This is a genomic window from Paenibacillus pasadenensis DSM 19293 (genome assembly GCF_000422485.1).
Classification (GTDB): domain Bacteria; phylum Bacillota; class Bacilli; order Paenibacillales; family Paenibacillaceae; genus Paenibacillus_O; species Paenibacillus_O pasadenensis.
Window position 1 is genome coordinate 103,277 of sequence record NZ_KE383849.1, and the last position, 54,927, is coordinate 158,203.

The 54,927-nt window shown below is 64.2% G+C and carries 58 protein-coding genes (1 of these 58 running past the window's edge); 12 read left to right on the plus strand and 46 right to left on the minus strand.

Annotated features, from left to right (window positions below; all coding sequences use genetic code 11):
- Positions 1–265 carry the 5' portion of an HAD family hydrolase gene (locus H582_RS0114705; RefSeq protein ID WP_043111399.1) on the minus strand. The gene continues 428 nt to the left of window position 1, outside the view, so the window shows 265 of its 693 coding nt (coding positions 1–265); it begins with the start codon at positions 263–265; its stop codon lies off the left edge, out of view.
- Entirely contained in the window at positions 262–2,139 is a 1,878-nt protein-coding gene (locus H582_RS27785; RefSeq protein ID WP_052333298.1) for a PAS domain S-box protein, read from the minus strand. The genes H582_RS0114705 and H582_RS27785 overlap by 4 nt, the downstream gene beginning before the upstream one ends.
- 185 nt (positions 2,140–2,324) lie before the next feature.
- Here H582_RS27785 and H582_RS31990 point away from each other — a divergent pair, with 185 nt between their 5' ends.
- Complete coding sequence (locus H582_RS31990; RefSeq protein ID WP_052333299.1) at positions 2,325–2,675, plus strand: hypothetical protein; 351 nt, start codon at positions 2,325–2,327, stop codon at positions 2,673–2,675.
- Between the two features lie 87 nt (positions 2,676–2,762).
- Here H582_RS31990 and H582_RS0114720 read toward each other — a convergent pair whose 3' ends face one another.
- From H582_RS0114720 to H582_RS33360, 3 genes are all read right to left on the minus strand, one after another.
- Positions 2,763–3,332: a manganese catalase family protein gene (locus H582_RS0114720; protein WP_028599122.1), complete on the minus strand. Its 570-nt coding sequence runs from the start codon at positions 3,330–3,332 to the stop codon at positions 2,763–2,765.
- Between the two features lie 219 nt (positions 3,333–3,551).
- The gene (locus H582_RS0114730) at positions 3,552–3,833 is read right to left on the minus strand and encodes a spore coat protein CotJB (RefSeq protein WP_028599124.1); all 282 of its coding nucleotides are present in this window, start codon (positions 3,831–3,833) and stop codon (positions 3,552–3,554) included.
- A gap of 9 nt (positions 3,834–3,842) precedes the next feature.
- On the minus strand, positions 3,843–4,058 hold the full coding sequence (locus tag H582_RS33360) for a spore coat associated protein CotJA (RefSeq protein WP_028599125.1): 216 nt from the start codon (positions 4,056–4,058) through the stop codon (positions 3,843–3,845).
- Between the two features lie 463 nt (positions 4,059–4,521).
- On the opposite strand from H582_RS33360, the gene H582_RS0114740 reads away from it, so the two are divergent.
- Positions 4,522–5,250, plus strand: a complete 729-nt coding sequence (locus H582_RS0114740) for a YwaF family protein (RefSeq protein WP_043111400.1) — start codon at positions 4,522–4,524, stop codon at positions 5,248–5,250.
- A 92-nt stretch (positions 5,251–5,342) separates the two neighbouring features.
- Here H582_RS0114740 and ytvI read toward each other — a convergent pair whose 3' ends face one another.
- The 7 genes from ytvI to moaA form a co-directional block, all read right to left on the minus strand.
- A complete protein-coding gene (gene ytvI, locus H582_RS0114745) occupies positions 5,343–6,374 on the minus strand; it encodes a sporulation integral membrane protein YtvI (RefSeq protein WP_028599127.1) in 1,032 nt (343 codons plus the stop codon).
- Between the two features lie 97 nt (positions 6,375–6,471).
- Complete coding sequence (locus H582_RS0114750; RefSeq protein ID WP_028599128.1) at positions 6,472–7,821, minus strand: hemolysin family protein; 1,350 nt, start codon at positions 7,819–7,821, stop codon at positions 6,472–6,474.
- A 59-nt stretch (positions 7,822–7,880) separates the two neighbouring features.
- The gene (gene yfkAB, locus H582_RS0114755) at positions 7,881–9,011 is read right to left on the minus strand and encodes a radical SAM/CxCxxxxC motif protein YfkAB (RefSeq protein WP_052333300.1); all 1,131 of its coding nucleotides are present in this window, start codon (positions 9,009–9,011) and stop codon (positions 7,881–7,883) included.
- 151 nt (positions 9,012–9,162) lie between these two features.
- On the minus strand, positions 9,163–10,284 hold the full coding sequence (locus H582_RS0114760) for an HD-GYP domain-containing protein (protein ID WP_028599130.1): 1,122 nt from the start codon (positions 10,282–10,284) through the stop codon (positions 9,163–9,165).
- Between the two features lie 116 nt (positions 10,285–10,400).
- Positions 10,401–11,846, minus strand: a complete 1,446-nt coding sequence (locus H582_RS0114765) for a bifunctional metallophosphatase/5'-nucleotidase (RefSeq protein ID WP_043111401.1) — start codon at positions 11,844–11,846, stop codon at positions 10,401–10,403.
- Positions 11,847–11,904: 58 nt separating this feature from the next.
- Complete coding sequence (locus tag H582_RS0114770; protein WP_028599132.1) at positions 11,905–12,396, minus strand: hypothetical protein; 492 nt, start codon at positions 12,394–12,396, stop codon at positions 11,905–11,907.
- Between the two features lie 31 nt (positions 12,397–12,427).
- Positions 12,428–13,423, minus strand: coding sequence for a GTP 3',8-cyclase MoaA (gene moaA / locus H582_RS0114775; protein WP_028599133.1), 996 nt, complete (start codon positions 13,421–13,423; stop codon positions 12,428–12,430).
- Between the two features lie 127 nt (positions 13,424–13,550).
- Here moaA and H582_RS27795 point away from each other — a divergent pair, with 127 nt between their 5' ends.
- From H582_RS27795 to H582_RS0114790, 3 genes are all read left to right on the plus strand, one after another.
- Positions 13,551–14,360, plus strand: a complete 810-nt coding sequence (locus H582_RS27795) for a molybdenum cofactor biosynthesis protein MoaE (protein WP_084137339.1) — start codon at positions 13,551–13,553, stop codon at positions 14,358–14,360.
- A complete protein-coding gene (locus H582_RS0114785) occupies positions 14,357–15,400 on the plus strand; it encodes a ThiF family adenylyltransferase (protein ID WP_028599134.1) in 1,044 nt (347 codons plus the stop codon). The genes H582_RS27795 and H582_RS0114785 overlap by 4 nt, the downstream gene beginning before the upstream one ends.
- Before the next feature lie 96 nt (positions 15,401–15,496).
- Entirely contained in the window at positions 15,497–16,552 is a 1,056-nt protein-coding gene (locus H582_RS0114790; protein WP_028599135.1) for an HD-GYP domain-containing protein, read from the plus strand.
- An 84-nt stretch (positions 16,553–16,636) separates the two neighbouring features.
- Here the strand turns inward: H582_RS0114790 and H582_RS0114795 are convergent, their stop codons facing one another.
- From H582_RS0114795 to H582_RS0114905, 23 genes are all read right to left on the minus strand, one after another.
- The gene (locus H582_RS0114795; protein WP_028599136.1) at positions 16,637–17,719 is read right to left on the minus strand and encodes a glycine-rich domain-containing protein; all 1,083 of its coding nucleotides are present in this window, start codon (positions 17,717–17,719) and stop codon (positions 16,637–16,639) included.
- 40 nt (positions 17,720–17,759) lie between these two features.
- A complete protein-coding gene (locus tag H582_RS0114800; protein ID WP_028599137.1) occupies positions 17,760–18,761 on the minus strand; it encodes a peptidoglycan recognition protein family protein in 1,002 nt (333 codons plus the stop codon).
- Positions 18,754–19,035, minus strand: coding sequence for a phage holin family protein (locus tag H582_RS0114805; RefSeq protein WP_028599138.1), 282 nt, complete (start codon positions 19,033–19,035; stop codon positions 18,754–18,756). Before H582_RS0114805 ends, H582_RS0114800 begins: the two co-directional genes overlap by 8 nt.
- Before the next feature lie 24 nt (positions 19,036–19,059).
- Entirely contained in the window at positions 19,060–19,374 is a 315-nt protein-coding gene (locus H582_RS0114810) for a hypothetical protein (RefSeq protein ID WP_028599139.1), read from the minus strand.
- A 40-nt stretch (positions 19,375–19,414) separates the two neighbouring features.
- A complete protein-coding gene (locus tag H582_RS31075) occupies positions 19,415–19,570 on the minus strand; it encodes an XkdX family protein (protein ID WP_084137341.1) in 156 nt (51 codons plus the stop codon).
- Positions 19,571–20,131, minus strand: a complete 561-nt coding sequence (locus H582_RS30185; RefSeq protein ID WP_052333302.1) for a hypothetical protein — start codon at positions 20,129–20,131, stop codon at positions 19,571–19,573.
- Positions 20,128–22,539 carry a hypothetical protein gene (locus H582_RS0114825; protein ID WP_028599140.1) on the minus strand — a complete coding sequence of 804 codons (2,412 nt, stop codon included), beginning with the start codon at positions 22,537–22,539 and terminating at the stop codon, positions 20,128–20,130. The genes H582_RS30185 and H582_RS0114825 overlap by 4 nt, the downstream gene beginning before the upstream one ends.
- Before the next feature lie 2 nt (positions 22,540–22,541).
- Positions 22,542–22,826 carry a hypothetical protein gene (locus H582_RS0114830; protein ID WP_028599141.1) on the minus strand — a complete coding sequence of 95 codons (285 nt, stop codon included), beginning with the start codon at positions 22,824–22,826 and terminating at the stop codon, positions 22,542–22,544.
- Complete coding sequence (locus H582_RS0114835; RefSeq protein ID WP_028599142.1) at positions 22,823–23,407, minus strand: putative phage tail protein; 585 nt, start codon at positions 23,405–23,407, stop codon at positions 22,823–22,825. Before H582_RS0114835 ends, H582_RS0114830 begins: the two co-directional genes overlap by 4 nt.
- Positions 23,400–24,476: a baseplate J/gp47 family protein gene (locus H582_RS0114840; protein ID WP_028599143.1), complete on the minus strand. Its 1,077-nt coding sequence runs from the start codon at positions 24,474–24,476 to the stop codon at positions 23,400–23,402. The genes H582_RS0114835 and H582_RS0114840 overlap by 8 nt, the downstream gene beginning before the upstream one ends.
- A complete protein-coding gene (locus H582_RS0114845; protein ID WP_052333303.1) occupies positions 24,469–24,840 on the minus strand; it encodes a DUF2634 domain-containing protein in 372 nt (123 codons plus the stop codon). The genes H582_RS0114840 and H582_RS0114845 overlap by 8 nt, the downstream gene beginning before the upstream one ends.
- A complete protein-coding gene (locus H582_RS0114850) occupies positions 24,837–25,133 on the minus strand; it encodes a DUF2577 domain-containing protein (protein ID WP_028599145.1) in 297 nt (98 codons plus the stop codon). Before H582_RS0114850 ends, H582_RS0114845 begins: the two co-directional genes overlap by 4 nt.
- Before the next feature lie 3 nt (positions 25,134–25,136).
- Positions 25,137–26,129, minus strand: coding sequence for an XkdQ/YqbQ family protein (locus tag H582_RS0114855; RefSeq protein ID WP_028599146.1), 993 nt, complete (start codon positions 26,127–26,129; stop codon positions 25,137–25,139).
- A gap of 4 nt (positions 26,130–26,133) precedes the next feature.
- A complete protein-coding gene (locus H582_RS0114860; protein WP_052333304.1) occupies positions 26,134–26,871 on the minus strand; it encodes a LysM peptidoglycan-binding domain-containing protein in 738 nt (245 codons plus the stop codon).
- 42 nt (positions 26,872–26,913) lie between these two features.
- Complete coding sequence (locus H582_RS0114865) at positions 26,914–29,370, minus strand: phage tail family protein (RefSeq protein WP_028599148.1); 2,457 nt, start codon at positions 29,368–29,370, stop codon at positions 26,914–26,916.
- 21 nt (positions 29,371–29,391) lie between these two features.
- Entirely contained in the window at positions 29,392–29,520 is a 129-nt protein-coding gene (locus H582_RS33150) for a hypothetical protein (RefSeq protein WP_255309683.1), read from the minus strand.
- A 53-nt stretch (positions 29,521–29,573) separates the two neighbouring features.
- Positions 29,574–29,996, minus strand: a complete 423-nt coding sequence (locus H582_RS0114875; RefSeq protein WP_043111402.1) for a phage tail assembly chaperone — start codon at positions 29,994–29,996, stop codon at positions 29,574–29,576.
- A 136-nt stretch (positions 29,997–30,132) separates the two neighbouring features.
- On the minus strand, positions 30,133–30,600 hold the full coding sequence (locus H582_RS0114880; protein ID WP_028599150.1) for a phage tail tube protein: 468 nt from the start codon (positions 30,598–30,600) through the stop codon (positions 30,133–30,135).
- Entirely contained in the window at positions 30,601–31,914 is a 1,314-nt protein-coding gene (locus tag H582_RS0114885) for a phage tail sheath family protein (protein ID WP_028599151.1), read from the minus strand. It abuts the gene before it with no gap.
- Positions 31,915–32,199, minus strand: a complete 285-nt coding sequence (locus tag H582_RS0114890) for a hypothetical protein (protein WP_028599152.1) — start codon at positions 32,197–32,199, stop codon at positions 31,915–31,917.
- Positions 32,189–32,602, minus strand: coding sequence for a hypothetical protein (locus tag H582_RS0114895; protein WP_028599153.1), 414 nt, complete (start codon positions 32,600–32,602; stop codon positions 32,189–32,191). Before H582_RS0114895 ends, H582_RS0114890 begins: the two co-directional genes overlap by 11 nt.
- Entirely contained in the window at positions 32,599–32,997 is a 399-nt protein-coding gene (locus H582_RS0114900; RefSeq protein WP_028599154.1) for an HK97 gp10 family phage protein, read from the minus strand. Before H582_RS0114900 ends, H582_RS0114895 begins: the two co-directional genes overlap by 4 nt.
- Positions 32,998–33,340: 343 nt before the next feature.
- Positions 33,341–34,042 (minus strand): hypothetical protein, encoded by a 702-nt coding sequence (locus H582_RS0114905; protein ID WP_052333305.1) that lies wholly within the window; start codon positions 34,040–34,042, stop codon positions 33,341–33,343.
- A gap of 210 nt (positions 34,043–34,252) precedes the next feature.
- Here H582_RS0114905 and H582_RS30190 point away from each other — a divergent pair, with 210 nt between their 5' ends.
- Positions 34,253–34,606 (plus strand): helix-turn-helix domain-containing protein, encoded by a 354-nt coding sequence (locus H582_RS30190; RefSeq protein ID WP_084137343.1) that lies wholly within the window; start codon positions 34,253–34,255, stop codon positions 34,604–34,606.
- A gap of 34 nt (positions 34,607–34,640) precedes the next feature.
- A complete protein-coding gene (locus H582_RS0114915) occupies positions 34,641–35,114 on the plus strand; it encodes an ImmA/IrrE family metallo-endopeptidase (RefSeq protein WP_028599156.1) in 474 nt (157 codons plus the stop codon).
- 821 nt (positions 35,115–35,935) lie between these two features.
- Here the strand turns inward: H582_RS0114915 and sufB are convergent.
- The 6 genes from sufB to H582_RS0114950 all read right to left on the minus strand — a co-directional run bounded on the left by sufB (position 35,936) and on the right by H582_RS0114950 (position 41,913).
- Positions 35,936–37,333 carry a Fe-S cluster assembly protein SufB gene (gene sufB, locus H582_RS0114920; RefSeq protein ID WP_028599157.1) on the minus strand — a complete coding sequence of 466 codons (1,398 nt, stop codon included), beginning with the start codon at positions 37,331–37,333 and terminating at the stop codon, positions 35,936–35,938.
- A 39-nt stretch (positions 37,334–37,372) separates the two neighbouring features.
- Positions 37,373–37,816, minus strand: coding sequence for a Fe-S cluster assembly sulfur transfer protein SufU (gene sufU, locus H582_RS0114925; protein ID WP_028599158.1), 444 nt, complete (start codon positions 37,814–37,816; stop codon positions 37,373–37,375).
- Positions 37,803–39,029: a cysteine desulfurase gene (locus H582_RS0114930; RefSeq protein WP_028599159.1), complete on the minus strand. Its 1,227-nt coding sequence runs from the start codon at positions 39,027–39,029 to the stop codon at positions 37,803–37,805. Before H582_RS0114930 ends, sufU begins: the two co-directional genes overlap by 14 nt.
- The gene (sufD, locus tag H582_RS0114935) at positions 39,026–40,324 is read right to left on the minus strand and encodes a Fe-S cluster assembly protein SufD (RefSeq protein ID WP_028599160.1); all 1,299 of its coding nucleotides are present in this window, start codon (positions 40,322–40,324) and stop codon (positions 39,026–39,028) included. The genes H582_RS0114930 and sufD overlap by 4 nt, the downstream gene beginning before the upstream one ends.
- Before the next feature lie 20 nt (positions 40,325–40,344).
- A complete protein-coding gene (sufC, locus tag H582_RS0114940) occupies positions 40,345–41,124 on the minus strand; it encodes a Fe-S cluster assembly ATPase SufC (RefSeq protein WP_028599161.1) in 780 nt (259 codons plus the stop codon).
- Between the two features lie 156 nt (positions 41,125–41,280).
- Positions 41,281–41,913 (minus strand): DUF1802 family protein, encoded by a 633-nt coding sequence (locus tag H582_RS0114950; protein WP_228551637.1) that lies wholly within the window; start codon positions 41,911–41,913, stop codon positions 41,281–41,283.
- Positions 41,914–42,042: 129 nt separating this feature from the next.
- On the opposite strand from H582_RS0114950, the gene mtnK reads away from it, so the two are divergent.
- Together mtnK and mtnA are read left to right on the plus strand one after the other, a co-directional pair.
- Positions 42,043–43,254, plus strand: a complete 1,212-nt coding sequence (gene mtnK, locus H582_RS0114955; protein WP_028599163.1) for an S-methyl-5-thioribose kinase — start codon at positions 42,043–42,045, stop codon at positions 43,252–43,254.
- A 60-nt stretch (positions 43,255–43,314) separates the two neighbouring features.
- Positions 43,315–44,406, plus strand: a complete 1,092-nt coding sequence (gene mtnA, locus H582_RS0114960) for an S-methyl-5-thioribose-1-phosphate isomerase (RefSeq protein ID WP_028599164.1) — start codon at positions 43,315–43,317, stop codon at positions 44,404–44,406.
- An 81-nt stretch (positions 44,407–44,487) separates the two neighbouring features.
- Here mtnA and H582_RS0114965 read toward each other — a convergent pair whose 3' ends face one another.
- The 4 genes from H582_RS0114965 to H582_RS0114980 all read right to left on the minus strand — a co-directional run bounded on the left by H582_RS0114965 (position 44,488) and on the right by H582_RS0114980 (position 48,487).
- Positions 44,488–44,805 carry a YunC family protein gene (locus H582_RS0114965; protein ID WP_028599165.1) on the minus strand — a complete coding sequence of 106 codons (318 nt, stop codon included), beginning with the start codon at positions 44,803–44,805 and terminating at the stop codon, positions 44,488–44,490.
- Between the two features lie 68 nt (positions 44,806–44,873).
- The gene (locus tag H582_RS27815) at positions 44,874–46,046 is read right to left on the minus strand and encodes a glycoside hydrolase family 88/105 protein (RefSeq protein ID WP_052333307.1); all 1,173 of its coding nucleotides are present in this window, start codon (positions 46,044–46,046) and stop codon (positions 44,874–44,876) included.
- A 1-nt stretch (position 46,047) separates the two neighbouring features.
- Complete coding sequence (locus H582_RS0114975) at positions 46,048–47,598, minus strand: extracellular solute-binding protein (protein WP_028599166.1); 1,551 nt, start codon at positions 47,596–47,598, stop codon at positions 46,048–46,050.
- A 31-nt stretch (positions 47,599–47,629) separates the two neighbouring features.
- Positions 47,630–48,487, minus strand: coding sequence for an ABC transporter permease (locus H582_RS0114980; protein ID WP_240479031.1), 858 nt, complete (start codon positions 48,485–48,487; stop codon positions 47,630–47,632).
- Positions 48,488–48,886: 399 nt separating this feature from the next.
- Between H582_RS0114980 and H582_RS0114990 the strand changes: the two genes are divergently transcribed.
- Positions 48,887–49,765: a carbohydrate ABC transporter permease gene (locus H582_RS0114990; RefSeq protein ID WP_028599169.1), complete on the plus strand. Its 879-nt coding sequence runs from the start codon at positions 48,887–48,889 to the stop codon at positions 49,763–49,765.
- A gap of 92 nt (positions 49,766–49,857) precedes the next feature.
- Here H582_RS0114990 and H582_RS0114995 read toward each other — a convergent pair whose 3' ends face one another.
- Positions 49,858–52,122: a helix-turn-helix domain-containing protein gene (locus H582_RS0114995; RefSeq protein ID WP_043111405.1), complete on the minus strand. Its 2,265-nt coding sequence runs from the start codon at positions 52,120–52,122 to the stop codon at positions 49,858–49,860.
- A gap of 196 nt (positions 52,123–52,318) precedes the next feature.
- Between H582_RS0114995 and H582_RS0115000 the strand changes: the two genes are divergently transcribed.
- Together H582_RS0115000 and uxaC are read left to right on the plus strand one after the other, a co-directional pair.
- Positions 52,319–53,317 (plus strand): LacI family DNA-binding transcriptional regulator, encoded by a 999-nt coding sequence (locus H582_RS0115000; RefSeq protein WP_028599171.1) that lies wholly within the window; start codon positions 52,319–52,321, stop codon positions 53,315–53,317.
- A gap of 149 nt (positions 53,318–53,466) precedes the next feature.
- The gene (uxaC, locus tag H582_RS0115005; protein WP_043111406.1) at positions 53,467–54,867 is read left to right on the plus strand and encodes a glucuronate isomerase; all 1,401 of its coding nucleotides are present in this window, start codon (positions 53,467–53,469) and stop codon (positions 54,865–54,867) included.
- Positions 54,868–54,927 lie beyond the last annotated feature (60 nt).

Below are 54,927 nucleotides of genomic sequence, written 5' to 3' on the forward strand. Positions count from 1 at the left end.
GCTCGTTGGCGCGCTCGCGGGCCGCCTCGGACGCGGTCGGCATCAGCTTGAGCCAGATGTCCTCCAGCAGCATGCCGAGGCAGCCGAGCAGAGCCTCCACCGGCGGCTCCGGCTCCGCATACAGTCCCTCCTCGCGCAGCGCCGCGAAGATGCGCCCATGCGCCTCCATCAGCAGCGTCTCCGTCTGCAGCAGCGTTCCGTCCATGTCGAACAGGATCGCCTCCGGCCGCTCGAGCCGCACGTTTCCGGCCGCTTGTTCCGTCATCCCGGTTCTCCCCTTTCCTCGCTTTTCCCACTATAGCCCAGCCTGTCCGCCCCGGCAAGGCGCAGCCGGTCGCCCGGCAGCTCGCCCGCTTCCGCGATCCGACGCTTCTGCAGCGGGCTTTCCCGAGGCAGATACACCTCCACGACCGTGCCGACATGCCTGCGGCTGCGGAACTCGATCGTGCCGTCATGGGCTTCCAGAATGCGCTTCGTCACCATCAGCCCGAGCCCCGTCCCCTTCTCCTTGGTGGAATAGAACGGCTCGCCGAGCCGGTCGAGGCATTCTTCCGGCATGCCTCCGCCCTCGTCGGCCACGCGCACATGCCAACCCTCCGCAGCGGCCTCCAGCTCGATGCGGATCTCACCCTGCTCCATGACCTCGATGGCGTTCTTGACGAGGTTGACGAACACCTGCTTGATCCCGTATTCCTCTCCGAGCACGACCGCCTCCGGAAGCGGCTCCAGCCTCAGCTCGATGCTCTTGAGCAGCGCCTGCGGGCTCATCAGCGTTGCAACCGCTTCCAGAATGCCGTCCAAGCGCACTTGCTTCACGATGCTTTTCTGCGGCTTGGCCAGCATGAGCAGCTCGTTCGTGATCGAATCGATGCGGCTGATCTCCTCCTGCAGAATCTGGAACATGTAGGCTTTCTCCGGCCTTTCGTTATAGGTTTCCAGCAGCCGGACGAAGCCTTTGAGCGAGGTGAGCGGGTTGCGGATCTCATGCGCGACCGCCGCGGCGAGCTGGCCCGCCGTCTGCAGCTTCTCCGATTTGAGCAGCAGCTTTTCCGTCTCGAGCTTCTGCGTCAGATCCTTGAGGATCAAATACGCGCCGTCCCGCTGTCCATGGATCAGGATCGGCACGAACTCCACCTCCGCCAAAATCGTTTCTCCGCTCCGCAGCGGCAACGGCAGCGCCAGCGGAGACATCTGGCAATCGGCGCCATCCCAGAGCCGGGTGAGCTCGTCTCTCCTCTCTTCGTCGAGCTTCATCAGCTCGTCAAGCCGCATCCCGGCCAGCTCCTCCGGCTGCGCTCCGAGCAGCTTCAGACCGGCAGGATTGCATTCCCTCACTTTTCCGTCGTTGTCCAGCTCCAGAATCGCATCCGAATGATGGGCGATCAGCGACCGCAGCCGCCGCTCGGCTTCCCGGATCTTCAGCTCGCTCCGCTTCTGCAGCGTGACGTCTCTGCCCATGCCGAAAATGCCGATCACATGCCCGTCCACGACAATCGGGAATTTCGTCACCTGCCCGTACAGCTCATGCCCCTGGCTGTTGATGATCCGATATTCGCGATACTGAGGCTGGCCGGCAGCGGCGAGCCGGAAGTGCTCCCTCGCCTCAGGAAGCTCGTCCGGATGAAGCAGCGGCTCGAAGCTGCTGCCGATCAGCTCTCTCTCCGAATAGCCGGTGATCGCGGCCATCGCGGGATTGACGAGCACGAAGCGCCCTTCCAGATCCATCTGGAACACCGAGTCCTGATTTTGCCGGAACAGCGACTCATAGCGCTGGTCGAGACGCTGGCTGTTCTTGCGCTCCGCCGTGATCTCGCGCAAGACGACGGCCAGCCCCGGGGGCAGCGGCAGCGCCTGCACGGCGTACCAGCGGTCGGACTCGGGAGAATATTCCTCGAAGCGGGACGAGCGTCCCGTCGCAGCTGCTTGCTCGAAGACGGGCTTCGCCCGCTCGACCCAATTCGCCGGAAACAGATCCCACAGCAGAGTGCCGATCAGCTGTTCCCGCGGCTTGCCCGCAAAATGCTCGGTCATCCGATTCGCATAGATGAACCTCCACTCCGGATCCAGCACGTACACCGCTTCCTCCACCTTGTCCCAGAGCAAAGCCAGATCCATCTCTTCCCGCAGCTCTCTGTCCATCGCGCTGTCCCCCCGTCCATGCGGCATGATCGGCAATCGTTGCCCGTTGACATGAATGTAGCGGCTCCAGTCCCGGTTAGCAAGCCAAAATCTGCCTATTGGAAGCCGGCGATCAAATAGGCGAGTGTCCTCCCAGCCCTCCCGCGCATAAGCTGTAGCATCCCATTGCAACGGAGGCGCATCCCATGTCCTTTGTTCCCGTACCGCCCGCCTATCCTCCCTATCCCTATCCTTATCCGTACCCGTATCCCTACCCTCCTTATCCGGAGGTGCTGCCGCTGCCGATACCGCTGCCGATCGGCGGCTTCGGTCCCGGCTTCGGTCCCGGCTTCGGTCCGGGCTTCGGTCCCGGCTTTCACGGCCCGGGCGGTCCCGGCTTCGGCCCCGGCGGTCCTGGCTTCGGCCCTGGGGGCCCGGGCGGTCCCGGCTTCGGGCCGGGCGGCCCGGGCTTTCACGGCGGCCCCGGCTTCCACGGCGGCGGCGGCTTCCATGGCGGCGGCCATCGTCCGTCCATCTTTGACCGCATCATTCCCTGATTATGCGCAAAAACGCCGGGAGCCTGCCTCCGGGCGTTTTTTCCGTCTGCTTCTATGTCCGTGCCTTCCTGTTATGTCGGGCAGCCGTCAGTAAATCTTCTTCTGCCCCATATCCGCCTTGATGATCTCGACCGATTCCCGGAAGCGCATCGCATGCACGATCTCGCGCTCGCGCAGGAACTTCAGGCTGTCCTGCAAGTCGACGTCGTCGGTGTAGTCGATGAGCCACTGATAGGTCGCCCGCGCCTTTTCCTCGGCCGCGATATCCTCGTACAGATTCGCGAGCGGATCGCCTTTGGCCGCGATGTAGGTCGCCGTCCACGGCACGCCGGCCGCGCTGTTGTAGAACAAGTCCCCGCCATGATTGACGAAGTCGGTTCCGAGGCCCGCCTCGCGCAGCTGCTCCGGCGTCGCGTCCTTGGTCAGCTTGTAGATCATCGTCGCGATCATCTCGAGATGCGCGAATTCCTCCGTCCCGATGTCGTTCAGCACGCCGATCACCTTGTCCGGAATCGTATACCGCTGGTTCAGGTAGCGCAGCGCCGCCGCGAGCTCGCCGTCCGCGCCGCCGTACTGCTCGACGAGGAACTTCGCCATCATCGGGTCGCATTTGCTGACTTTTACCGGATATTGCAGCTTCTTCTCATACAGCCACATGCCCTCATCCCCCCTCGCTGGCGTCTATCCGCGATTGTTGCTCTTGTCCATGCCCGGCCGCCTGCGGCGCGCGCTCCGCCGCCTCGGCCCGGGCCCTCGCCTCCCTGCGCGGACACGGGCGGGAGCAGGCTCTGCTGCATCCCGGCTCCGCCGCCAGCGCCGCATGCCGCTCCGCCGGGCCGGGCGGCCGCTCCGCCGCTCCGCGCCGATCGTCCATGCTCATACCTGCCAAGGCCACGGCGTCTCGTTCCATTGCCAAGGATACCGGGAATAGCTGTTGCCGAAGTTGACCAGCGGTCCGAACTGCAGCTCGAACTGCTGCGCCACGGCCTGCCGCTTCTGCGCCAGCTGGTTGAACTGCTGGATCGCCTGCAAGTCCCCCGGATGCGTGTTCAAGTACAGGTTCAGCTCCACCAGCGCAAAATCCAGCACCTGAAGCTCCTTCAGTCCGGCTTGATAGGCCTCCTTGTCGAATGCCTGCTTCTGCTGCTCCTCGCTCATCGAATCCGTTCAGCTCCTTCCGCAGCCTGGCTCATAAGGACTGTACAGCGCCGGCCACAGCGTGCCGAGGCGCAGCGCCTCCTCGAGCGGATATTGAGGCAACCCCGTCGGCTGGTACAGGATGTACTGATTCGGCGGAATGACATACCGCCTGACGCCGATCGGCGGGCACGGATCGCATGCTCCCCGAAAGGGAAGCCATTCCCTGTAGCCGGCTCCCGGCACGCCCGGCGGCGGCAGCTCGCCCGCTGCTCCCGCCTGCGCTCCGTAGCCCGCCGCCGCGCCGTATGCGGGCTGGCCGTAAGCGGCCGCAGCCGCCAGCTCCGCCTCGCTGCGGTAAGCCTGCTGCGGGGCGCCGAAGCCAGGGGCCCCGCCGGCATAGGCCGGGGCGCCATACGCGCCGCCGCCGGGCTGGCCGGCATAACCGCCCTGGCCGCCTCCGAACATACCTCTTGCTGCCTGTAGCCTCATGTCCTGCCTCCTTGCCCGGCCGAGCCTCCTTCTGTCGACGCAGCGGCTGCAGGCCGGATGCTGTGCTGCTCCTTAAAGCGTATGAGCCGGGGCTTTTCCAACTTGCCTTTTACTTTTTGGCGATGCCATCCGATAGGACTTTGCCGGGGCGACGGCGAAGTAGAAGCGATCGCGCTCCCTGCGCCTCCTCCCAACTCCGTCCGAAAGGCAGGTCGCCATGTTCGATTCCGACATTACCGAGCGCTTCGTCGCCTACAGTCCTGCCCATCTGATCAGCCTCGGACTCATCTTCGCCGCGGTCCTGCTGCTGTTCGCCTTCCGCGGGCCGCTGGCCCGCCGCCGCCCCGCGTCCGGTCGCTACGCGCTGGCCGGACTGCTCGCCGCCTGCGAGATTCTGCTGAACGTCTGGTACGTCTCGAACGGCGTGTTCCGCCCGGAGGCCACCCTTCCGTTGGAGCTGTGCAGCATCTCGCTTTATTTGTCCGTCATCATGCTGCTGCTGCGCAGCCGGCTGCTGTTCCAGATCGTCTACTTCACCGCGATCGGCGGCGCGCTGCAGGCGCTTGCCACGCCCGTGCTCGGCTATGCGTTTCCGCATTTCCGCTTCCTCGAGTTTTTTGCCGCGCACGGTCTGCTGCTCCTGGCGGCCCTCTACATGGTCTGGGTCGAAGGCTTCCGCCCGACGCTGCGCTCGCCGTTCATCGCCTGGGGAGCGGTCAACGCGATCGCCGCCGTCGTGTTCGCGGTCAACCGGCTGACCGGAGCGAACTACATGTTCCTCGCCCGCAAGCCGCCGAGCTCGTCGCTGCTCGACTATCTCGGCCCGTACCCGTGGTACATCCTGTCGCTCGAGGCCGTCGCGCTACTGCTGTTCCTGCTGCTCTACCTGCCGTTCGCGCGAAGCGGACGGCGCGGAAGGGAGCCGGCCCGCGCCCCGTCGCCTTAGGCGGTTCCCTTGAGGAAGGCCGTACGCGCCAAAAAAGCCCGCTTCTCCCGACAGTCGGGAAAAGCGGGCTTTTTCGCCTGCGCCGAAGGCGGCTACAGGCGGATCTTGAGCTGGAACAGGCCGGCCTTGCGCGCCGCCATGTAGATGATGACGACGAGCGGGCCGAGAAAAACGCCGATGACGCCCACCAGCTTGAAGCCGACATAAAGGCTGATCAGCGCGGAGATCGCGCCGATGCCGACGGAGTCGCCGAGAATTTTGGGCTCGATGATGCGCCGCACGACGGTGATGACGAGAAACAGCAGCACGAGGCCGAACGCGGTGCCGCTGTGGCCGGCCAGCAGCATGTAGGCCGCCCACGGCACGAGCACCGACCCGGTGCCGAGGATCGGCAGGATGTCGACGACAACGACGAGCAGCGCGATCGCCATCGCGTAGTCGATGCCCATGCTCGCCAGGCCGATCAGCGTCAGGACGTACGTCACGAGGCTGAGCAGCAGCTGCGAGCGCAGGAAGCCGAAGATCGAGTCCTTTAGGTTGTCGAGCACCTGCCCGAGCTGCGGCTGGGAGTCCTCGTGGAACAGCGACAGGAACGACGCCCTCATCGTGTCGAGGCCGAAGCTGAACATGTACACCGCGACGAGGAACACGATCGTGAAGATGAACATTCCCGGCAGGCCCGAGGCGACGGCGACGACCGAGCCTGAGAGCGCGGTCGCCATGCCCGTCAGCGAGCTGGCGAGCCCGTTTAGCACCTTTTCCAGCTGCACGGCCGTCTCCGGCGGGATCGTCATGTAGACATCCTTGGCATGCTCGAACTTTTCTCGGAAAAAGACGTTCGCATCCGCCACCATCGCCGGCGCGCGGTTCCAAAAGGCGATCAGCTCCGCCGCCAGCTTGAAGCCGATGCCGGCGGCAAGCGCCAGCAGCAGCACGGTGAACAGCGTGCTGCTCGCGGCCGCGGCCGCGAGCCGGCTCATGCCGGCCTTGCGCATCAGCAGCCGGTTGAGCGGCTCCAAAAAGATGGCGACGACAAGCGCGAGCAGGAACGGCGCGCCGACGGTGAAGCTGAGGTACAGCAGCAGCAAGCCTACGGCAATGAAAACGAGCGTTTTGATCGGCAAAGCCATTCTCCCCGGGGCTGCAGTCCCCGCAGATCTCCCTTCCGGCGAGGCTGGCCGCTGCCGGGCTCCCGAAAAGAAGCTCTCCGGACGCTCCGCGCTAGCTCTCCTCTGCCGGCTCGTCCCGATCTGCAGCGGCTTCGGGATTGCGGTAGATGCGGACGCGCAGCACGCGCAGAGGCTGGCATTCCGCTACCTCGAATGTATATTCGCGATAGCCGATTTTCTTGCCTTGCTCGGGGGTGCCGCCCAGCCGGCGGAACATCCACCCCCCGATGGAATCGACCTCCTCGTCCTCGAGATCGAGCTGCAGCAGGCGGTTGATGTCGTCGATCAGCATGCGGCCGTCGACGGTCGTCGCCTCCCCCTGGACCGTGATCGCCGGCGGCGCCTCGTCGAACTCGTCATGGATCTTGCCGACGATCTCCTCGAGGATCAGCTCGGCCGTCAGCATGCCCGCCGTGCCGCCGTACTCGTCGACGACGACGGCGAGCTGGCTGTGGCGCGCCTGCATGAGCTGCAGCACCTGGCTGACCTCCATCGACTCCGGCACGTTCAGCACCGGCCGGATCAGCTTGCGCAGATCCGGCACGCTGCCGCGGTCCGCAGTCAGCAGGTCGGCGATGTGCACGAAGCCGATGATCTGGTCCTTCTCCTCAATCGCCACGGGATAGCGGGTATGCCGGGTCCGATACACCGTCTCGCGGTTCTCCTCGAGCGAGCGCGTCGTGAACAGGCAGTCCATGTCCGTCCGCGGCAGCATCACCTCGCGCGCCAGCAGGTCCGCGAAGTCGAATACATTGCCGACAAGCTTCATCTCGTTGTCGTCGATGATGCCGCTCTGCGCGCTTTGGTTGACGAGCAGCCGGATCTCCTCCTCGGTATGGGCCGACTCGTGCTCGCTCGCCGGCTCGATGCCGATCAGCCGCAGCAGCCGGTTCGCCGCCCCGTTCAGCAGCAGGATCGCCGGCTTGAAGATCGCATAGAAGAACAGCAGCGGCGCGGACAGCCAGAGCGACACGCCCTCGGACTTCTGGATCGCGAGCGACTTCGGCGCCAGCTCGCCGATGACGATGTGCAGGAACGTGATGACGAGAAAGCCGATGACGATGGACACGGTCGAGACGACCGTCTCGTCGGCGATGCCGATTCGGTGCAGCAGCGGCTCGGCGATCAGATGGGAGATCGCCGGCTCGCCGACCCAGCCGAGGCCGAGCGAGGCGAGCGTGATGCCGAGCTGTGTCGCGGACAGATAGGCGTCGAGGCGATGGGCGATGCGCAGCGCGTAGCCGGCTTTTTTGCTGCCCTCCGAGGCGAGCTGCGTCAGCCTGGTCGTCCGTACTTTGACGAGGGCGAACTCCGCCGCGACGAAAAAGCCGTTCAGCAGCACGAGCACGACGACGACGAGCAGGTTCAGCGCGATATCGCCCGGATGGAACTCGGTTGTCATGACGTTCGGCCTCCGTTACGGGCAGAATGCGCCGGCCAGGGCGTGTTTGCAAACACGCCCTAGAGCACGGCCTTCTGCTTCATGAAATCGACCTCTTCGTAATACATCTGCTTCACGAGCAGGTTCGGACCGCAGCAGGCGGCAGCCGGACAATGGCAGCTGACGCTGCGGCTGAGCGGATGGTCCAGCCAGCGGGCGAACACGTCGTCGAGCCGCTCGTCCTGCACGTTGCCGAACGCCGGGATGTCGCTGAAGTCCGTCACGAACACCTCGCCCGTGAACAGGTTGACGTTGAGCCGGTTGCGGCCGTCGGGATCGTTGCGCACGGTCACGTTCGGCTCGCGCCCGAGCCGCGCCAGCAGGTCGCGGTCGGCGGGATCGGAGCTGCACGAGTAGAACGGCAGCGTGCCGAACAGCATCCACAGCTGCGGGTCGCGCGCGTCGAGCAGCTCCTCCACCGCCTGACGCATCTGCTCCTTGCTCAGTGCGGGCAGATCGCCGGCCCAGGCGCTCGGATACATCGGATGCACCTCATGGCGCTCGCAGCCCATCTCGCGGATGAGCCGGTGGATCTCCGGCATCTTGCGCCAGGTGCGGTAGTTGATCATCGACTCGGCGGAGACGAGCACGCCCGCGTCGCTCAGCCGGCGCGCGTTGTCGATCATCCGCTCGTACATCCGGACCGCGGCCGAGCGCGGCACCGAATGGCCCGAGCGCGCGAAGCCCACCTCATGGAAGTCGTCCGCCGACGTGTAGTTGAACGAGATATGCATGACGTCAAGGTAAGGAGCGATCAGCTCGTAGCGCGAATAGTCGAGCGTGACGTTGGAGTTGAGCTGGGAGCGGATGCCGCGGCTGCGGGCGTACTTCAGCAGCGGCACGATATAGTCGCGCACCGTCCGCTCGGAATAGGACGGCTCGCCGCCGGTGATGCTGATCGTCTGCAGCTGCTCGACCTCGTCGAGCCGCGAGAGCATCAGCTCGAGCGGCAGCTTGTCCGGCTCGCGCATCGTCAGCGTGTCGCCGACCGCGCAATGCTCGCAGCGCATGTTGCACAGGTTCGTGACCGTGAATTCGACGCTCGTCAGGGCATGTCGGCCGAAGCGCTCCAGGCTGCCGAGCGGGTCCCACGGGTCGTTTTGCGGGGACAGCGGCGTCAGCAGCGGTTGAAGCGTCATTTCTGGGTTCATGTTCGATCCAGCACCTTATCGTTTATTAATGAAACACTTGGCCTTTATTGTACTTCCCCTTCCCGATCGAATCAAACCGCCGGGCGCCGCCAACGCAAAAAAAGGAGCCCGTAGGCTCCCCCGAAACCGCTGCCTGATGCTGCCGAGACGATCAAGACGGCGCGCCCGCAAGCTGCGCCTCGGGCAACTCGTCGTTGACGCCGGCGATCATGCGGGTAAGCTGCAGCGACATGTCGATCTCGTACGGCGCGCGCAGCCGCACGCCCTCGTCGTCGCGCAGGACGCGCACGACCGGCCGATGCGGGCAGCTCGGCCGCACGTCGACGACGACGCCGATCTCGCCGGTCTTGAGGCGGACCGTCATGCCGACCGGATAGATGGCGACCTTGTCGCGGAACAGCTGCACCATCGACTGCTCGTACTGGGTGCCGGTGCCGGCGTACAGCGCCTCGACCGCCTGATGCGGCAGCATCGGCTCGCGGTAGATCCGGTTGGTCGTCATCGCGTCGTACGAGTCGACCATGCCGATCCATTTGGAGAACTCGTGGATCTCCTTGCCCTTGAGGCCGAACGGATAGCCGCTGCCGTCGAGCCGCTCGTGATGCTGCAGCGCGCACAGCGCGGCGGCGGCCGGCACGCCCGCCTCATGGCGGAGAAGCTCGTAGCCGTATTCCGTATGGCGCTTCATCTCTTCGAATTCTTCCCGCGTCAGCAGACCGGGCTTCTTGAGCAGCTCGACCGGCACCATCGTCTTGCCGACGTCATGCAGCAGCGCTCCCATGCCGAGCACGGTCAGCTCGTCGCGCGAGTAGCCGTGATGGATGCCGAGCATCGTCGAGTAGACGCAGACGTTGAACGAATGCTGGTACAGATAATTGTCCACCGACGCCATGTTCATGAGCATGACGACGGATTCCTTATGCGCGGACAGGTCGTCGATGACCCGATTCATGACGTCGCGCAGCTGCGGTCCGACGAAAGGATAGGCCGCTCCGCGCCTGCGCTGGGGCAAATCCATCATTTGCCGGAAGCTGGCCCGGATCTCCGTCATCGCGACCCGCATCGTATCCTCGCTGATCAGCTCGTTGATCAGGATGTCGTCGGTCGCCTCGTCCTGGATGAAAAGGAAATTGATCTGGCATTCCTGGAGCCGCTCGATGAGCCGGCTCGTCAGCTCGAAGCCTTCGCCAAGCAGGACGAGTCCCTCCCCGGAGAGAACCTTTTTGGCCAGCCTCATCCCGGGCCGGCACATGCTTAGGGGCATCAGTATCATGGACGGGTCGCTCCCTGGGTACGATTAGAATCCTATCCTGTTAACTATCGACATCCGTGAGGAAAAACATTAGATTCGACAGCGTTTTTCGAGCCGATCGGCTTCGATTCGACAAATCAGCGGACGAGCCTGAACCTCGGCTCGCCGCAGCGCCGCAGCGCCTCCGGCTTGTTGAGCTCGGCGGCAAGCACCTGGCGGATGAATTCCGGCAAGAAATAGCGGATGTCCCGCCCTTCCTTGAGCGGCAAATACCCGGCTCCGAAGGTGAACATGTCCAGCGTGCCGACGTCGTACTCGCGCTCGTCCTCCAGCTCGCGGCCGCCGCAGCGGATCGACACGATCCGGCCGCCTCCGTCCGCGTCCGGACTCCAGTCGATCTCGAGCCCGTCCACGGCCAGCGTGCCGAGCACCGTGCCGCGGAAGCCGAAGCCGCGCAGCTCCTTGCCGTAGAACTCCGGCTGCAGCGACTGCTCCACGGCCTCGCGGATGCGCCGGCCGACGAGCCGCATGCGGCAAGGATTGACCGGCGACGGGCACAGCGCATGCAGCAGCCCTTCGCTGATCTCTCCGGCCGGCAGCCCGCCGAGCAGCTGCCCGGCGTTGACGAGGCCGATGTCCGCTCCGGTCCACTCGCGCACGCCGGCCGCCAGCAGGTTCGCGAGCGGCGATTCGCGGGCCGGGTCGAGCTCGAGCGGCCGCTCGAGCGTAGCGGCCGGGCGCGACAGCTCGCGCCGGGCCGTCTCGCCGTGCTCGCTCAGCAGCCCGGCCGCCTCCTCGTCAATCGGCAGCGAGGCGACCGGCAGCAGGCGGCCGGCCGCCTCGAGCCGCCCGCTTGACGGATCGAGGCCGAGCTCGACGAGGCCGAGCCGCTCGCCGAACTTGCCGGCTCCGCACAGCAGCGCGCCGCGGACGCGCTCCGGCTCCTCCAGCAGATGATGCGTATGGCCGCCGAGAATGACGTCGATGCCGTCGATCTCCTCGGCCAGCCGGCGGTCCGCCGGCAAGCCTAGATGCGACAGCACGACGACCGCGTCCGCCGACCCGCGCAGGCGGCCGACCTGCTCGCGGACCGCTTCGAGCGGATCGGTGACGGTCCAGCCGAGCAGGCTGTAAAAGGCCGGGTAGGCCGCAGTGGCGCCGATCAGCGCGACGCGCAGCCCGTTCTTGACGAGCACCGTCCCGGGCAGCAGCCACTCCGGCCGCTCGCCTGTGCGCGCATCGAGCAGATTGCAGCAGAGGATCGGGAAGCGGGCGCCCGCGTAGATGCGCTCGAGCTCGTCCCGGGTGAACGTCAGCCCTTCGTTGTTGCCCGGCACGGCCGCCTCGCAGCCCGCCGCGTTCAGCAGCGCGATGTTGACGAAGCCTCCGGTGCCTTCGGTCTCCTGCCGCATCCGGTCGAGATGGTCGCCGATGTCGACGTACAGCACGCCCTGCTCGCCCTCATCGCGGCGCGCGTCCTTGACGGCGGCGGCGATCCGCCCCGCCTCCTCCAGGCGGCTGTGCACGTCGTTGCTGTGCAGCAGGAGCAGCCGGCTTCGTTTGTTGTCCGTTGATCGTTCCATGAGCGCGCTCCCTCCGTGCCTGCCCTTTTTTCGCCTGCGTGCCGGCCGGCGGGCGGCTTCAGCGGCGTTTCCTAAGGTCCTCCGGCGAAAAATCCGACTTGAAGCCGTACGCAGCGTCGCCGCCGAGCTCGGGCTCCTCCAGCAGCGTCAGCGAGACGACCCGCTTGACGTTCAGGCATTTGCTGCTGCCGTCCGGCACATAGAGGCGCAGCGGCCCTTCGCGCTCCAGCGGCACGCCTTCGCGGGCGAACAGAAACGCCGCCTGAGCGGCCTCGCGCCAAGAAATGACCGCTTCGAAGCGGTCATCCGCGACGACCTTCACATGGGTCGGCGCCGCGACGACGTCCTCTCTGCCGGCTGCGGCCGCCTGCTCCAGCCATCCCCGATGCCAGTCGATCAATCCGAAAGCCTCGCCGCTGCCGTCCGGCACCCGCTCCGACAGCGGGAAGACGGCGCCTGCCTGCTCCGCCATCATGCGCGGCGAGAGCGATTCGGCCGCAGCGGCACGGACGCCCCGACGCTGCAGCCGGATTTCGATTTCCTTTTCCATGCTCCATCCCCCATATCCCCTGCAATCTTGTTCAGCCGCCGATCTGCGACATCCGCCGCGACGTCGGGCTATGGCTGAGCGCCTCGCCGTGCAGCCTCGCCGCCATCTCATGGTTCTCCGGCTTGATGTCCGCGGCGCGCCGGAACAGCGCCTCAAGCGCCTCGCGGCTGCCGAGCGCGGGCTTGACGTTCAGTTCGTCCACCCAGTAGAGGCAAGGCTGCAGGCTGCCGTCCGCCGTCAGCCGGAGCCGGTTGCAGCGCGCGCAGAAACGGTCGCTGACCGGATGGATCAGGCCGAACGAGCCGGCCGCCCCCGCGAACGCCCAGTTTTCCGAAGGCCCGTTGCCCCGGAGCTCCTCGAGCGGAGCCATCGGCAGGCCGAGCTCGCGCGCCGCGTCCATGACCGCCGTCAGCGGCAGGTACGTCCTGCGCCACTGCTCGTCGGCATGGCCGATCGGCATGTATTCGATGAAGCGCACATGAAGCGGCTGCTCGACGGACAGGCGCAGGAAGCTCTTGATCTCGTCCTCGTTGATGCCCTTCAGCAGCACGCAGTTCAGCTTGATCGGGCCGAGCCCGGCTTCGCCGGCCGCCCGAATGCCCGCAAGCACCTGCTCCAGCCCGCCGCGCCGCGCGATGAAGCGGAAGCGGGCCGCATCCAGCGTGTCGAGGCTGATGTTCACGCGATCGAGGCCGGCCGCCTTCAGCGCGGCCGCCTGCCTCGCGAGCAGCATGCCGTTCGTCGTCATCGAGATCTCCTCGATGCCGGGAATCGCCTTGAGCCGGCGGATCAGACCGTCCAGGCCGGGCCGCACGAGCGGCTCGCCGCCGGTGATGCGCAGCCTCCGGAAGCCGAGGCCGGCCGCGGCCTCGACGACCTGGACGATGTCGTCGTAGCTCAGCAGCTCCGACGAGTCGGCGAACTCCATTCCTTCCTCGGGCATGCAGTAGAGGCAGCGCAGGTTGCAGCGGTCCGTCACCGAGATGCGCAAATAGTCGTGTATTCTTCCGAATCGGTCCCTCAGCATCGCGTTTCCCCCTCGGCCGGGCTTCCTGCCGGAAGCCTGCAGTTTCGTGTCTATCAGTTTATCATTTTTGGCGGACTTATGATATGCTGGAAGCAAAACCCCGCGGGGACAGGTGAGGTTATCTACCATGAGCTACAGCTGGAGCATCGCTTTGTTCGCCGGCTTGCCGGAGCGTCTCGGGACGCGGCAGGCCGAGCTCTCATCCGACCGGTCCGAGATGACCGTCGGCGAGCTGAAGGCCGCGCTGAGCGAGGCCTATCCCGCCCACGCCGGCTTGATCGCCGTCTGCTTCGCGGCCCGCAACGAAGCTTACGCCGCCGACGGCGAGCTCGTCCGCTGCGGCGACGCGCTGGCGCTGCTGCCGCCGGTATCCGGCGGCGACGGCAGCGGCGCTCCTATGGCGGCGGCTGCCGCCTGCCGCATCTGCGCCGAGCCGCTCGACGCGGCCGCGGTCGCTTCGCTGGTCGAGCATCCCGACCACGGGGCGGCGATCGTCTTCATCGGCACGACGCGCGAGTGGACCGCCGGACAGCGGACGGTCAAGCTCGAGTACGAAGCCTATGAGCCGATGGCGCTGCGCACGCTGGAGCAGATCCGCCGCGAGCTGGACGAGCGCTGGCCGGGCACGCGCTGCGCGATCCATCATCGCATCGGCGTCGTCGGCATCGGCGAGGCGAGCGTCGTCATCGCCGTCTCCGGGCCGCATCGGGCGGCCGCCTACGAGGCGAGCCGCTATGCGATCGAGCGCCTCAAGCAGATCGTCCCGATCTGGAAGAAGGAAGTGTGGGAGGACGGCTCGGAGTGGAAGGGGCATCAGACGGGGCCGTGGAACCCGCTCTCGGACCTGGCTCCGCCGGTCCCGGCCGCAGCCTCGGACAAGCTTCCTGCGGAAGAAGCCGCGGCTGCGGCCGGAGCCGCGCGGGAGCCGTCCGAATGAGCCAAGGCAACCGGCCGGCGCTCCCGGACCGCTACATCCGCCAGACCCGCTTCGCGCCGATCGGCCCGGACGGCCAGCAGCGGCTCGGAGGCTCCGTCGTCGCCGTCGTCGGCGTCGGCGCGCTCGGCTGCGTCATCGCCTCGCATCTGGCGCGCGGCGGCGTCGGCGAGCTGCGGCTGATCGACCGCGACATCGTGGAGCTCAGCAACCTGCAGCGGCAGCTGCTGTACGACGAGGACGATGCCGCGGCCGGCCTGCCCAAGGCGGAGGCCGCCGCGGCGAAGCTGCGCCGCGCCAACAGCAGCGTCTCCATCCGCGCCTATGCGGCGGACCTGCATGCCGGCAACGCCGACGAGCTGCTCGGCGGGGCGGACCTGATCCTCGACGGCACGGACAATTTCCACACCCGCTATCTCCTCAACGATTATGCCGTGCGTGCCGGCATTCCCTGGATTTACGGCGGCGCGGTCGGAGCCGGAGGCATGACGATGAGCGTGGTGCCGGACGCCGGCCCGTGCTACCGCTGCCTCTTCCCCGAGCCTCCCGCCTCGGGGCTGGCGGATACTTGCGAGACGGCAGGCGTCGTCTCGCCGCTCGTCGACGTGATCGGCTCGCTGCAGGCGATGGAGGCGATCAAGTGGCTTTGCGGCCGGCGCGAGGAGATGCGGGGAGACCTGCTGCAGCTGGATCTTTGGCGCAACTCGTGGATGCCGCTCGGCGTGGACGGAGCCAGACGCTCCGACTGCGCATGCTGCGGACGCCGCGAGTTTCCGTTTCTCGAGCCCGAGGAGGACACGGCGGCGGCGCTGTGCGGGCGCGCCACCGTGCAGATCCGGCCGGCCCGCAGCCGGCCGCTCGATCTGCCCGCGCTGGCCGAACGGCTCGCGATGGCGGGGGAAGTCCGGTTGACGCCCTACTCGCTCCGGTACGAGCGGGACGAGCGGATTTCGGTCGTCTTTTTCCCCGATTCGAGAGCGCTCATCCAAGGCTTGGAAGATCCTATTAAAGCGAAAGCCGTTTATGCCGATATACTAGGATGATAATAGGTCGGACGAACGATATTTTCCCGCTTTCAGATCCGACAATAGTAGCAGACGGCATGATGCCGTCCAAGACTAACCTTGCCGAGGTGCACCATGAGGGTTCATATTTCCGATCTAAAGGAAGGCGATCTGCTGTTAAGCGACGCCTTCAACCATTTTGGCTTGAATGTCATGGCCAAAGGAACCCGGCTGACCTCCTACGAGATCGCCAAGCTGACGCAGCACAGCATCGACTATGTGGAGGTCGAGATGGAAGCCCCTGTCGCCGCCGGATACCGGACGATCGAGTCCGGCCTGCCGCCGCGCTGGCTGCCGTCCATCAAGCCCCTTTACAAGAACGCCATTTCCGGCTGCGAGGATCTTTTCCGCAAGGCGCTGGAAGAAGGCAAAGTGAGGGAAGAGGACGTGGACCGGTCGTTCGGTCCGCTCATGTCCAGCTTCCAGATGGAGAAAGACGTCGTCTCGATGCTGCTGCTGCTCAATACGGACGACGACTATACGTACCAGCATTCCGTCCAGGTGGGCATGCTGTCCTACTACCTGGCTTCCTGGCTCGGCTTCCCGGAGGAAGAGGCGGCGCGCATCGGCAAAGCCGGCTTCCTGCACGACATCGGCAAGTGCCGAATCTCCAAGGACATCCTCAACAAGCCGGAGAAGCTGACGAGCGAGGAGTACCGCGAGATCAAGCGGCACACGCTGTACGGCGAAGAGATCATCCTCAGCACCTACGACGATCCGTTCCTCTCCACCGCCGCTCTCCAGCATCATGAGCGCATGGACGGCACCGGCTACCCCCACGGCATCGACGGCATTGAGATTTCTCCGATCGCCAAGATCGTCGCCGTCGCCGACGTGTACAGCGCCATGATCTCCACCCGCTCCTACCAGCAGAAGCGCGACCTGCTCTACGTGCTGCGCGAGCTGTACCGCATGAGCTTCCACGAGCTGGATCCGCATACGACCCACACGTTCATCCGCCACATGATTCCGAACTTCATCGGCAAAAGCGTCGAGCTCGACAACGGACAGTTCGGAACCTTCATCATGACGCATCCGAGCGAGTTTTTCCGCCCGCTCATCCAGGTCGGCGAGGACTTCCTCGACCTGTCCGAGCAGCGAGAGCTGGAGATTACGCAAATTTATATGTAAATTGAAAAGACCCCCTAGCCGCTATGAAGCGGCTAGGGGGTCTTTTGCATGCAGGGCGTCGGCCCGTTCGTTCGCTGTCCCTCGTCAGTCTCCTCCCCCGCAGCTGCTGGACGAACAGCTGCTCGAGCTGCAGCTGCTCGAGGAGCAGCTGCTGGAGGAACCGCCATCGGAAGAGCCATCTCCGCCGCTGTCCGAGCTGCCGCTGCCGCTTCCCCGTTCGTCGAACGAGTCGCCGCCCGCGCAGCCCGATGCCGAGCAGCCGCTATGGGAACGCTCGCGCTCCGCCTCCGGCAGATGCTGCTGCATCTGCTCGTCGAACGAGCCGCCCATCGAGCTCATGAGCAGCGCTCCTCCCAGCATCGCTCCGTAGCCGGGATCGGCGTAGCTGCTCCCGGACATCCGGCCAGGCGAGTCGCTGCGTTCGGCGCTTCGAGCCTCGCGCGCGTCGGCTGCCTGACGGCGGAGCTTGTCCAGCATATAGGAGACGAGCCGCTCGTCCGCTTCCGGACGGAACAGCTCCGAGCGCAGCTCCCGCGGCTCCGCGTCCTGCAGCCGCTCCAGCCTCCTTGCATCGAGCGGATGGCGGAAAAAGGCTCCCCAGGCGACAGGAGCGAAAGCGTGGAAACGGAACAGCGCCGAATAGGCCAGATCGAACCAGGCGCGACCTCCGGGATCCGGGACGCTTTCGGCTGCCGGCGCGTGATGCAGCGGTCCGCCGATCAGCTCTTTGCCGAAGCGCTCGTATTCGCGGGTGTACATCAGCATCTCATGCCAGACCCCGTCCACCTCGTCGCCGAACATCGGCACGGTACGCAGCAGCGAGCAGAGCACGAAATAGCGCTTCAGCTCCAGCAGCAGCAGCTCGAACCGCTCCGGCGAGCAGTCGGGATGCTCCGTCAAATAGCGCTGCCGGAGCTGTTCGACATAGGAGGCGGGCAAAGCTTTGTCCAGCTTGGCCGCCGTCGCTTGCAGCGGCGCGTCCGGCAAGGCGCCGAGATCCAGCCAGCCGGCGGTTTCGCGGGCGGCTGCGGCGACCGCGTCCCTACGCGGATTTTTGGAGGAGGACAAGGGACGCTCCGCCGATCGGCGAGTTTTCGTTCGGGCCGATACGAGGGACAGGACGAGCAGGGCGACAAGAGCGAGCAGAAATAGGGAGCTTGGTGTCATCGGCTTCTCCTTTCGAAGAGGAAGAAAAGATAGCCTTATCTTACCATAGCGCGGATCCGCTCGGGGGAATGGCTGCGCAGCGGCGCAGCTCGTCCGCCATGGCGCGGAAGCGGTCCGGGTTCTCGCCCTTGGCGCGGGTCTTGAACCAAGCCGGGGACAGCCAGCCGACGATGATTTCCTGCGCGTTGCTTTTGAGCAGCCCTTCTCCCTCCACGCAGCGGCGCAGGCGCTCGGCCAAGCGGGCGTAGTGCGCGGCGCCTTCGCGGTCTCCCGCCTGGATACGCTCGTGCCACGCCGGCTGGATGTAAGAGCGGACAAGATGGGAACAGGTGGCGGCAGAAAGGGCAGCCGGCAAAGAGGCCGCAGTCGCGCCGTCTTGCTGCGTCTTGGCCGAATCGGCGGCCGCTCCTGCTTGATTCCGTCCGCTGGAGCCGGCGGCGGAAGGCTCGGCTGGGCGGGCGGAGGATTCCGCCGCTTGAACGGCCGCCGCCAGCTTGCGCTCGACGTCGCGGATCAGGCCGCCGAGCGTGCGGCCGGCAGTCGCCAGCGCCTGCTCGCAGTCGCGCTTGCGCGTCGGATCGAGCTGGCCGTGGCTCACGATATGCGTCGAAGGAACCTTGCTCCACTTGGCGCAGCAATAGGCCAGATAAGCGACATAGCGGTCGTAGGCCGCCTCGAAGCGGATCGCGCCGCCATAGCACAGCTCGATGCCGAGAGCGGCGTCGTTGGCGTCTGCGCCGAAGCGGCGGTTGTCCTCCGGCGCCTGCCTTTGCACATGGTACGCCTTTTCCGCCGGATCGTCTCCCGTGCCCGTCGGGATGATCTCCAAAATCCGCGTGTCGTCGATGAACACATGGGCCGAAGCGGTCCGCTCCGTCTGGCGGTCGAAATAACGGTAATGGGCGTCGGCCGTCGCGCCCGGGTTGCCCGTATCATGCGCGACAAAAAAAGCCGGGCTTCCGGCGGTCAGCCGAAGGCCCGGCCTCGTCTGCGGACGGATGCGGATGTAGCGGCGCTCGATCGGATAGCCGAGGTCAATCATGGGCGTCTTCCTTGCGCAGCGCCTGCGCGGTCTGCTTCACAAGCTGGTTTCCGTAGACGGCGACGGCGCCGCAAAAGATGCCCTGCATGACGCCGTCGGCGGTCCAGCCGGCCGTGAAGCCGGCGAAGACGATGCCGGCCGCGGTGACAAAGTAGATGATCATCCAGTCCCGGATGCCGGCCGTCCGCTTGAGGCCGTAGCCGATGATCCAGCAGACGGCGACGACGCCGGCCAGCTCGGGACGGATCATCGATTGGATGAGGGTCCAGTCCATCTGGCTTCCTCCTTTGGCTGCTTTTTATTCGAGTATTTTGAAGACGAGGCCCAGCAGCGAGGCCGCCAGGCCGATAAGGGTGAACGAGGTCGTGATCAGCCAGCGCTGGCCCTGCTTGATGCCGTCGATGCTGGCGCGGATCTCGTCGATCCGGTGATGCGCGGCGCGCGCCCTCTGGGCGGCCTCGCGCGCCGTCTCGTCGCTTTTTTCCAGGCGTTCGATGAGCCGCGCGACTCCGGAGGCCAACTCGCCGAGAGCCCGAGTATTGACTTCCTGCAGCGTCTCGAGCTTCACCACTTGGGATACGATCGCCTGGAGCTGGTTCTCGGGTCTGCTCATGCCGGGTTTCTCCTTTCGAACGGGGGGCTTTTGCGGCGAGTTACGGCTCGCTGGCGGGGACCTCCTGCCGAGCCGTGTCAAGCAGCGCATCGGCCTGCTCCGCAGTGAGTTTTCCGAGCTCCGCAAAACGACGGACTTGCGCCGCGGAGTAGCAGCCAAGCTCGTAATATCGTTTGATCGTGGCATGCCAGTCCATTTAGCTCACCTCTCTTTCGGCAACCGCAAGCCTCAATGCCGCATAATCCTGCTCCATCTGGCGCTGCCTGCTCTCCAGCTCCGCCACCGCCAGCAATAGGATGGCGTTGTCCTGCTCCGTCTGGGCTTGGCGCGCCTGTGTCTCGGCAAGATCAAGCAGAAGCAAGGCATTATCGGCTTGCAGCTGCTCGACTGGAGAAATCTCATGTGTGCCCGACTGCAGCGATGCGATTTCCTCCGGGGTCAACCCTTCGACCCAAAAAGCAGGAACATCCGGCTGCTGGGGCCATTCGCTCCGCTCGTGCTCCGGCAGAGCCTCCCAAGCAGCCACAGCGGATAAGTGCAGCCTCAACGCCTCTTGGTGCTCGTCGTACGCCAGCTTGTCAAAGCGCGGCCGGTACAGTCCAGCAGGAACCGGCACGGCTACGCGATAGCCGATCAGCTCCGGCTCGCCGCCCACGGCCGCCGTCTCGTAGATCGGCGAATAGCCCGTCTCGCTGTCGTCCGCGAGGGCGACATCCGCGAGCAGGCCGTCAAGGTCTGTGATGATGGCTTCTTTCATTGAGAACCTCCGATTCTAACGCCGAACAAGGCAAGCCAAAACGGCGCCGTCTGACTGTGGGTTGTCAAGTCGTTTGCGATTACGACCATGCCGTTAGGCATAATTGTTACACGACCGGGATTGGTGTAAGCCACACCACTTCCCGAATAAGGTACAATGAATGTCTCCGGATAAAGAGGTCGGCAACTCGGAGGCAAGATAAACAGAGCGGTAGTAGAAGTTCCCGTACTTCCGGATATGACTCCACGCAGGGAAACAGATCCATCTGTATTAAGACGATACTGCGCAGTTCGATATGAGGTGGAGTAGACCTGGTCTGAATAAGGTCCCCACCCATTGAGTAGCGTCGGCGTAATCCATTGAGGCTGCTTGACTTGCGCAGACCCGTATTCCAGAACCGAAACCCGCCGCGCCAGCTGCACGGCTGCCTTGGAGGCATCGGTCGTGATCGTCCGCAGGTTGGTCGTGTACTCCGCGCTAATCTGTGCAGGCGGGATGCCGATTAGATGTGTGTCCAATGCAAGATAGGTTACCTCGTATACGGCGGATGCTTCGTACTCACTAAGCCGAATGTAAGCCCGGTCGACTCCGTAATCGGTAATATCAGCCAGCTCATGCGCAATCCAATTCCGATCCAACGTCCGATTGCGAAATATTGAAAGTATTTTTTTGGATCGAAAAGAAAGGCGACTATCGGACGTGCCACTTGCCCCTGTCGAATTGATTTCTGCGAAACCGTTCGTAGTATTTATCTTAATGTTAGCGAGTTCCCGAACGATTCCCCCGCAACCGACCTCCACATTGTTCGTACCCGCTAACTGCAGAATCCCACCTTCAGATCTCAGTGGCTCGTCAACTGCCGTAGATAGTTGGTACTGCAAGCGGTAAGGAGCAAAACCATTTCCCCAGACGTTAGCTGAGGGGACCGAATTCTCCCCTCCACCCCCTAATGCCGATCGATTGGTCGGCGTCCACGATGAAAGGCGATAGGCCCACCATTTACTGCCCGATCCATTAAAAGGTGCATAATTCGCTCCAACTGAACCGTCATACATGACCCAGCCGTTAAAATACGCCTTAATTTCATCCGTCGACGGTATATAGTTGTCGCCCCAACCAGAATCTATATTTGCAACAAAAAGGCCCACGACCGATTTATTAGAAGGATCACTTTCATCCGTTATAACGTGCTGATCGACACCTATTGGATTTGCGCCTTGATTAATACGAGTTGTTAATTTACCGTCATATTTAACAACCTGCCCTGTGTCTTTCAAGGGATTATGAATTTTGCAGAGCAAGGTCTTATACCCTGTTGCAGCTCCTAAAAAAGTCCACGCCATGTCCCCAGTCAATTCCAGTGACCGAAACCGTCGCTTGACCCGCGCCCGCCCATCCGAATCCATATACAACTCGTCAGATACATTCCCGTCCGTACTAGCAGCGAGCTGGCAATCCGGATAAAAGATATATTGATCATCAGCAGACTGCGCAGCAATCTGACGAATATAAATACCGTTGACGTTTTTGAAGTCATCGACGTAAGGATACTTAGCCGCGATTTGATTGGCTGTCATACCATCCAAAGCTGCATACTCCGTTATCGTAATTTCGTAAAGCCTGAATGCATCTCCAAACACGTACTGCCCGTTTGCTCCAGTCACGGCGAGCTGCAGCGTTAAGCCGGAGACGCCAGATGTTGGCGCATAAGCTCTCCAGACAGGAGTGTAGGAAGTTGTGCTGGTAGCTGCAATCGTGTCTCCCTTGGAAGCGGACGTGCCTCCCAAATACACTTTTCCGGATGCCGCATTCCCATTCTTCACCATGCCGACAAGGATGTAGAAGCGGTTTGCGATCAGGCTGAATTGCTGAGTCGAATAAGCAAAGGCCGTGGTAGCGTTAGCGGTTACCTTTAGGGACGTTGTACCGCTATAGACATCTGAAGCACTAAGAGCGACAGTTGCTCCAGTTGCAGCGAATTTGCTTAAATCTTCGCAGTTACCAACTCGCCCTAACAAATTCACTAGCGTCCGTCCTTTGATGCTCTTGATCCGAAGCGGCGCAGGACGCGGCACCTGGACCGTCTGCACGCCCGGAACAAGCGTAACGGCTGTCGGAATCCGATCCTCGAGCTCCGCAGCCAGGGGAGCTGTCGATGCGTCTGCCCTTGCTATCGCCGCATCTACCTCCGCCTTCCGCGCCACGTCATCAGCGGCCGCCGGGGCGGCCACCTTGACGCGGCCGGCGGAGTCGCGCTGCATGAGCTTGCCTGGCGACGCCTCGCTCGTCGCCCCGTGAGCGCCGCTCGTCGACGCCGCATGGGCGGACGCGGCGTTCACCTCGCCGCCGAGCGCGTTCAGATCCGCCTCGGTGACGACATCGTTGAATTTCCAATCCGTCTTGGCCATCGTCATCCCTCCTCTACCGTGATCGACTGCAGCATCAGCGTATCGCTCGCAATCGGGATCTGCACGTCGCTTGTGCTCAGCGTCTTGCCGTACGCATCCTGCAGCTCGATCCGATGCACCGTGCCTACCGCCTCCGCCGGAATGTAATACCTCAGCTCGACAACTCCCTGCGACGCCCGCTTCAGCGTGAACTCCGTCAGCAGTACCGCGCCGCCGTTGAGCGAGACGCGGGCGATCCGACCGTCCACATAGGCGGCCACGTCCTGGATCAGCGAAGCCTCCATCATCGTACGATCACCTCTTCCTTCTCTGTCGTGAATCCGGTCGCGCCGAGCTTCCAGCTGCCGAGCCTCGTCTCGCGGGCCAGCCGCCGATGGCGGATGCCCTCCCTCAGGCGCAGCGTATCCGCAACCGCCGTCTGCTGCACATAGACCAGACTCGCCGGCTTCAGCGCCGTCACCGTCTGCTCCACCTCGCGGAACAGCGGCGCGTTCTGGATCGCGGCCGAGATCGTCAGCACCTGCGCCTCCAGGTCTACCTGCGCCAGCGCGCGGCCCTTCCCGACCAGATCGTCCAGCCTCTCTTGCAGATACCGCAGGGTAAAAGGAGGCTTCGTGGAATACCGGTTGACGACGCGCACGCGCCGAAATGCCAGCGATTCCTGCGCCTCGTCCGCCCGAATGCCGAGCAGCCGCTCGTGGCGGCGGATCGCCTCCACGGACGCGGTCAGCACGAAGCGGTCATCCAGCAGGCGCTCCAGCGCCTGCTCCGCCGAGGCGATCTCTTCATCCTCCGAACGGAACAGCTCCGTCATCTCGCGGCTGTCCGAATAAAACGCCGGTAGCCTTCCGATCAGCGGCTCAGCCATTCAGCGTCACCGTCCCGAGCGTCGGCACCTCGTCGGCTTCCAGCTCCAGATTGGCCGGCGCGCCGTTCAGCGTCGTGCCGCCGATGTCCTCGACGCCCGGCAGCGCGAGCACTCTCGTCTCCAGCTGGGAGATGCGCACGATCAGCCGGCTCTCTCCCGCCCAGGCTCGCCGCAGCTCCAGCAGATACGCTTCTGCCGCCGCCTCGATGTCCCGCTCCAGCTGGACCGCGCTCACGCCGGCGCGCAGCGTGAGCTGCGTGGCGATGTCGACGGGGACCGCGTCCGCCGCCACGATCGTCACCCGATGGCCGATCGGGGCGAGACCGATGCCTTGTCCCGCCGACTCCGGGTCGATCGCCGCCTGCACCTCCTGCACCAGCGCGGCCGCCGCCGGAGCGAAGTCGCTGGCGATTACCGTCGCCTTCACGGTGCCGCCGCCGTTCCAAGCGGGATGGATCTTGACCCCGCCGACTCCGGGCAGGCCGCCGATCTTCGCCCGGTAATCCGCGATATTGCCGCCGAAAGGCTGCTCGCTGACCGCTTGCCAGAAGCGGGCCCGCAGCTCGGCGTCTCCCTCCTCGTCCTCGCCCGGCACGAGCACGTCCGCCAGCTCGGCGCGGGCCAGGCCGTCGATGTAGTCCAGCGGCAGCAGCGCTCCCGCCACCTCGTTGCCGGCTCGGCCGGGCTGCTCGGCCACGAGGCGATACGTCCCCGGCGCGAGCCGCTCCTCCACCTCGTAGGCGGTCCCCTCGGCCGCCAAGCGCGAGCGCAGCGGCACCTCCGCCGGGCCTCCGGCCGCGCCGAAGAACCGGCCGAGGCGCATCGCCCGGCTCGAAGCCTTTCGACGCACGCCGTGCTCAGCGGCGCGGCGCGTCAAATACTCCCCGTCCGCCGTATCGGCGAACGAAAGCGCCAGCTGCACGTCCAGCTCGGCGTAAAGCGCCGCCAGCTCGGCCGCTGCGGGCGCAAGCGCGTCGAAGATGACGCTGCCTTCCCTTTTGTCCAGCTCATCCGGAATCCGGGCCAGCATGCGGCCCATGATCTCGCGGTACGTCTGATGCTCATACACCGGCCATCGCCTCCTCCTTGAACGAGCCGAAGACGGTGCGCACCGTGAACGTCAAGGACACGCCGTCTCCTTCCCGCCTCATCTGCATGTCCTCGACCGCCAGCACGCGGCTGTCCGCCAGCAGCGCTTCCTCGACCGCGGCGGCGATGTCGTAGCTCGACCGCTCGAGCCCGACCTCTCCCGTGTACACCTCATGCTCCCAGCGCACGGTCGACAGCTGCTTGAAGACGAACTGGCGCATCGCGGCCAGCCCGTCGATCCTCCCCCCCGTGCGTCCGTCCAAATGGATCGGGTACGTCAGGCTCGGCCGCTCGACCGCCTCCGCCGCCGTCCAGTCCAATCCCGTCTGCTCCGGCACGCTCATGCCTCCACCCTCCCCAGCGCGACGTAAGGGCTGCCGCCCTCCGAGCGCAGCAGGACGAGCCGGTCGCCGAGCTCAAGGCCGCGCCGCAGCACGAAGCGCTCCCCGCCCAGCTCCACCGCCAGCTCCCGCAGATGCTCGGGCACGACGAGCAGCTCCGCCGGCAGCGTGAAGCGCTGCTCGACGGCCACCTCCAGCGGCTCGAGCCCCGTCACCTTGCCGAATACCGCCTTCGTCAGCTGCTGCGCCTCCAGCGAGCGCGCCATGATCTGCTTGATCGAATCGTTGATGCTCATGCTTCATCCTTCCTTTACCATGCCGTCGATGACGTACAGCTCAAGCTGCATCGTGTGCGAGCGGCCGGAATAGGCGTGCGTGCACTCCTCGACGAGAAAGTGGCGGTTCAGCTGCAAGCGCGGAATCGCCACCTGCACGACCGAGCCGGCGCGGATCGTCGGATGGCCGAGCGCCTCCAGGCTGAATTTCCGCTGCTCGCGGTTTTTCAGCTGGAGCAGCTGCTTCAGCATCTCCTTGATCCGCTCCTCGTTGAGTCCCTCGTCCACCTTCTGGTAATATTGCAGCTGTCCCCAGCGGGCGATCGCGGCGCCGTCCTGCTCGATATAGACGTCCCGCCCGCCCGTCTGCTTGTTGTCGCGCACGAGCTTGATGCGGTTATACGTCTCGCTGTCGATGCTGCGGCTGGACGAATAGCCCGTCAGCAGGCTGTTCTCGCCGATGACGACGTTCGCCTTCATGTCGGCCACGTCGCGCAGCGTCAGCAGGCCCGCATCGTCATAAAAGACGAAGAGCTTCCCCTTCGCCAGCAGCGTCTCGTCCAGCGCCTTGAAAATCATGTCCAGCCGCTTCTGCCCGTCCTGGCTGAACTTCGGAATCGGATGGCCCGTATCCGCGATGGGGCCGAGCCGGGCCTGGATAGCCAGCGCCTGGTCGCGGATGACCTGAGTCGCCGTCACATTCGTACGGACGTAGGTATCCGTCTCCAGCAAATAGCGGAGCTGATCCTGGGCCTTCACCCGCACGACCCGATCCTCGTCCTCCTCCAAGGTGAACACATAGCCGTAGAACAGCCGTACGCCGCCGTCGCTCACCCGCACGACGTTGCCGGGAGCGATCGGCAGCTGGCTTTGCGCCGCCAGGCTCGGCCCCCGCATCATCGAAAACTCCAGCGTGCCCGCCTTGCCGATGCGGGACGTCTTCCAGCTCAGCTCGGTGGCCATGCCGGTGACGTCCCACAGCCGTCCGTCGCGGAGGTCGAGCTCGATCTTCAGCATGCCCTCACTCCTTCGGCGGCGGCACCTGAAGCACGCGGCCGATCTGCAGCCGCTTCAGCTCCGAGTTGCCGATGCCGTTCAGCTTTTGGATTTCCGGCCAGCGGCTGCTGTCGCCGTCGTACAGCTTCATGCTGATGCCGCTGAGCGTGTCGCCCTTGACGATCGTGTAGGCTTTCGGCGGCACCTTCAGATCGGGCCGCTTGTCCGGCTCCTTCGCCACGGCGGTCGAGCCGTCCGCCGTCTTCACCGCCTGCAGCTTCACCGGCGCGTAGAACACGTATTCCTTCAGCTTGAGCGTGTAGAACACGTCGCCCGGCGAGCCGGCCTCCTCCCAGCGGTCGAAGCCGGTGATCGTCATCGGAATCTGCAGCGTGTACGGATTCTCGAACCGGTCGGCATGGCGCGCATAGATGAACCGCAGCGGATAGCCGGAGCGCATCCAGCGGCCGATGTCGTCGGCGAACTGCTCCGGACGCTTCAGGATGGACCGGGTCGCGACGTAAGGGCCGGGCTGGCTGGGAAAAAAGCTCTCGAACTCGACCTCGGCCAGTCCCGGCTTCTCGATCGTCGCGATCGGTCCCGCCCCGAGCAGATTGTAGTCCTTGCCGGAGCCGCTTCGGCGGATCGACAGCTTGGACGGCATCACCGGCAGCTCCCAGCCTTCCGTGCCGTGGTTGAAGTCGAGCCGGATGCCGGCGAACGCTTTGGCCGGCTGAGGGCTGACCCGAATCGGTATAGCCATCGGCGACCTCCTTTCCGCGCAATGCTGCGCTTCGTAATGTTGCTAAATGCGGGCGTACACCCCGTGGGCGGACGACTCGATCTCCTGCTCCATGCTCGCGGCGATCTTGCGCACGACGTCGTCGACGTCGACCTGCTTGTGGATCGGTCCCGTCGTCACCTGCACCGTCGGCGTCAGCGTGACGAAGTTCTGGATCGCCTTCATCTCGGCCAGATCGCGCATCACCTTCAGCTCCTCGCTGCCGATGTCGACCTCGCTGCCGATGCTGCCGACCTCGTTGACCTTGCCGATGTTGGGGATGTTTCCGCCCGGCGCGGCTCCTGCTCCGGCTCCGCCCATCATGCTGTTCTGCTTGTCGGCCATGCCGCCTCCGCCCTTCCACTTGTCTTCGCCTGCGAAGAGATCCTTTATGGGATCCTTCTCCCCGTTGAAGAGCGAGCCTGCCTTGTCCAGTGCTCCTTTGCCCAAGTCGTAGCCCTTCTTGCCTGCCGCTGATGGATCCAGCGCATCCAACCGTCCGATGCGGACGGGGTCCTTCTCCGAAGTCGGCGGCTCGATTTTATCCAGCATGCCCTTCAGCTTGCTGCTCAGGGCATGGGGATCCTTTACGTCCAGCTCTGCGATGCCTTTGTATTCTTTGCCGAACAGCTTCGCCATGCCGGCTCCCAGCCCGTTCACCAAGCCGATGACGCCGTTGATGCCCTCCAGAATGATTTCCATGAAGCCGCCTGCGAAGGACTCCGTCATGAGCAGCATTTGATACAAGGCATTGCCGAACATCATCGCCAGATCGTAGAACAGCTTCTGAACGGCGTAGACCGGGTCGATGAACAGATTGATGAGGAACTCCGCGAACGTCGCGAACAGGTTCCAGGCGGACGCGATGATGTTGTAGATCGTAGCGCCGAGGACGAAGAACAGCCCGACGATGAAGCCGATGATCTGGCTTGCGCTCGTGCCCGTCTGAAGCAGCGCGTATACCAGCAGCCCGATGATCGCGATGATGAGCAGCAGCGGCCAGTTCGCCATGAAGAAGGCGGCGGCCATCGCCAGGATCGGCGCAACCATGCTCCACAGCCAGACGGCCATAAGCGGCAGCAGCACCGCGGTCAGCACGGTCAGCACGTCCGCGATCGTTCCGCCGTGCGTGGCGAACAGGTCCATCAGGAACAGCGCGGCATCCGCCGCCCCTGAAAGCAGCTCCGCCATGATGTACAGACCCGCCGACAACGCGTCGAAGAACGGGTCGAATTTGCCGGAGTCGAATGCGGCCAGCAGCTTGTCCATCACCGGCACGAGCGCCTCCATGGCCGGCATGCCGGCTTCGCCGAGCTTGAACTGCGCTCTCTGCTGGATGCCTTCCATTTTGGCTCCCGGGGTGGAGGTCAGCTTGCCGAAGCCGGCGTCGCTCATGCCTTGCTTGGCGAGCAATCCATCCATAGCGCGCAAGAACCCGTCCATGTCGCCCGAAGCGACGGCCTTGCCGGCTCCGCTCTCCTGCAGCTGCTTCTCGGACAGATTAAGCCCTTTCAGCAGTTCCGCAGGATCGCCCGCCATCATGGCGCTCATCGCGCCGGCCGATTCTTCGAGGCTGCTCTGAGGGTTCAGCTTCTGCATCCGCATCGCCATCCGGTTGAGAGCGGCCACCTGCGTCGGGTCGGTCGTCACCTTGAGGAAAGACAGCGCCGTCTGCTGCGCCTCCGCCGGATTCACGTTCGCGCCGAGCGCTTGCCTGCTCACCGCATCGAAGATCGCTTGGCCGCCGGCGTCGCTGCCTGCCGCCACCGAGTAGCGGTCGATCGTCTCCTGCTGCGCCATCGCGCCCCCGACGGAGCTTTTGAACAACGGCACCGCTGTTCGGAATGCCGCCGTCAGGCCGCTTGTCATCAGCTGAGCGACGCTCGGTGCTCCCTCTCCGGCATGCGACGCTCCTGCCGCGGCCGCGCCAGCCGCTCCTCCCAGCACGCCGGCGCCCAGAGCGCCCGCTCCGGCAGCTCCGGCTCCAGCGGCGCCAAGCCCAAGCAGCGCCTTCAGCCCGCCCGCACGGAAGGCCAGGAACATTTTCGTAAGCTCCGGGAGCGCTTTAAGGAAGTCCTTAGCGCCAGCGACGAACCGAAAAATGCTCGTAACGCGGTCCATTTTGCCGAATCCGCCGCCTGGATCCCTCTGCGCTCCATCCCCCGCCGCCTTCACGCTCACCTTGAACGGCTCGTCCAGCCGCTTCTGAATCTGCTTGCGCAGCCGGCTGATGTCCTCCTCCGGCACGTTCAGGCGGACCTGCAGCGCGAGGCGGGACTGCCGGAGCCGTCCGAGCCGCTGCATCACGCCATTGATCTCCTGATGCGCGCCGCTCGTCTGCACCGACACCTTGAGCGGCTTCGCCAGCTGGCGCTGCAGCTTGTCGCTCAGCTGAATCGTGCGCTCCAGCGTCTGATTCACCTTGCGCAGCTCGCCGCTGAAGCGGTCATACAGCCGGATCGTCGCTTGCAAAGTCGCCATCGCTTCGCCCCCTCCTTTCCGTCATCGGCGCTTGCCGCTCCGCGAGGACTGGAGCCGCGCCTGCTTCTCGGCCTCCAGCCGCACGCGGATCATGCCGATCAGCGCGGCCTTGCGCCGCGTTCCCAGCTCTGCGAATTCCCATGGCAGCACCCCGTATTCATTGAGAGCGAAGTACGCATAATTCCACTCGCCTTCCCCCTCCTCTAGTCGTTTTTTACTTCTTCGGCCAGCTCGCCGACCTCGCGGTCGAAGCCGTTGATCTCCTGCACCTTGGCCGCCAGGTTGGCGAACTCGCCCGCCAGCAGCATCTTGCGCACGACGGCCGCCGCGCCGCGCACGCCGTACGACTGCTGCAGCTCGGCGTCATTGAGATCCGGATGCACGACGCAAGCCGCGACCATGCGGCCGAGATAAGCGTTGTAGTCCATCTCCGGCATCGCCTGGCCGCCTTTTCCTTTCGTCCGCTTCATCGACGCGGAGCGCAGCTCCTCGTTCAGCTCCTCCGAGATGGCGCGCAGCTTCCAGGCGGCGGGCCGGCCCGACTCGTCGCGGAATCGGTCCGAGACGACGACCTCCTGCGTTTCGGCGGCGACGGCATTGTGGGCAAAAAACAGCTTCATGGACATGAACAGTTCCTCCTTGGAATGGAAAATCGAATGAAGCGGGAGCGTCCGTGACGGACGCTCCCGGCAAATGACCGCGAATGAGGCCGGCGGATCGGCGGGACGCTTGCTCTGCCTGGAGTCGGCGCGTCGCGCCCGATCAGCCCAGTCCCTGGATGTCCTTGAACGGCTCGCCGATGTTGACGTCATGGAACGTGAACGGAATTTCCTCGTCCAGCGCATCCGACTCCGCGTCGAGCGCGGCCATGACGACCTCGTCGAGATTGACGCCGATCAACGTGACGATCTGCTTGCCGACAGCCGAGGCCGGATCGTCGTTGGTCACCTGGATGTCGAAATAGGTGTCCACGCCGGTCTTGATGTAATCGCGCATCATCTCGCGGAAGCGGGACGTCACGTAATAGAGCGTCATACTGCCGGTGCCTTCCCAGCCGGCCGCTTTTTTCTGCACGTTGCGGCTGCCGAGCGTCTTGATGTCGGCCTTGTTCTTTTTCGCGGTTGCCCGCAGGTTCTTCACATAGAACATCTCCACCGTCTGTCCGCCAATCGTCGCATAGGCCGTCCCGGAGTGCCCGGCAATCGTGTCTCCCGCTTTCAGTACGCTCATTTAGCTCACCTGTACTTTCATGTAGATTTTTTCGATCGCATCGACCGGCTGCACGGATACGGATACGACAACCGCGTCCGCCTCCGCTCCCTGCTCCACCGTCACGTCCTTGGAGGCGTCGAAGTTCTGCAGCGCCCCCAGCTCCTGGTACTGCTCCAGCAGCTTCACGCAGTCCTTGCGGAACAGCGCGCGGCCGTTCGCATCGTTGCCGACCTTGCCGATATACAGGCTCTCGAAGGTCGCCTTGAAGTCCGTCGCGATCCCGTCGAGCACGCGCAGCGCAGAGTTTTTGGCGAAAATGCGGCCCTTCTGCGGCGTCGGGCTATGATACGAGTTGATGTCCTGCTCGACGACGACCGAGCCGGAGCGGGCCGTGAAGACGAACTCGCCGCCGAGCAGCGCCGCCGCCGTAGCCGAGTTCGTCAGGCGCGGAGAAGCGTCGCTCGCGCCCTCATAAACGGCGTAGGTCAGCGATGCGGCCGGACCGGCCGCCGCTGTCGCCGCCGCGACCCAGACCGCCGCCTGTCCTGGCGTCAGCGTCTTGCCGTCCTCCAGCGTGACGCCGTTGCGCACGCTGATGACGCCCTCATGATTGGCCGAAGCGTAGTTTTCCAGCACGACCTGAATCTTGCGTCCCTCCTCCTCGCGCAGCCGCGCGGCGAACGCCGCGAACAGGCTTTTCATCGTGACATCCGTCCCCGGATACACCGCCACATGGAAGTCCTGCAGCTCGATCGCCTGCAGGAACCCGGCATAATCCTCGTTCGTCGCCGCGCCGTCCGTACCGCCCGCAAGCGGAACGCCTGCCGTGGCTTCGAGGGTTCCCGAGCCCTTCCAGACGATCCAGGCGTTCGCCTTCAGGTCTTGTGCGTTCAGCACGATCTGGCGATCGACCTCCGAGCCGCCGACAAACGTCGCGACTTCCATCTGGCCCGGCTTGTCCACGCTCGCCTCGACCGAGACTCGCAGATCATTGCCGCGCACGCCGGGATAGCGGGCTTCGGCGGTGACGCCGCCAAGCGTCGCCTTGGCCGCCGTTCCACCATTGATGCGGTAGACGAGCAGCTTGCCCGCGCGCTTCATCGCCTCGCGCACCAGCAGCAGCTCCGGCGCGCTCAGCGCGTAGCCGAGCTTCTCCAGCGGATTCTCGCCGCCCTCCAGCACCGTAATCCGCCGCGGCTCTCCCCACGACAGCGGCAGCGGCAGCGCCAGCGTGCCCCTGTCGCCCGTCGTCACCGCCGTCCCTTCCGTCGCAAAATTGATGTAGACCCCCGGACGTACCTTGTTCATTGCCGTAAACATGCCTCCAGCCATTTAGTCGGCCTCCTTTTTAATGAATGCTTGAATGCGCCGTTCGACTTCCTCATGCCCGCAGCGCTCTTCGTCGCCGACCAGCACGGAAATCAAGTCCTTGCTGGCGCCGTACCTGCGGCTCCCCAGCAGCGCCGCCTTCGTAAAGCGCGGCTCCGAGCGCTCGACATCGCTTCGGCTTTGCTCCGTCGGCATCGACCGCTCGGGCTCCAGGCTTGCCTGCTGCTGCGGCCTGACGTCCGAACCGGACGATTCGGCCGCTTTCCCCGTCTTTTTTCTAAATGCCATTTCCCTCGACCTCCCCGCGCAAGCTCCGCATGAGCGGCGGACGATCCGTCTCATCCGCTCCGTCCAGGCGGACGCTCCAAGTAAAAACGACCTTGCCCTCGGCCAGCTCCCGGCTCACGGCGGAGCCCTTGGCGAACCGTCCGTCCGCCAGCGGCACCGACGCCAGCAGCGGCAGCAGCCGCTCCGCGACAAGGTCGGCCCGCTCCGCGGACCGGCAAATCAGCGCCAGTCGACACGCCTCTCGCCAGCGGCCGCCGAGCAGCCGCTGCCGTTCGACCGCCAGCTCCACCAGCTCCAGGCTCGGCTGCGCAGGCGGGGGCTCGGACTGGCCGGCGGACACGGCGTAATCCGGGAACGCCGCTCTCAGCCGGTCCAGCAGCACGTCGATCCAGCTTTCGCTCATCGGCTTGCTCCTTTCCCGGAGAGCAGCGTCTCGAGCACGCTGTCCAGCCGCCGGGGCCAGTCCCGCTCCAGCTCCGCCAGCGCGAGCGCCAGCATGAAGCGCCCCTGCTGTCCGCCTTCGCCCTCCGTCCCGTACTCGAGACGGGCGGCTTCCGGCGCCGGGTGGCTGATCTCCACCGACAGCACCCGGCTCGCGCGCTTCACCGGTCCGACGCGCCAGCCCTTCGCCAGCTCGCCGCTTCCCGGCGGCATTCGAGCCGCTGCGGATCGAGCCGCGGCTTCCGCCTGCTCCAGCAGATGCCGCTCCAGCACGATCGGCGCCCGCTTTTCCAGCTCCCTCAGCTTGCTCAGCAGCTGGTCCGGATCGTCCAGCCTCCAAGCTGCGATTCCTCCCATGCCAGCTCCTCCTTCCTTCTCTTGCTTCCCGCCGTTTCTCGAGCAGAGCGATCGTCAGTTCTCCTCTCGGCCTCTTCTCCTCCGGCAGGCACAGGAACGACAAAAGCCGCCCGGTTAGGGGCGGCTCGTCTCTTGTCATCGTTCCTGATACTAGCATCTTACCACGGTCAAAACAGCCTCAGCGGCTCAACTCCGTCTCTTTCGCGTCTCCACTCCGTCTCATTGGAGTCTCATCCGGGGAGGCGATCTTCTCGCGGTGTTTCGGCGCATGAAAAAGGACGGAGCGCTTTTTCGCTCCGTCCTTATCTCCATCCTATGTTGCCGCCGCTCAGCGGTACTCTTTTCAATCCCGCTGCCATTCCAGAATCCGCAGGAACAGCCGGGCCGCCTGCGGCTTCCAGCGGAAGAACGTCGGGCGGGAGATGCAAAGCGCCATCGCGCAAGCCTCGGCCGTCCGCTTCTCGACGTAATACAGACGGATGAGGCTGCCGTACCCTTCCTGCTGCTCCTCCGCGAGCCGCATCGTTTCTTCCAGCTGCTCCAGCTCGGCCTGCAGCCGCTGCAGCTTCGCCATCCGCTCCAGCACGGCGTCATAGTCGCCGATCCGCCCCGCGCGAGCCTCGATCACCTTTTCCAGCTTGCCTCTCAGCTCCCGCAGCAGCCGGTCGTCCTCGAGATCATTCCCTCTCGTCGGGATCGCCGCCAGCTGCGCTTTCGTGCCGACCGGATGCTTGTCCGGATCGAGGTACGCATTTGCGATCGTCTCCAGTTTCTGCTCCCGAGCGTTCAGATACATATAAGAAGGCATCCCTTTCAGACGGCGGTGAAGGTCCTGCAGCTGGTCCTCCTGATTGAGGCGGCTGACGGTCATCCCGGCTCCGATCGAATAGCTGCCGAGCACCTTCACCTGCATCTTCAGCTCTCGCCAGCGGCGGCATTCGTCGCGGACGAGGCTTTCCAGCTGCCGATTGTCCAGCTCGTCCAGCAGCTCATCGAGCGGTCTCCGTCCCTGTTCCGCTTCAGCGCGATTTTCGAGTCGTTCCATCCTGTTCATGCCCCTTTCCGTTGACTCAAATTTAATTTGAGTTCAAGCCAATAGAATTCGCTTTTTCAACCGCTTGTTGTCGAAAAAGCTATTTCAAGGTATAATGCTTCCATAAAGACCAATATGCTTTGAGTCCATTTGCGGAATACCAGCATAAAACTCAAATCATATTTGAGCAAGAGGCAGATGGAAAAGGGAGGAAGGACCGCCATGTCGCTCGGCAAACGAATTCGGGAATACCGGGTCAAACGAGGCTTGACCCAGATGCAGCTCGCGACGAAGCTCCAAATGTCGGAAGCGAACATATCCAGCTACGAGCGGGACAAAAGCGCCCCGCCGAGCGACAAGCTCAGCCAGCTGGCGGAGCTGCTCGGCGTCTCCTCGGATTATTTGCTCGCCGGCTCCGTCGCCGCCTCCCCGAGCCTTCAGGAACTGGAGCTGGAGCTGTCGGAGGAGCAGATCCTGACGCTGGCCGCGCATCGGATCGGCCATGAAGGGCCGCTGACCGGCCAGGAGCTGGAGCAGATCAAGCTTGCGCTGCGCATCGCCCTGGCCAAGCCGTAACGAACGACACGAAGACCCGTTTAGGAGAGAGGTTATGTCCAAATATGAACGCCTGCTGAAGCAGACGCCCATCCTTCTTCGCGAGGACGCCGACTTGCCTGAACCGATCAAGGGGCTGTATATGGAGACGCGCGCCGTCCAGGCGATCCTGCTCAGCCGCAGCCTGCGCACATCGGCCGACAAGGCTTGCATTCTCGCCGAGGAGCTCGGGCACTACCATACGACTGCGGGCGACATCACCGACCAGTCCGTCATCGCCAACCGCAAGCAGGAGAAGCTCGCGCGCAACTGGGGCTATGAGAAGCTCGTCCCGCTGTCGGAGCTGATCGGCGCCTATCTCGCCGGCTGCCGCAACGCGTTCGAGATCGCCGACTACCTGGAGGTGACCGAGGCGTTCCTGCAGGAATCGATTGTCCACTATCAGGAGAAGTACGGCCAGATGGTCGTGCTCGACCGGTTCACGCTTTATTTCGATCCGCTCGGCGTCGTAGAGATGTTCGAGCGCTGATGGGAGCTATAGTAAAAAACCACGCGAACCGTCAGGACGGTCTCGCGTGGTTTTTGGGTTTATCCTGCTGGAGGCTCCCCATGTCGCCCCGCTTGGTTATGCCACGCCATTCATGGATGAGCAATTCATTTTGGGAAATTCATGAAATCATTAAACCGATTGTGGTACGAGATCCGCAGGTTTGGACATAGGTGGTTTTATTATAGCCATTGCAAGGTGTTGGTTATTGTCTTGGAAGTTACATGATCCTGGGGGGCGCGTCCATCAGGGAAAAATCACTCCGCTTACTTTGGAAGACTGCAGACGACTTCGTCCCATGCTGAAACGGGATCGTGATGGATGGTTTGATTGGACTACCTTTATGAAAAGCCATCCACAGTGCACATGCTATAAGCTTCAGTGTGCACAGTCTAATGACATATTGGGCGTCATTGCCCTGGAGTATAACGACGGCGTATTCGTTCATTCCTTGGAAACGGAGCCCCAAAGCAGGCGTATGGCAGTCGCCTTCAAGCGATATGTGGATCTGGCTGATGTCCTGATTGCTTTTGCCTACTTACAGAATCGTCATGGTGTCCATTTCCACCTGGGGCCTAGAAGAACTCTCGATGCTGGTCTAAAGACGCGGAGATGCATTTCGATCGTGTGCATAGGACAGGGGCTCGCAATTAGCGGGCCTTTTTTTATTTTCATCGGCAAGGGCTTTCTCAGTCCGTATGGGCAAGGCGTTCATCGAGCGTGGAGCCCTGCTTGCAATAAAAAAGAATCCGCAGAACTTTTCTGCGGATTCAACGAAAGTTAAGTTTTACATCTTTTATCGCTTACCCGATCGAACCTTCCATCTCGAACTTGATGAGACGGTTCATCTCGACCGCGTACTCCATCGGCAGCTCCTTGGTGAACGGCTCGATGAAGCCCATGACGATCATCTGCGTCGCTTCGGCTTCGCTCAGGCCGCGGCTCATCAGGTAGAAGAGCTGGTCCTCGGATACCTTGGAGACCGTCGCCTCATGCTCAAGCGTGACGTTGTCGTTCTTGATCTCGTTGTACGGGATCGTGTCCGACGTCGACTGGTTGTCGAGGATGAGCGTGTCGCACTTGATGTTCGCCTTGGCGCCTTCGGCGTCGCGGCCGAACGAGCAGAGGCCGCGGTACGTCACCTTGCCGCCATGCTTGGAGATCGACTTGGAGACGATCGTCGACGTCGTGTCCGGCGCCAGGTGGACCATCTTCGCGCCCGCGTCCTGGTGCTGGCCCTTGCCGGCGACGGCGATGGAGAGCACCATGCCCTTGGCGCCGCGTCCGCGCAGGATGACAGCCGGGTACTTCATCGTCAGCTTGGAGCCGATGTTGCCGTCGACCCACTCCATCGTCGCGTTCTCGTCGGCGACGGCGCGCTTGGTGACGAGGTTGTAGATGTTCGGCGCCCAGTTCTGGATCGTCGTGTAGCGCACGCGCGCGTTTTTCTTGACGATGATCTCGACGACGGCGCTATGCAGCGAGTTCGTGCTGTACACCGGAGCGGTGCAGCCCTCGACGTAATGCACGAAGCTGTCCTCGTCGGCGATGATGAGCGTGCGCTCGAACTGGCCCATGTTCTCGGAGTTGATCCGGAAGTAAGCCTGCAGCGGAATCTCGCACTTCACGCCCTTCGGCACGTAGATGAAGCTGCCGCCGGACCAGACCGCGCTGTTGAGCGCCGCGAACTTGTTGTCCGCCGGCGGGATGACCGTGCCGAAGTGCTCGCGGAAAATTTCCGGATGCTCGCGCAGCGCCGTGTCGGTGTCGGTGAAGATGACGCCTTGCTTCTCCAGGTCCTCCTGCATGCTGTGGTAGACGACCTCGGACTCGTACTGCGCCGAGACGCCGGCGAGGAACTTCTGCTCCGCCTCCGGAATGCCCAGCTTGTCGAACGTTTCCTTGATCTCCTGCGGCACTTCCTCCCACGTCTTGCCTTGCTTTTCGGAAGGCTTGACGTAGTACTGGATGTCGTCGAAGTCCAGATCGTCCAGATCGCCGCCCCATTTAGGCATCGCCATCTTGTTGAACTGGTCGAGCGACTTGAGGCGGAAGTTCAGCATCCACTCCGGCTCGCCCTTCATTTCCGAGATCGTGCGGACGATTTCCGGCGTCAGGCCTTTGCCCGACTGGAAAATCGCCTTGTGCTCGTCGCGGAAGCCATATTTATATTCTTCCATTTCCGGCATCGATTTTGCCATCTTGGTCACGCTCCTTGTGGTGGGGCTTGGATGGAAAGGTCAATGCCCTTCCGGCTTGCCTTGGCCTTGCGACTCGACGCCCTTGCGCAGCGCGTTCCAGGCGAGCGTCGCGCATTTGATGCGCGCCGGGAACTTGTTGACCCCGGACAGCGCCTCGATGTCCTCCAGCTCGTCGAACTCGACCGGCTCGCCCTTCATGAGGGCGGAGAACTTCTCCGCCATCGCGTAGGCTTCGTCCAGCGTGCGGCCTTTGACCGCCTCCGTCATCATCGAGGCCGAGCTCATGCTGATCGAGCAGCCTTCGCCCGTGAAGCGGGCGTCGGACACCTTGCCGTCCTCGACCTGCAGCTGCAGCGAGATGCGGTCGCCGCAGGTCGGATTGTTCAGGTTGACCGTCACGGATCCTTCGTCGATCGTGCCGCGGTTGCGGGGATTCTTGTAGTGATCCATGATGACCCGGCGGTACAGATCATCCAATTGCATGATCGAAGAACTCCTTTGTCCGGAGCAGCGAGGCCGCCAGCCGGTCTACGTCCTGCTCGGTATTGTACAGATAGAAGCTTGCCCGGGCGGTCGCCGTCACATCCAGCCAGCGCATGAGCGGCTGGCAGCAGTGGTGTCCGGCACGCACCGCGATGCCTTCGGAATCGAGCACCGTGGCGACGTCATGCGGATGCACGTCGTCCAGGTTGAACGTGATCAGGCCGACGCGTCCTTCGCGCGGGCCGTAGATCGTGATGCCGTCGATCTCCGACAGCTTGCTGTACGCGTAAGCGGCCAGCTCCTTTTCGTGGCGGTCGATGTTGTCCAGCCCGATCTCCTCGAGGAAGTCGATCGCCGCGGCCAGCCCGACGGCGCCGGCGATGATCGGCGTGCCCGCCTCGAAGCGCCACGGAATGTCCTTCCAGGTCGATTCGTACAGGTCGACGAAGTCGATCATCTCGCCGCCGAACTCGATCGGCTCCATGTTCTCGAGCAGCGAGCGGCGGCCGTAGAGGGCGCCGATGCCGGTCGGACCGCACATCTTGTGGCCCGAGAGGGCATAGAAGTCGCAATCCAGCGCCTGCACGTCGATCCGCATATGCGGCGTGCTCTGCGCGCCGTCCACGACCATGACCGCGCCGTGGCGATGGGCGATCTCGGCGATCTCCTTGATCGGGTTGATGACGCCGAGCACGTTGGAGACGTACATGACCGAGACGATCTTGGTCCGGCCGGTAATCGCCTTCTCCACGTCCGCCAGCGCGATCGTCCCGTCCGGCTGCAGCGGGATGTACTTCAGCACCGCGCCGGAGCGCTTCGCCGCCTGCTGCCACGGAATCAGGTTGCTGTGATGCTCCATCGGCGTGATGACGATCTCGTCGCCTTCCTGGAGCACCGACGGAGCGTAGCCCGTCGCGACGAGGTTGAGCGCCGAGGTCGTGCCGCGGGTGAAGATGATCTGCTCCGCGGACGGGGCGTTCAGGAAGCGGGCGACGCGCTCGCGCGCCCCTTCGTACGCCTCGGTCGCGCGGGAGCCGAGCGTATGCACGCCGCGGTGCACGTTGGAGTTGTCGAGCTCGTAGTAGCGCTTGACCGCCTCAATGACGGAGCGCGGCTTCTGGGAAGTCGCCGCGCTGTCGAGATAAACGAGCGGATGCCCGTTCACCTCTTGATGGAGAATCGGGAACTGCTTCCTGATTTCCTCTATGTTCATGCCTCCAGCTTCCTTTCGAGCAGCTGCTGCAGCTGCTCGCGGACGGCGTCGATCGGGACCTCCGTCACGACCGGAGCCAGGAATCCGTAGATGATCAGCCGCTCCGCCTCGGCCTTGGTCACGCCGCGGCTCATCAGGTAGTACACCTGCTCCGGGTTGACCTGGCCGACGCTCGCCGCGTGGCCTGCCGTCACGTCGTCCTCGTCGATCAGCAGGATCGGGTTGGCGTCTCCGCGGGCTTTCGGGCTGAGCATGAGCACCTTCTCGGTCTGCACGCCGTTCGCCTTGGTCGCGCCCTTCTCGATCTTGGTGATGCCGTTGATGATCGCCGTCGCCTCTTCCTTCATGACGGCGCGCGTCACCATGTTGCTGTCGGAGTTCAGGCCGAAGTGCTTGGCCTGCGTCGTCAGGCTCATGCGCTGCTTGCCGGCGCCGATGCTCACGACGGCCGCATCGGACGAGGAGCCGTTGCCCTTCAGCACTGACAGCGTGTCGGAGAGGACGTTGCCGTCGTTGAGGTCGCCGATGACCCACTGGATGCGGGCGTCGCTGCCCAGCACCGCGCGGCGGATCGTCGTGTCGATGACGTTGGCGCCGAGCTGGTGGATCGAGGCGACGTCGACTTTGGCGCCGTCGCCGGCGATGACCTCGATCATCGAGTGGTGCACGGCATCCGCGCCGCCGCCGATCGTCAGCGCGTTGTCGACGTAGGTGACGCGGCTGTGGCGCTCGGCCACGATAAGGATATGCGGCGCGAACGATACGGACGCGTCGTCATTGTAGAACAACGCCTGCAGCGGCACGTCGATCTCGACTTCCTTAGGCACGTACAGGAACACGCCTCCGTTCCAGAGGGCGGCGTGCAGCGCCGTCAGCTTGTTCTCGTCCTTGGCGATCGCCTGGAACAGATGCTTCTGCACCAGCTCCGGATGCTCGGCCGCGGCCGTCTCCAGATCGGTGAAGATGACGCCGCGAGCGCTCAGCTCCTCCGGCAGGCGCCGCAGCACCGTGCCCGAGCCGCGCTGCACGAGCAGCGCGCCGTCTCCGGAGACGAGCGATGCGGCCGCTTCCGGCAGCTCGCTCTCCGAGGACAGCGCCTGCGGCTTGGCATACTCGCCGAATGCCGTCAGGTTCCAGCGGTCGATGCGGATCTTCTCCGGCTTGGGCCATTCCAGCGACTCGGCCAGCTCGGCCGCCTCGCCGCGCAGGGAAGTGAGCCATGCCGGCTCTCCCTTGCTGCGGGACAGCGCCTCCGCGAATTCCCGTCCGACGGGATTGTCCAGTTGTGTGCTCATCCTAATCCCTCCCGTCTCTCTTAAGCCTGGCCGACGGTTTCGTCTACGATGCCGAGCTCCGCCTTGACCCAGTCATAGCCCTCCGCCTCGAGGCGCTCCGCCAGCTCCGGTCCGCCGGACTTGACGATGCGGCCTTGCATCATGACGTGCACGAAGTCAGGCTTGACGTAGTTCAGCAGGCGCTGGTAGTGGGTGATGATGAGGAACGCGCGATCATCGGCGCGCATCGCGTTGACGCCTTGGGCGACGATCTTGAGAGCGTCGATGTCGAGGCCGGAGTCGATCTCGTCGAGGATGACGACCTTCGGATCGAGCAGCATCATCTGCAGGATCTCGTTGCGCTTCTTCTCGCCGCCGGAGAAGCCTTCGTTGAGGTAGCGGTGGGCGAACTCGGGGTTCATCTCCAGCTCCTTCATCTTGCTTTCCATCTGGCGGATGAACTTGATCAGGCTGATCTCGTTGCCTTCCTCGCGGCGGGCGTTGATCGCGCTGCGCAGGAAGTCGGAGTTCGTCACGCCGGTGATCTCGCTCGGATACTGCATCGCCAGGAACAGGCCGGCGCGGGCGCGCTCGTCGACGCCCATCTCCAGCAGGTCCTCGCCGTTCAGCTCGGCGGAGCCCTCCGTCACCTCATACTTCGGATGTCCCATCAGCGCGGAGGCCAGCGTGCTCTTGCCCGTGCCGTTCGGACCCATGATCGCGTGGATCTCTCCGCCCTTCATGCTCAGGCTGAGCCCCTTGAGAATTTCCTTGCCCTCGATCTCGGCCTTGAGTCCTTCAATCGTGAATTGCGTTGCCATAATGAACCTTGCTCCCTTCGACCTATGAGTACTTGCCGCCGCTGGCGGTCAAGCGGGTATTCGCATGCATCGTCCCCGCGCGGACCGGATCCGCGGCGAGGAAGGTCATTCTCATTTGATTCTCAATAATAATTTTAGTATAAAACTCGTTATAAATCAATGTTCGCCAGCTGTTCCCAACCGGCGGCGGATCTCGTCGCTGCGCCGGGCGAACTCGGCGTCGTCCAGCACCGGCACGGCGCCGTCCCCTGCCATCGGCGGCCCGGCGGCGATCCACGACTTGCAGCCGGTGAAAGCCGGCTCCATTGGCAGCCGGATCGGCTCCGCCAGCCGGTACACCCGAAGCAGCAGCACATGCAGCGGCTCGCGCTTTTTCCATTTCAGCCGCTCCTCGGCAAACGCGTCGGTCCAGATATGCAGATCGCGGATGCGCAGCAGCGCCTCCGGATCGGTCACGAGGATGTCCTCGGCCGCATGGGCGCGGCTCGAGATGGCGATCGCGCCCGCCTGCGGCCCCTCCCATTCGCCCAGCACCTCGTCCAGCAGGCTCTGCGCCTCCGGCTTGAGCAGCTCCCGGCGCTGATGCTCGTACGCGGGCATCAAATAGAAGTCCGGCGTCTCCAGCCGGAAGCGTCGCGTCTCCTCGGCGATGCCGCCCTTGCGCAGCACGACGATCTGGCGGCCCTGCTCGAGCGCCCGCACGGTGGCGGCCCACTCCTTGAGGGCGGCCGGTCCTTCCATGAGCGCAGCCTCGGCTGTCCGCGCCTCCGCTGCTTCCCCGTTCGTCACGGTCCTCACGCTCCTTATCCTTCCATGTCTCGTGCCATTATACCAAATCCCGCTATTTCAAGTCGAAAAAAGATGGGCTATAATTGGACAATCCTTATTAAATGGAGCAGGAAAGGCGGTTCAACCATCATGCCAGGTTATCATCCCTACAGCGAAGCCGAAGCGATCGAGCTGGCGCGCTCGTTCCCGGACGTATTTTCTCCCGAAGCGGAGCTGAGCTGCCGCGAGATCGGCGACGGCAACCTCAACCTCGTCTTCCACATCACCGAGCCGGCGACGGGCAAGGGCCTCATCATCAAGCAGGCCCTTCCTTATGTAAAGGTGTTCGGAGAATCATGGCCGCTGTCGATCGACCGCGCCCGCATCGAGGGCGAGGCGCTCAAGATCCAGCATGCGCTCGCGCCCGAGCTCGTGCCGCAGGTGTTCCTGACGGACCATGAGCAGGCGATCACCGTCATGGAGGACCTGAGCGACCACGTCATCCTGCGCAAGGGGCTGATGGACCGGACCGTCTACCCGCGCTTCGCGGGCGACATCTCGACGTTCCTCGCGCAGACGCTGTTCTTCACCTCCGACCTCGGCATGAGCCAGCAGGAGAAGAAGCTGCGCCAGCAGGCGTTCGTCAACGTGGAGCTGTGCCAGATCACGGAGGACCTCATCTTCGACGAGCCGTACCGCGAGCATGAGCGCAACAACTACGAGGACGCCATCGCCGACGAGGCGGCCGCCCTCCGCTCCGACGGCGCCCTGCGCACGGAGATCGCGCTGCTGCGCGAGAAGTTCCTGACGCGCGGCGAGGCGCTGCTGCACGGCGACCTGCATACGGGCAGCATCTTCGCCCTGCCGGATTCGACCAAGGTGATCGATCCGGAATTCGCCTTTTACGGCCCGATGGGCTTCGACATCGGCGCGGTCATCGCCAACCTGCTGCTGAACTACGCCGGCCAGGAGCATTGGAGCGCGGACGAAGCGTCCCGCAAGGAGTACCGCGAGTTCCTGCTCGAGACGGTGCGCGGCACGTGGACGCAGTTCAGCGCCAAGTTCCGCACGCTGTGGGACGAGCACGGCAAGGACCCGGTATTCTCCAACGCTCCGGGCTATCAGGACCTGTATATGGACCGGCTGCTTCAGGATACGATCGGCTTCGCCGGCGCCAAGATGGTGCGCCGCGTCGTCGGCTTCGCCCATGTCGCGGACCTCGACACGATTCCCGACGACGCCGTCCGCGAGCGCGCCAAGCGCCTCGCCCTCGCCATCGGCAAGGAGCTCATCCGCCAGAACCGCTCGATCCGCTCGATCGAGCAGGCGATCGACATCGCCCTCACCGCAGCCGCGCGCTGACCGGCCGCCGCCTCATGCCGGCCTGACCGCATGGCGATTTGAAATGGAGGAACATTCAACATGACTACTGCCAGCACGTATCCCGGCCTCATCTCGCTGATCTGGGCCGGCAGCCAGCTGCAGCTGCTCGACCAGCGGCTGCTGCCGGAGGAGACCGTCTATCTGCCGCTGACCGACGCCGAGGGCGTCTGGGAAGCGATCCGCCACATGAAGGTGCGCGGAGCGCCCGCGATCGGCATCGCCGCCGCTTACGGCGTCGTCCTCGGCAGCGGCCTGCCCGGCCAGGAAGCGCCGGACGACAGCCTCGGCGCCTGGCTCGGACGCGTCCAGGAAAAGGCCGCCTACCTGGCGACGAGCCGTCCTACGGCCGTCAACCTGTTCTGGGCGCTCGACCGGATGAAGGCCCGCGCCGCCGCCCTCGCCGAAGCGCTCGTGCCGCTGGACGAGGCCAAGCAGGCGCTGCTGGACGAGGCGATCCTCATCCAGAGCGAGGACGAAGCGACGAACCGCCGCATCGGCGAGCATGCGCTCGAGCTGATGAAGGACGGCATGGGCGTGCTGACGCACTGCAACGCCGGCGGCCTCGCCACGGCCAAGTACGGCACGGCGCTCGCGCCGTTCTATCTGGCCAAGGAGCAGGGCATGAACCTGCGCGTCTTCGCCGACGAGACCCGCCCCGTGCTGCAGGGCGCGCGCCTGACGGCGTTCGAGCTGCAGCAGGCCGGCGTCGACGTGACGCTCATCTGCGACAACATGGCCGGCATGGTCATGGGCAAGGGCTGGATCGACGCCGTCATCGTCGGCACCGACCGCGTCGCGGCGAACGGCGACGTCGCCAACAAGATCGGCACTTACAGCGTGGCTGTTCTGGCCAAGGCGCACGGCATCCCGTTCTACGTCGCCTGCCCGCTGTCGACGATCGACATGGGCACGCCGACCGGCGCCGAGATCCCGATCGAGGAGCGCCACGCGGAGGAAGTGACCGAGGGCTTCGGCAAGCGCACCGCGCCGCAGGGCGTCAAGGTGTTCAATCCGGCGTTCGACGTGACGCCGGCCGAGTACGTCACGGCCATCATCACCGAGAAGGGCGTCATCCGCCCGCCGTATGGCGACAGCCTGAAAAAGCTGTTCGAAGAGCTGAAGCAAAGCTGAGGCTGAAGGAGCCATCGTAAAAAAGGCATCGCGCTTTCCATTTCGGAAAACGCGATGCCTTTTTTCATTTCTTCGGCCCGCTTAAAGCGAAGCCAGCCTGCGCACCGCGTCGATGCCGGTCATGCCGACCGACAGGCCTGCCGCTTGCGCCGCTTCCGTGACCGACTCCAGCGGCGCGTCCAGCAGCTCCTGCAAGGTGCGCACGCCGACGGCCCGCGCGGCCAGCACGCCCCGCTCCTTGAGCTTCGGATTGCTGTCGAACAGAGCTACGTCGAGCGCACCGCACATGATGTAGCCTTTGTCCGTCGTCACGGCGAGCAGCGTCGTCTTGGGCAGCTTGACCTCGACGCCGAGCGCCGTCATTCCGTCCCCGAGCGGGATCGGAACCAGTTGCATCATCGTTCCCCTACCTCCTCCCAAGCTCGCTTCCCTATCGTATGCGAGCCAGGGGAGGGATGGTGCCGCCGTCAGGCAGGCCCGCCTGGCGTCTGGGCCGCCTGCCCCGCCTGCAACGGCGGCACTCCCTGCAGCAGCTTCCATTCATATTCCACGCAGGCCTGGAGGAACGCGCCCAAGCCTTTCTGATCATTGGCCACGATCGGCTCGCTGATGTAGTACGCGTAGGTTCCGTCCCGCTTGTCGGCGCCGCCGAGGCCAGCGACCTGGCATACCTTGTTCAGGTTGATCCAGCCCTCCTTCGTCTCGAGCACGAACTCCGCCACGATGCCGGCGAACGCTTGATGTAGCATCGGCCGCCACTCTTCCGGCAGCACGCCGAGGCGAAGTCCTTTGGCCAGCGCGAACGCGATCATCGACGAAGCCGACGCCTCCAGATAATTGCCTTTGCGGCCGGGCTGATCCGGCACCTGGAACCAGACGCCGGAGGCCGGGTCCTGGACGCGGCGCAGCGCCTGCAGCAGGTCCTTCAGGATGCGGATCAGCTCTCCGCGATCGCGGTGGGATTCCGGCAGCAGCTCCAGCACGTCCGCGAGCGCCATCGCATACCAGCCCATCGAGCGCGACCAGAAGCTCGGCGACTGCCCGGTGACGGGATCCGCCCACGGCTGCTCGCGCTTTTCGTCCCAGGCATGATAGAGCAGGCCGCTCTTCTCGTCCCGGGTGCGGCGCTCGCTGAGGAGGAACTGGCGGGTCACGTCGTCCAGCCCTTCCCCGCCCTCGTATTCGAGCAGGTATCGCAGGTAAAAGGGCGCTCCCATGTACAGGCCGTCCAGCCAGATCTGATAAGGATAGATCTGCTTGTGCCAGAACGCGCCTTCCGCCGTGCGGGGGTGGCGGCGCAGCTGCTCGCGCAGCCTGCCGGCGGCGAGCCGGTATTTCTCCTCCCCGGTCTCGCGATGCAGGTCGAACAGCAGCTTGCCGTTGTTGATATGGTCGATGTTGAACTCGTCCAGACGGTAGCTGCGGATGCTGCCGTCCTCCGCGACGAACTCGTCGAGGTTCGTGCGGATGAAGTCGAGCCAGCGGCTCTCCCCCGTCGTCTTCCAGAGCTGCAGGAAGCCCTGCAGCACGACGCCGTAATCGTACGACCACTTGCCTCCATAACCCTTGTCGCGGCTCAGCAGCGGCGTCCGCTGCAGGATCGTCTCGGCCGTCCGGACCGCCCAGGTCGTCTCCCTCATGTCAATGCCCCGCCTGCTTGTAGGCCGCTTCGTATTCCTCGATGATCGACTGGCCGCCGGACTTCCTCCACTTCTCGACCTCCGCCTTGAACTGCGCCTCGTCGATCTTGCCGAGGATGAACTTGTACGTCGCGTCCGTGATGATCTTCTGCAGCTCGGAGCCCTGCGTCGACCAGGTCTGGGATTCCAGCGAATAGAACGGGTTCAGCACGGCGTAATCCGCGTTCTCGGCGATCAGCCGGTCGGCCTCCTGCTTGAGCTTGTCGGCGTCATGGATGGCGTAATCGTAGTCCTTCGGCCGAGAGCCGGCGAGCGGCTGCACCTCCTGCTGCCACAGATCCTGGTTCGTGATCGTCGCCGCCTTGTCGGCATCGACCGAATAGTGGACGCCCTCGATGCCGTAGGTCGTGAGCGCGTAGATGTCCTCGCTCATCAGATCGTCGACGAACTTCAGCACCCGCTTCAGCTCCGCCTCGTCCTTCACTTCCGATCGAGGGAAGGCCAGCAGTCCGCCGATGCCGTTGTTCGCGCTCCACAGCGCGCGGGGCTGGCCTGGCGCCGTAATGTCGTTCACCATCGCGAGCTCCATGCCGTCCTGCACGCCCTTGGCCATGTTCAGCAGGTTCTTGCTGTCGAACAGCGCTCCGACGTAGATGCCGGCCTTGCCCTGCGCCAGCTTCTGCTGCTGGTCCGTCTTGGCTGTCACGGCGAAGTCCTGATTGATGTAGCCGCCGTCATAGAGCTGCTTCATGTAGTTCATCGTGTTCAGGTAGCCTTCCGTCTCGAATTCCGGGGTCGCCTTGCCGTTCTCCACTTTCCATACGTTCGGCGTGCCGAAATAGGAGCCGAGCGTCTTGAACGCGCCGTAAACGAGATCGCTGCGGTCCGTAAATCCGGTCGTGTCGTCCATGCCGTTGCCGTCGGGATCCTGCTCGGTGAATGCCTTGGCGGCCTGCAGCAGCTCGTCGGTCGTCTTCGGCAGCGGCAGGCCGAGCTTGTCGAGCCAGTCCTTGCGGATGATGACGCCGTTGCGGGCGAGCGCCTTCTGCAGCGGCACGCCATACAGCTTGCCCTCGATCGAGGCGGACTTTCGGGTATCGGCGGAGATGCCTTTCAAATTCGGGAACTCGTCCAGATAAGGCCCGACCTCCCAGAACATGCCGGACTTGAGCGCGCTGCGCACCGAGGAATTGTCCAGAATCGTCAGCGTCACGATATCGGCCAGCGAGCCCGACGCGAGCGACGTATTGATCCGCTCTTCCTTGGAAGCGTCCGGGATCCAGGAGAAGCTGAGCTTCGTATTCGTCGCTTCCTCGATCTTCTTCACGACCGTGCCGGTCGGAGGCGAGGCGGTATGCAGCACGTTCAGCCAGGTGATCGACACCGGCTCGGCCGGCTCGGCCGCGCCGCCCGTCCCTGCCGCTCCGGCATTCGCTCCTGCGCTGCCCTTGCCTTCCGCTTGTCCTCCCGCCCCATTGCCGCTGCATGCCGACAGCAGCAGCGCGCATCCGAGCAGCGTCAGCCCAGCCTGCTTCATTCGTTTGGTTTCCATGTCGCTCGCCCCTTTTCTTCATGTGGTTGATTCAATAGACTCCGTCCTCGCCCATCTTCTTCGCCAGCCGGTTGGCCAGCATGACGAGCGCCAGGCCGACCAGCCCCTTGAACAGGCCGATCGTCGTGCTGTAGCTGAGCTGTCCGTTCTTCAGCCCCGCCGTATAGATGTAAGTATCGAAGATCTCCGCCACCTCGCGGTTGATGGAGTTGAGCAGCAGATACATATGCTCGAACCCGAGGTCGAGCGTATGGCCGATCTTGAGGATCAGCAGCGTGATGATGACCGGACGGATGGCCGGCAGCGTCACATGCCACATCTTGCGCAGCCGGCTCGCGCCGTCCATGTCCGCCGCCTCGTACAGCTGCGGATCGACGGCGGAGATCGCCGCGATGAAAATGATCGTCGACCAGCCGAGCTCCTTCCAGATGATCTGGCCGATGTACATGAAGCGGAGCCATTCCGGCGAGGTGAGGAAGTCGATCCGGGGCAGCCCGACGCTGGCGAGCGCCTCGTTGACGACGCCTCCGTCGACCGACAGGAACACGTAGCAGATGGAGACGATGATGACCCAGGACATGAAGTGGGGCAAATAGAGCAGCGTCTGGACGGCGTTCCGGAACCGCCTCGCCCGCGCCTCGTTCAGCAGCAGCGCGAACAGGATCGGCAGCGGAAACACGAGCAGCACGTCCATCAGGAACAGCACGATCGTGTTGCGCAGCAGCATCAGGAACGTCGGCTCGGCGAACAACCGCTCGAAATGCTTCAGTCCGACCCACGGGCTGCCGCCGAGGCCGAGGAAGGGCTGATAGTCCTTGAAGGCGATGATCAGCCCCCCCATGGGCAAATACTTGAATGCGACGAAATAAAGGAAGCCGGGGAGAATCATCAGATAGAGGAGCTTGTCTCGCCGCCATCCCTTCCATCGATGCGCGGCCCTGCTTTTCAGAGCGGCTCCGGGCGAGCGGCTCGCCGGTGCCGCCAAGGAATCCTTCATGAATCATTGCCCCCTCGCAAGCGCTGTCAAATCTGTTTCCAGCATAGCCCGCGCCCGCCATTCCGCCTATAATCATTTGCTGATCATCGTGGCCTTTTCCTTGCCGCTGCGGGCTTTTCCGGTCATGGAGCTGAGACGGAGCGCATGGAATCAGCTGAGGATCATCGCAGCGGCGGCCGCCGCGCGGCGGCGCTTCCGGACGGCATCGCAGATCCGCGCCTGGTGATTATAGGCGGAACTCCGTTCCCTTGATACAGTCGGAGCATGGACCATCTCCAAGGAGGAATTCGCATGAACCGATCCCACCGTCCCGCTCCCGGAAGCCGGCTGTTCGATGTGTTCAACTACAGCTTTCTGGGTGCGGCCGCGCTCGTCTGCGTGCTGCCGTTCATCCATGTCATCGCCAGCTCGTTCGCCTCGACATCCGAGGTCGTCTCGAGGCGCTTCATCCTGTTCCCGACGACGTTCTCGCTCGACGCCTACCGCTACATCCTCTCCACGCCGACGCTGTTCAAAGGACTCGGCGTCTCGCTCGGCGTGACGGCGGCCGGCACGATCGTCAGCATGGCGCTGACGGCGCTCATGGCGTACGGCCTGTCGCGCCGCTATCTCGGCGGCCGCGGAGCGATCAACTTCATCGTCGTCTTCTCGATGCTGTTCAGCGGAGGCATGATCCCGACGTTCCTCGTCGTCAAGGAATTCGGCCTGATCAACTCCTATGCCTCGATGATCGTGCCGGTCGCGGTCAACGCGTTCAACCTCATCATCATGCGGAACTTCTTCCAGGCGATCCCGGACAGCCTGGAGGAATCGGCCAAGATCGACGGCTCCAACGACCTCGGCATCTTCTTCAAGATCATGCTGCCGCTGGCGCTGCCCTCGGTGGCGACGATCTCGCTTTTTTATGCCGTCGCCTACTGGAACACCTACATGACCGCGATCCTCTACATCACCGACTCCGTCCGCTGGCCGATCCAGGTGCTGCTGCGGCAGATCGTCATCGTCTCGAGCGGCATGCAGGCCGAAAGCGGCTCCGTCGACGTCGTCCCTCCCGCCCAGACGATCAAGATGGCCGTCATCGTCGTCGCCACGCTGCCGATGCTGCTCGCCTATCCATTCGTGCAGCGGCATTTCGTGAAGGGAGCGCTGCTCGGGGCGGTCAAGGGATGAGAAAAGCGAGGAGAGAGCCTGCCTGGGCGGGCTCCCTCCTCGCTTTTTTTGCGGGCGCGGCCGGCGGCCCGCAGGGCGGCGCCGCTTGAGGCTCACGCTCCGCGGCGCTCCTTGCGGTAGGCGCCCGGGGTCATGTTCTCCTTCTTGCGGAAGGAGCGGATGAAGTTCTGCGGATTCTGGTACTGCAGCCGCTCCGCGATCTCCTTGACGGGCAGCTCCGTTTCGGCCAGCCATTTTTTCGCCGTCTCGAGCCGGTAGTTCATGAGGAACTCGCTGAACGTGATGCCGTATTCCTTGCGGAAAATGCTGCTCAAGTAGTTCGGATTGTAGTGCAGCCGGTCCGCGATCGACTCCAGCGACAGCTCCCGGTCGTACTCGCTGCGCACGATCGCGGCGATCCGGTCCGACAGCGAGCGGAACTGCTCGTTCGTCTTCTGCTTCATCGAGCGGGCCATCGGCAGCACCGCGCCCTCCATCAGGATCCGCTCGATCTCCTCCGGATTGCGGATCTGCAGCACGCGCTGGTAGAGCGACTCGTTGTCCGGCGCCAGCAGCACCTGGATGCCGAGCAGCTGCTCCAGCTGGATCAGGTCGTGCACGAACCGGACGAGCATCACCTCGAAGTCGGTCGAGTTCTTGCTCGTCTTCATCCACTCGGCGAGGAACGGATACAGCGCGGCCGCGGCCGCCTGCTCGTCGCCGAGGCGGATCGCGTCGAACAGGATGTTTTCCAGCTGCGCCGGATAGCGGAGCAGCACCGGACCGGAGACGACCTCCGCCACATCCTCGTAAAAGATGATCGATTCCTTGCCGAGATGCAGCCGCTGATGGAGCGCCTGCTTGCCCATCTCGACGGCTTCCCTGCTGCCGCCGGCAAGATCCCGGTAGATCCGGCTGAAGCCGACGCTGATCGAGACGCCGAGACGCTCGCGCGCGCCGACGATCGCCTGCTTGGCCGCCTGCTGCAGGCAGCGCTGGATCTCCTCGTCGGTCCAGCCGTCGAACGTGAACACCGTCGCCTGCGTGCCTTCATTGAGCACGATCGGCAGCAGCCTTCGCTCGCGCGGCACGAGCTCCTCCACGAGATGGCTGGCCGCAAGCAGCAGCATGTCCTTGTCAGCCGCGCCTCGCGAGCCGTAGCTGTCAAGCTGGATCAGCATGACCGCATAGCGGCATTCGGGCGACAGGCGGTAGCCGAACCGGCGGAGCTGGTGAGCGAGCTCGTCCGCCTCCATGCGGCCGCGGAACAGGTTCAGCAGCAGCTGCGTCTCCAGCTTGGGCAGCTCCGTCTCGAGCAGGCTCTCCAGGCTCTGCTTCTCGACGAGCAGATGGTCGATCGAGCGGACGATCCAGTCGATCTCGTCCTTGGCCGGCGCGTCGGCGGCCTGCGCTCCGGCGGATCTCGGCAGGCGGACCTGGATGCGGCGGATCGAGTTGGCGAAGTAGTAGGCGATGAAATAAGCGACGACGACGATCAGGCCGGCGATGAGCGCTCCCATCAGGATGAGGCCGTACAAAGCGGGGCGAAGCGCCTGGGCCGTCTCCTGCGGACGCAGCGGCGTCGCGTATACCCAGCTGTTGTAGTCCGAGCGGACGTAAGCCGCCTGGGTCCTTCGCCCGGAGCTGTCCGTCAGCGTCACGACGCCGGATGTCCCCTTGGCGGCTTCCCCGGCCAGCAGGCGGACCGCGGCGGCGTCCAGTCCGAGCGGACGCGGCTCGTACAGCGGCGTCCCCTCGCTGTTGAGGATGAGCAGCGGCGAGTCCTCGCGCGTCGCCAGCATCCGGTCGAGGCTCGCCTTCGGCAGGTCCGACAGCGCGACGGCGGTCTTGGCGATCGAGAAGGCCGGAAGCGTATGGACCAGCCGCAGGCCGTCCTGCGTCGGCATCCAGAACAAGCCCGTCCTGCGGCCGCCGATGTAGTCGTCCTGCAGCCGCCGGAGCTCCTCGTCCGAGAGCTGGGTCAGCTTGCCGCTGGCGATCTGCCAGCGCTGCTGGAGGCTGATGAGCGTATACTCGGCGCCGTCCATCCCCATCGTGGCGATGTAGTTCAGCTGCGAGTTGACGCTCCGGAACTCCTGGAACGACTGCTCGCTGATCGGCTGCGAGACGGCCTCCCGGAAGGAGCTCGTCGTGCTGTAGGTTGTGAAAGCGTATTCAATCGTGCGTATGCTTTGCTCGAGCGTATTTTTGGATTGGGAGACGAAGCTCAGCTTGCCCGCGGCCAGCCGGTCGATGACCGAATGGGTCGTCGTCATGTAAATATAGCTGCCGAGCCCGGAAGCAAGCGCGACACCCAGCACGAGGATCGGCAGGAAGATGCGGTAGAAGGTCTTGCCTTGGCGGAACCGGATGGTCATGGCGATATGAGCCCCTCTTCAGCGTTCTTGCCCTATTATAATTCGCATTCCATGATCTGCCAATATTTTTAAAACGTGTGCGGAAAACGCTTTCCGGTCCTTGACGGGCTCGCGGGCCGGGCCTACAATGAAGGCGTCGCCAAATGCACGAAGGACGGAATCGAGCCGGCGGCGGGAAAGGAAGGACGACGACAGCATGGTCACCATCAAGGACATCGCCCGCGCGGCCGGAGTCTCCCACACGACCGTCTCGCGGGCGCTCGGCGGCAGCCCGCAGATCAAGCGCGAGACGCGCGAGCGCATCGCCCGCATCGCCGCCGACATGAACTACGCGCCGAACTTCAGCGCCAAGAGCCTCGTCCAGCGCAGGACGTACACGATCGGCCTGTTCTTCTCCAGCATCGCGCAAGGCACGTCGGCCAGCTTCCTCGCCGAGGCGCTCCGAGGCATCCGCCAGCAGATCGGCGAGGACTACCTGCTGTCCGTAGCCGGCCTCGACATGATGGAGCATTACGACTCCGTCACGCCGCAGCGCTACGACGGCATCCTGCTGATGAGCCAGAGCGACGCGGACAACGGCTTCATCTACCATGTCCGGCAGGCGTCGCTGCCGCTCGTCGTGCTCAACCGCCAGCTGGACGATCCCAGCGTCGCGACGGTGTCGGCCAGCGACCGGGACGGCGTCGCCGCAGCGGTCGCCTACGCGGCCGCCAGAGGCCATCGCCGCTTCGCGCTGATCGAGGGACGAAGCGGCTTCCGCTCGACCGCGCAGCGCCGGGCCGGCTACATCGACGGGCTCATCCGCCACGGCCTGCCGCTGTGCGAGGAATGCTTCGTCCAGGGCGACTACGGCCCCGAAAGCGGCCATGCCGCCATGCTCCGCCTGCTGGAGCTGGAGGAGCGCCCAAGCGTCGTCATCTGCTCCAACGACGACATGGCGATCGGCGCGATGAACGCCTGTTATGCCCAGGGCGTCGCGATTCCCTCCGGGATGTCGCTGATCGGGTTCGACGACATCCCCTATGCGCGTTATGCCAGCCCGGCGCTGACGACCGTCGGCCGTCCCGTGGCGGAGATCGCCCGGCTCGGAGCGGAGCAGCTGCTGGCGCTCATGCGCGATCCGTCGCTCGCGGCGTCCCAGCTGCTGGTGAAGACCGAGCTGATGGCGAGGGACAGCGTGGCGGACCTGCGGTAGCGTCCGCTTTTTGCAGCAAGATGTTAACGTGTGCGAAATCGGAACCGAAACACGGAACGCCTTCCGAGACCGTCCCGGAACGTCCCCCTTCAATACCGGCGTGACGCTGCAGGCACGCCGATCCTCAATCGACAAGGAGCGATATTGCGATGAGCTTTCTGAACGACGACTTCCTGCTGACGACCGGCACCGCGCGCCGCCTGTACCACGATCATGCCGCAGGCCAGCCGATCATCGACTACCACTGCCATCTCGATCCGAAAGAGATCTACGAAGACAAGCCGTTCCGCAGCCTGACCGAAGCCTGGCTCGCCGGCGACCACTACAAGTGGCGGCTGATGCGCGCGAACGGCATCCCCGAGGAGCTCATCACCGGCGACGCGCCGGACTACGACAAGTTCCTCGCCTGGGCGCGCACGCTTCCGCTCGCCGTCGGCAATCCGCTCTACAGCTGGACGCATCTGGAGCTGCGGCGCTTTTTCGGCATCGACGAGCTGCTCAGCGAGCGGACCGCCCCGGATATCTGGGAGCGCGCGAACGCTCTGCTGGCCACCGATGCGTTCCGCCGGCGCAGCCTGATCAAGCGCTCGCAGGTGCGCGTCATCTGCACGACCGACGATCCCGCCGACAGCCTCGAGTTTCATCGCCTGCTGCGCGAGGAGGAGAGCGAGTTCTCCGTCTATCCGACCTTCCGTCCGGACAAGGCGCTGAACATCCATGCCGAGGGCTTCGCCTCGTGGATCGGACGGCTGGAGCAGGCGTCGGGAGCGGCGGTCGGCAGCTATGCGGAGCTGGTGCAGGCGCTGCGGGCGCGGGTCGGCTTTTTCCATGAGCAGGGCTGCCGGCTGTCGGATCATGCGCTCGATACGCTCGCCTATGGCGAGGCGGGGCCGGAGGAGCTGGAGCGGATCTTCGCCAAAGGCATCCGCGACGAGCAGCTGGAAGAGTCGGAGAAGACCGCCTACCGGACGGCGCTGCTGCTCGAGCTGATCGCCATGTACGAGGCTCAGGGCTGGACGATGCAGCTGCATATCCATGCCAGCCGCAACAACAACACCCCGATGGGCCGCCGCCTCGGCCCGGACACCGGCTTCGACGCGATCCAGGACGGGCCGCTGGCCGCCGCGCTGTCCCGGCTGCTCGACCGGGCCGAGACGTCGAGCGGCCTGCCGCGGACGATCCTCTACTCGCTCAATCCGAACGATTATCCGGCGCTGCTCGCGCTCATGGGCTGCTTCCAGAAGGACGTGCCCGGCAAGATGCAGCTCGGCTCCGGCTGGTGGTACAACGATACGCGCGAAGGGATGCGCCGCCAGCTGACGCTGCTCGCCGACCACGGCCTGCTCGGCCGCTTTGTCGGCATGCTGACCGACTCGCGCAGCTTCCTCTCCTACACGCGGCACGAATACTTCCGGCGCGTGCTGTGCGAGCTGCTCGGCGAGTACGCCGCCCGCGGCGAAGCGCCGGACGACGCCGAGACGCTCGGCGCGCTCGTGCGCGACATCTCCTACGGCAACGCCGCTCGTTACTTCGGCTTCGGCGAAGGCTGAAGCTGGACGCGAAAGGCCGCCGGCCTCCCAGCGATTGCTTGGGAGGCCGGCGGTTTTTTT

Excerpts from the sequence above, each read along its gene's own strand:
- H582_RS27785 (WP_052333298.1), bottom strand. The coding sequence starts at position 2,139 with ATGGACAGAGAGCTGCGGGAAGAGATGGATCTGGCTTTGCTCTGGGAC.
- H582_RS31990 (WP_052333299.1), top strand. The coding sequence starts at position 2,325 with ATGTCCTTTGTTCCCGTACCGCCCGCCTATCCTCCCTATCCCTATCCT.
- H582_RS0114720 (WP_028599122.1), bottom strand. The coding sequence starts at position 3,332 with ATGTGGCTGTATGAGAAGAAGCTGCAATATCCGGTAAAAGTCAGCAAA.
- H582_RS0114730 (WP_028599124.1), bottom strand. The coding sequence starts at position 3,833 with ATGAGCGAGGAGCAGCAGAAGCAGGCATTCGACAAGGAGGCCTATCAA.
- H582_RS0114740 (WP_043111400.1), top strand. The coding sequence starts at position 4,522 with ATGTTCGATTCCGACATTACCGAGCGCTTCGTCGCCTACAGTCCTGCC.
- H582_RS0114750 (WP_028599128.1), bottom strand. The coding sequence starts at position 7,821 with ATGACAACCGAGTTCCATCCGGGCGATATCGCGCTGAACCTGCTCGTC.
- yfkAB (WP_052333300.1), bottom strand. The coding sequence starts at position 9,011 with ATGAACCCAGAAATGACGCTTCAACCGCTGCTGACGCCGCTGTCCCCG.
- H582_RS0114760 (WP_028599130.1), bottom strand. The coding sequence starts at position 10,284 with ATGATACTGATGCCCCTAAGCATGTGCCGGCCCGGGATGAGGCTGGCC.
- H582_RS0114765 (WP_043111401.1), bottom strand. The coding sequence starts at position 11,846 with ATGGAACGATCAACGGACAACAAACGAAGCCGGCTGCTCCTGCTGCAC.
- H582_RS0114770 (WP_028599132.1), bottom strand. The coding sequence starts at position 12,396 with ATGGAAAAGGAAATCGAAATCCGGCTGCAGCGTCGGGGCGTCCGTGCC.
- moaA (WP_028599133.1), bottom strand. The coding sequence starts at position 13,423 with ATGCTGAGGGACCGATTCGGAAGAATACACGACTATTTGCGCATCTCG.
- H582_RS27795 (WP_084137339.1), top strand. The coding sequence starts at position 13,551 with ATGAGCTACAGCTGGAGCATCGCTTTGTTCGCCGGCTTGCCGGAGCGT.
- H582_RS0114785 (WP_028599134.1), top strand. The coding sequence starts at position 14,357 with ATGAGCCAAGGCAACCGGCCGGCGCTCCCGGACCGCTACATCCGCCAG.
- H582_RS0114790 (WP_028599135.1), top strand. The coding sequence starts at position 15,497 with ATGAGGGTTCATATTTCCGATCTAAAGGAAGGCGATCTGCTGTTAAGC.
- H582_RS0114795 (WP_028599136.1), bottom strand. The coding sequence starts at position 17,719 with ATGACACCAAGCTCCCTATTTCTGCTCGCTCTTGTCGCCCTGCTCGTC.
- H582_RS0114800 (WP_028599137.1), bottom strand. The coding sequence starts at position 18,761 with ATGATTGACCTCGGCTATCCGATCGAGCGCCGCTACATCCGCATCCGT.
- H582_RS0114805 (WP_028599138.1), bottom strand. The coding sequence starts at position 19,035 with ATGGACTGGACCCTCATCCAATCGATGATCCGTCCCGAGCTGGCCGGC.
- H582_RS0114810 (WP_028599139.1), bottom strand. The coding sequence starts at position 19,374 with ATGAGCAGACCCGAGAACCAGCTCCAGGCGATCGTATCCCAAGTGGTG.
- H582_RS31075 (WP_084137341.1), bottom strand. The coding sequence starts at position 19,570 with ATGGACTGGCATGCCACGATCAAACGATATTACGAGCTTGGCTGCTAC.
- H582_RS30185 (WP_052333302.1), bottom strand. The coding sequence starts at position 20,131 with ATGAAAGAAGCCATCATCACAGACCTTGACGGCCTGCTCGCGGATGTC.
- H582_RS0114825 (WP_028599140.1), bottom strand. The coding sequence starts at position 22,539 with ATGGCCAAGACGGATTGGAAATTCAACGATGTCGTCACCGAGGCGGAT.
- H582_RS0114830 (WP_028599141.1), bottom strand. The coding sequence starts at position 22,826 with ATGATGGAGGCTTCGCTGATCCAGGACGTGGCCGCCTATGTGGACGGT.
- H582_RS0114835 (WP_028599142.1), bottom strand. The coding sequence starts at position 23,407 with ATGGCTGAGCCGCTGATCGGAAGGCTACCGGCGTTTTATTCGGACAGC.
- H582_RS0114845 (WP_052333303.1), bottom strand. The coding sequence starts at position 24,840 with ATGAGCGTGCCGGAGCAGACGGGATTGGACTGGACGGCGGCGGAGGCG.
- H582_RS0114850 (WP_028599145.1), bottom strand. The coding sequence starts at position 25,133 with ATGAGCATCAACGATTCGATCAAGCAGATCATGGCGCGCTCGCTGGAG.
- H582_RS0114855 (WP_028599146.1), bottom strand. The coding sequence starts at position 26,129 with ATGCTGAAGATCGAGCTCGACCTCCGCGACGGACGGCTGTGGGACGTC.
- H582_RS0114860 (WP_052333304.1), bottom strand. The coding sequence starts at position 26,871 with ATGGCTATACCGATTCGGGTCAGCCCTCAGCCGGCCAAAGCGTTCGCC.
- H582_RS0114865 (WP_028599148.1), bottom strand. The coding sequence starts at position 29,370 with ATGGCGACTTTGCAAGCGACGATCCGGCTGTATGACCGCTTCAGCGGC.
- H582_RS0114875 (WP_043111402.1), bottom strand. The coding sequence starts at position 29,996 with ATGTCCATGAAGCTGTTTTTTGCCCACAATGCCGTCGCCGCCGAAACG.
- H582_RS0114880 (WP_028599150.1), bottom strand. The coding sequence starts at position 30,600 with ATGAGCGTACTGAAAGCGGGAGACACGATTGCCGGGCACTCCGGGACG.
- H582_RS0114885 (WP_028599151.1), bottom strand. The coding sequence starts at position 31,914 with ATGGCTGGAGGCATGTTTACGGCAATGAACAAGGTACGTCCGGGGGTC.
- H582_RS0114890 (WP_028599152.1), bottom strand. The coding sequence starts at position 32,199 with ATGGCATTTAGAAAAAAGACGGGGAAAGCGGCCGAATCGTCCGGTTCG.
- H582_RS0114895 (WP_028599153.1), bottom strand. The coding sequence starts at position 32,602 with ATGAGCGAAAGCTGGATCGACGTGCTGCTGGACCGGCTGAGAGCGGCG.
- H582_RS0114900 (WP_028599154.1), bottom strand. The coding sequence starts at position 32,997 with ATGGGAGGAATCGCAGCTTGGAGGCTGGACGATCCGGACCAGCTGCTG.
- H582_RS0114905 (WP_052333305.1), bottom strand. The coding sequence starts at position 34,042 with ATGGAACGACTCGAAAATCGCGCTGAAGCGGAACAGGGACGGAGACCG.
- H582_RS30190 (WP_084137343.1), top strand. The coding sequence starts at position 34,253 with ATGTCGCTCGGCAAACGAATTCGGGAATACCGGGTCAAACGAGGCTTG.
- H582_RS0114915 (WP_028599156.1), top strand. The coding sequence starts at position 34,641 with ATGTCCAAATATGAACGCCTGCTGAAGCAGACGCCCATCCTTCTTCGC.
- sufB (WP_028599157.1), bottom strand. The coding sequence starts at position 37,333 with ATGGCAAAATCGATGCCGGAAATGGAAGAATATAAATATGGCTTCCGC.
- sufU (WP_028599158.1), bottom strand. The coding sequence starts at position 37,816 with ATGCAATTGGATGATCTGTACCGCCGGGTCATCATGGATCACTACAAG.
- H582_RS0114930 (WP_028599159.1), bottom strand. The coding sequence starts at position 39,029 with ATGAACATAGAGGAAATCAGGAAGCAGTTCCCGATTCTCCATCAAGAG.
- sufD (WP_028599160.1), bottom strand. The coding sequence starts at position 40,324 with ATGAGCACACAACTGGACAATCCCGTCGGACGGGAATTCGCGGAGGCG.
- sufC (WP_028599161.1), bottom strand. The coding sequence starts at position 41,124 with ATGGCAACGCAATTCACGATTGAAGGACTCAAGGCCGAGATCGAGGGC.
- mtnK (WP_028599163.1), top strand. The coding sequence starts at position 42,043 with ATGCCAGGTTATCATCCCTACAGCGAAGCCGAAGCGATCGAGCTGGCG.
- mtnA (WP_028599164.1), top strand. The coding sequence starts at position 43,315 with ATGACTACTGCCAGCACGTATCCCGGCCTCATCTCGCTGATCTGGGCC.
- H582_RS0114965 (WP_028599165.1), bottom strand. The coding sequence starts at position 44,805 with ATGATGCAACTGGTTCCGATCCCGCTCGGGGACGGAATGACGGCGCTC.
- H582_RS27815 (WP_052333307.1), bottom strand. The coding sequence starts at position 46,046 with ATGAGGGAGACGACCTGGGCGGTCCGGACGGCCGAGACGATCCTGCAG.
- H582_RS0114975 (WP_028599166.1), bottom strand. The coding sequence starts at position 47,598 with ATGGAAACCAAACGAATGAAGCAGGCTGGGCTGACGCTGCTCGGATGC.
- H582_RS0114980 (WP_240479031.1), bottom strand. The coding sequence starts at position 48,487 with ATGATTCTCCCCGGCTTCCTTTATTTCGTCGCATTCAAGTATTTGCCC.
- H582_RS0114990 (WP_028599169.1), top strand. The coding sequence starts at position 48,887 with ATGAACCGATCCCACCGTCCCGCTCCCGGAAGCCGGCTGTTCGATGTG.
- H582_RS0114995 (WP_043111405.1), bottom strand. The coding sequence starts at position 52,122 with ATGACCATCCGGTTCCGCCAAGGCAAGACCTTCTACCGCATCTTCCTG.
- H582_RS0115000 (WP_028599171.1), top strand. The coding sequence starts at position 52,319 with ATGGTCACCATCAAGGACATCGCCCGCGCGGCCGGAGTCTCCCACACG.
- uxaC (WP_043111406.1), top strand. The coding sequence starts at position 53,467 with ATGAGCTTTCTGAACGACGACTTCCTGCTGACGACCGGCACCGCGCGC.